48 protein-coding genes (1 of these 48 running past the window's edge) are annotated in these 57,671 nt (G+C 56.5%); 16 read left to right on the top strand and 32 right to left on the bottom strand.

Features of this window, described 5'->3' with window-relative positions; all coding sequences use genetic code 11:
* Window positions 1–9, top strand: the final stretch of a protein-coding gene (locus FOC35_RS13935; RefSeq protein ID WP_172569201.1) for a cysteine hydrolase family protein. It extends 702 nt beyond the left edge of the window; only the last 9 of its 711 coding nucleotides appear in the window; its start codon lies off the left edge, out of view; the stop codon is at window positions 7–9.
* 57 nt (window positions 10–66) lie between these two features.
* On the opposite strand, the gene der is transcribed toward FOC35_RS13935, so the two are convergent.
* From der to FOC35_RS13885, 10 genes are all read right to left on the bottom strand, one after another.
* Complete coding sequence (gene der / locus FOC35_RS13930) at window positions 67–1,572, bottom strand: ribosome biogenesis GTPase Der (protein ID WP_172569200.1); 1,506 nt, start codon at window positions 1,570–1,572, stop codon at window positions 67–69.
* Window positions 1,573–1,694: 122 nt separating this feature from the next.
* A complete protein-coding gene (gene bamB, locus FOC35_RS13925; RefSeq protein WP_016537736.1) occupies window positions 1,695–2,876 on the bottom strand; it encodes an outer membrane protein assembly factor BamB in 1,182 nt (393 codons plus the stop codon).
* Between the two features lie 10 nt (window positions 2,877–2,886).
* The gene (locus tag FOC35_RS13920; protein ID WP_172569199.1) at window positions 2,887–3,507 is read right to left on the bottom strand and encodes a YfgM family protein; all 621 of its coding nucleotides are present in this window, start codon (window positions 3,505–3,507) and stop codon (window positions 2,887–2,889) included.
* Window positions 3,508–3,542: 35 nt separating this feature from the next.
* Window positions 3,543–4,817, bottom strand: coding sequence for a histidine--tRNA ligase (gene hisS / locus FOC35_RS13915; protein WP_039898622.1), 1,275 nt, complete (start codon window positions 4,815–4,817; stop codon window positions 3,543–3,545).
* Between the two features lie 115 nt (window positions 4,818–4,932).
* Window positions 4,933–6,054: a flavodoxin-dependent (E)-4-hydroxy-3-methylbut-2-enyl-diphosphate synthase gene (gene ispG / locus FOC35_RS13910; RefSeq protein WP_016537739.1), complete on the bottom strand. Its 1,122-nt coding sequence runs from the start codon at window positions 6,052–6,054 to the stop codon at window positions 4,933–4,935.
* 38 nt (window positions 6,055–6,092) lie between these two features.
* Window positions 6,093–7,076, bottom strand: a complete 984-nt coding sequence (rodZ, locus tag FOC35_RS13905; RefSeq protein ID WP_016537740.1) for a cytoskeleton protein RodZ — start codon at window positions 7,074–7,076, stop codon at window positions 6,093–6,095.
* A gap of 428 nt (window positions 7,077–7,504) precedes the next feature.
* On the bottom strand, window positions 7,505–8,668 hold the full coding sequence (locus FOC35_RS13900; RefSeq protein WP_016537741.1) for a bifunctional tRNA (adenosine(37)-C2)-methyltransferase TrmG/ribosomal RNA large subunit methyltransferase RlmN: 1,164 nt from the start codon (window positions 8,666–8,668) through the stop codon (window positions 7,505–7,507).
* 176 nt (window positions 8,669–8,844) lie between these two features.
* Complete coding sequence (gene ndk / locus FOC35_RS13895) at window positions 8,845–9,276, bottom strand: nucleoside-diphosphate kinase (RefSeq protein ID WP_016537742.1); 432 nt, start codon at window positions 9,274–9,276, stop codon at window positions 8,845–8,847.
* Between the two features lie 166 nt (window positions 9,277–9,442).
* Window positions 9,443–11,731: a peptidoglycan glycosyltransferase PbpC gene (gene pbpC, locus FOC35_RS13890; RefSeq protein ID WP_256380173.1), complete on the bottom strand. Its 2,289-nt coding sequence runs from the start codon at window positions 11,729–11,731 to the stop codon at window positions 9,443–9,445.
* A gap of 50 nt (window positions 11,732–11,781) precedes the next feature.
* Window positions 11,782–16,749: an alpha-2-macroglobulin gene (locus FOC35_RS13885; RefSeq protein WP_172569197.1), complete on the bottom strand. Its 4,968-nt coding sequence runs from the start codon at window positions 16,747–16,749 to the stop codon at window positions 11,782–11,784.
* Window positions 16,750–17,066: 317 nt separating this feature from the next.
* Here FOC35_RS13885 and FOC35_RS13880 point away from each other — a divergent pair, with 317 nt between their 5' ends.
* The 4 genes from FOC35_RS13880 (at window position 17,067) to FOC35_RS13865 (ending at window position 21,707) form a co-directional block, all read left to right on the top strand.
* Entirely contained in the window at window positions 17,067–18,611 is a 1,545-nt protein-coding gene (locus FOC35_RS13880; RefSeq protein ID WP_172569196.1) for a PTS transporter subunit EIIC, read from the top strand.
* Window positions 18,612–18,622: 11 nt separating this feature from the next.
* Complete coding sequence (locus tag FOC35_RS13875) at window positions 18,623–19,987, top strand: 6-phospho-alpha-glucosidase (RefSeq protein ID WP_172569195.1); 1,365 nt, start codon at window positions 18,623–18,625, stop codon at window positions 19,985–19,987.
* A 101-nt stretch (window positions 19,988–20,088) separates the two neighbouring features.
* Window positions 20,089–20,934, top strand: coding sequence for a 3-mercaptopyruvate sulfurtransferase (gene sseA, locus FOC35_RS13870; RefSeq protein WP_172569194.1), 846 nt, complete (start codon window positions 20,089–20,091; stop codon window positions 20,932–20,934).
* Window positions 20,934–21,707, top strand: coding sequence for a MurR/RpiR family transcriptional regulator (locus tag FOC35_RS13865; RefSeq protein WP_172569193.1), 774 nt, complete (start codon window positions 20,934–20,936; stop codon window positions 21,705–21,707). The genes sseA and FOC35_RS13865 overlap by 1 nt, the downstream gene beginning before the upstream one ends.
* Before the next feature lie 25 nt (window positions 21,708–21,732).
* Here the strand turns inward: FOC35_RS13865 and sseB are convergent, their stop codons facing one another.
* The 11 genes from sseB to trmJ all read right to left on the bottom strand — a co-directional run bounded on the left by sseB (window position 21,733) and on the right by trmJ (window position 30,630).
* Window positions 21,733–22,512, bottom strand: coding sequence for an enhanced serine sensitivity protein SseB (gene sseB, locus FOC35_RS13860; protein WP_172569192.1), 780 nt, complete (start codon window positions 22,510–22,512; stop codon window positions 21,733–21,735).
* Window positions 22,513–22,726: 214 nt separating this feature from the next.
* Window positions 22,727–24,013 carry an aminopeptidase PepB gene (gene pepB, locus FOC35_RS13855; RefSeq protein ID WP_039898631.1) on the bottom strand — a complete coding sequence of 429 codons (1,287 nt, stop codon included), beginning with the start codon at window positions 24,011–24,013 and terminating at the stop codon, window positions 22,727–22,729.
* 66 nt (window positions 24,014–24,079) lie between these two features.
* On the bottom strand, window positions 24,080–24,280 hold the full coding sequence (gene iscX / locus FOC35_RS13850; protein ID WP_016537752.1) for a Fe-S cluster assembly protein IscX: 201 nt from the start codon (window positions 24,278–24,280) through the stop codon (window positions 24,080–24,082).
* Between the two features lie 10 nt (window positions 24,281–24,290).
* On the bottom strand, window positions 24,291–24,626 hold the full coding sequence (fdx, locus tag FOC35_RS13845) for an ISC system 2Fe-2S type ferredoxin (RefSeq protein ID WP_016537753.1): 336 nt from the start codon (window positions 24,624–24,626) through the stop codon (window positions 24,291–24,293).
* Between the two features lies 1 nt (window position 24,627).
* A complete protein-coding gene (hscA, locus tag FOC35_RS13840) occupies window positions 24,628–26,478 on the bottom strand; it encodes a Fe-S protein assembly chaperone HscA (RefSeq protein ID WP_172569191.1) in 1,851 nt (616 codons plus the stop codon).
* Window positions 26,479–26,513: 35 nt separating this feature from the next.
* Complete coding sequence (gene hscB, locus FOC35_RS13835; protein WP_172569190.1) at window positions 26,514–27,029, bottom strand: co-chaperone HscB; 516 nt, start codon at window positions 27,027–27,029, stop codon at window positions 26,514–26,516.
* Between the two features lie 86 nt (window positions 27,030–27,115).
* Window positions 27,116–27,439, bottom strand: a complete 324-nt coding sequence (iscA, locus tag FOC35_RS13830; protein ID WP_016537756.1) for an iron-sulfur cluster assembly protein IscA — start codon at window positions 27,437–27,439, stop codon at window positions 27,116–27,118.
* A gap of 69 nt (window positions 27,440–27,508) precedes the next feature.
* A complete protein-coding gene (iscU, locus tag FOC35_RS13825; RefSeq protein WP_016537757.1) occupies window positions 27,509–27,901 on the bottom strand; it encodes a Fe-S cluster assembly scaffold IscU in 393 nt (130 codons plus the stop codon).
* 41 nt (window positions 27,902–27,942) lie between these two features.
* Window positions 27,943–29,157 carry a cysteine desulfurase gene (iscS, locus tag FOC35_RS13820; protein ID WP_172569189.1) on the bottom strand — a complete coding sequence of 405 codons (1,215 nt, stop codon included), beginning with the start codon at window positions 29,155–29,157 and terminating at the stop codon, window positions 27,943–27,945.
* 116 nt (window positions 29,158–29,273) lie between these two features.
* The gene (iscR, locus tag FOC35_RS13815) at window positions 29,274–29,762 is read right to left on the bottom strand and encodes a Fe-S cluster assembly transcriptional regulator IscR (protein WP_016537759.1); all 489 of its coding nucleotides are present in this window, start codon (window positions 29,760–29,762) and stop codon (window positions 29,274–29,276) included.
* Between the two features lie 130 nt (window positions 29,763–29,892).
* The gene (trmJ, locus tag FOC35_RS13810; RefSeq protein WP_039899389.1) at window positions 29,893–30,630 is read right to left on the bottom strand and encodes a tRNA (cytosine(32)/uridine(32)-2'-O)-methyltransferase TrmJ; all 738 of its coding nucleotides are present in this window, start codon (window positions 30,628–30,630) and stop codon (window positions 29,893–29,895) included.
* 119 nt (window positions 30,631–30,749) lie between these two features.
* Between trmJ and suhB the strand changes: the two genes are divergently transcribed.
* On the top strand, window positions 30,750–31,556 hold the full coding sequence (gene suhB, locus FOC35_RS13805) for an inositol-1-monophosphatase (protein ID WP_172569188.1): 807 nt from the start codon (window positions 30,750–30,752) through the stop codon (window positions 31,554–31,556).
* Between the two features lie 56 nt (window positions 31,557–31,612).
* Here the strand turns inward: suhB and FOC35_RS13800 are convergent, their stop codons facing one another.
* Both FOC35_RS13800 and FOC35_RS13795 read right to left on the bottom strand, forming a co-directional pair.
* Window positions 31,613–32,596, bottom strand: coding sequence for a nickel/cobalt transporter (locus FOC35_RS13800; protein ID WP_172569187.1), 984 nt, complete (start codon window positions 32,594–32,596; stop codon window positions 31,613–31,615).
* Window positions 32,587–33,210 carry a DUF1007 family protein gene (locus tag FOC35_RS13795; protein ID WP_172570370.1) on the bottom strand — a complete coding sequence of 208 codons (624 nt, stop codon included), beginning with the start codon at window positions 33,208–33,210 and terminating at the stop codon, window positions 32,587–32,589. The genes FOC35_RS13800 and FOC35_RS13795 overlap by 10 nt, the downstream gene beginning before the upstream one ends.
* 149 nt (window positions 33,211–33,359) lie before the next feature.
* Between FOC35_RS13795 and csiE the strand changes: the two genes are divergently transcribed.
* Window positions 33,360–34,640, top strand: a complete 1,281-nt coding sequence (csiE, locus tag FOC35_RS13790; RefSeq protein ID WP_172569186.1) for a stationary phase inducible protein CsiE — start codon at window positions 33,360–33,362, stop codon at window positions 34,638–34,640.
* On the opposite strand, the gene FOC35_RS13785 is transcribed toward csiE, so the two are convergent.
* The 4 genes from FOC35_RS13785 to FOC35_RS13770 form a co-directional block, all read right to left on the bottom strand.
* Complete coding sequence (locus FOC35_RS13785; RefSeq protein ID WP_172569185.1) at window positions 34,637–35,776, bottom strand: 3-phenylpropionate MFS transporter; 1,140 nt, start codon at window positions 35,774–35,776, stop codon at window positions 34,637–34,639. The genes csiE and FOC35_RS13785 overlap by 4 nt on opposite strands.
* 93 nt (window positions 35,777–35,869) lie before the next feature.
* Window positions 35,870–36,691, bottom strand: a complete 822-nt coding sequence (locus tag FOC35_RS13780) for an aldose 1-epimerase (RefSeq protein WP_172569184.1) — start codon at window positions 36,689–36,691, stop codon at window positions 35,870–35,872.
* The gene (locus FOC35_RS13775) at window positions 36,691–38,130 is read right to left on the bottom strand and encodes a sugar porter family MFS transporter (RefSeq protein WP_172569183.1); all 1,440 of its coding nucleotides are present in this window, start codon (window positions 38,128–38,130) and stop codon (window positions 36,691–36,693) included. Before FOC35_RS13775 ends, FOC35_RS13780 begins: the two co-directional genes overlap by 1 nt.
* A 66-nt stretch (window positions 38,131–38,196) precedes the next feature.
* Window positions 38,197–41,469 carry a DUF5107 domain-containing protein gene (locus tag FOC35_RS13770; RefSeq protein WP_172569182.1) on the bottom strand — a complete coding sequence of 1,091 codons (3,273 nt, stop codon included), beginning with the start codon at window positions 41,467–41,469 and terminating at the stop codon, window positions 38,197–38,199.
* A 115-nt stretch (window positions 41,470–41,584) separates the two neighbouring features.
* On the opposite strand from FOC35_RS13770, the gene FOC35_RS13765 reads away from it, so the two are divergent.
* The 8 genes from FOC35_RS13765 (at window position 41,585) to FOC35_RS13730 (ending at window position 50,492) form a co-directional block, all read left to right on the top strand.
* A complete protein-coding gene (locus tag FOC35_RS13765) occupies window positions 41,585–42,778 on the top strand; it encodes an ROK family protein (RefSeq protein ID WP_172569181.1) in 1,194 nt (397 codons plus the stop codon).
* 118 nt (window positions 42,779–42,896) lie between these two features.
* Window positions 42,897–43,319 (top strand): DoxX family protein, encoded by a 423-nt coding sequence (locus FOC35_RS13760; RefSeq protein WP_039898637.1) that lies wholly within the window; start codon window positions 42,897–42,899, stop codon window positions 43,317–43,319.
* A gap of 396 nt (window positions 43,320–43,715) precedes the next feature.
* Window positions 43,716–44,699, top strand: coding sequence for an autoinducer 2 ABC transporter substrate-binding protein (locus tag FOC35_RS13755; protein WP_016537774.1), 984 nt, complete (start codon window positions 43,716–43,718; stop codon window positions 44,697–44,699).
* Between the two features lie 106 nt (window positions 44,700–44,805).
* Window positions 44,806–46,305, top strand: coding sequence for a sugar ABC transporter ATP-binding protein (locus FOC35_RS13750; RefSeq protein ID WP_172569180.1), 1,500 nt, complete (start codon window positions 44,806–44,808; stop codon window positions 46,303–46,305).
* Window positions 46,298–47,287: an ABC transporter permease gene (locus FOC35_RS13745; RefSeq protein WP_172569179.1), complete on the top strand. Its 990-nt coding sequence runs from the start codon at window positions 46,298–46,300 to the stop codon at window positions 47,285–47,287. The genes FOC35_RS13750 and FOC35_RS13745 overlap by 8 nt, the downstream gene beginning before the upstream one ends.
* Window position 47,288: 1 nt before the next feature.
* A complete protein-coding gene (locus FOC35_RS13740) occupies window positions 47,289–48,242 on the top strand; it encodes an ABC transporter permease (protein WP_039898644.1) in 954 nt (317 codons plus the stop codon).
* Window positions 48,243–48,258: 16 nt separating this feature from the next.
* Window positions 48,259–49,896 carry an FGGY-family carbohydrate kinase gene (locus FOC35_RS13735; protein ID WP_172569178.1) on the top strand — a complete coding sequence of 546 codons (1,638 nt, stop codon included), beginning with the start codon at window positions 48,259–48,261 and terminating at the stop codon, window positions 49,894–49,896.
* Window positions 49,893–50,492, top strand: coding sequence for an SIS domain-containing protein (locus FOC35_RS13730; protein WP_172569177.1), 600 nt, complete (start codon window positions 49,893–49,895; stop codon window positions 50,490–50,492). Before FOC35_RS13735 ends, FOC35_RS13730 begins: the two co-directional genes overlap by 4 nt.
* Window positions 50,493–50,540: 48 nt before the next feature.
* On the opposite strand, the gene glyA is transcribed toward FOC35_RS13730, so the two are convergent.
* Complete coding sequence (gene glyA / locus FOC35_RS13725) at window positions 50,541–51,794, bottom strand: serine hydroxymethyltransferase (RefSeq protein WP_172569176.1); 1,254 nt, start codon at window positions 51,792–51,794, stop codon at window positions 50,541–50,543.
* Between the two features lie 329 nt (window positions 51,795–52,123).
* Between glyA and hmpA the strand changes: the two genes are divergently transcribed.
* Entirely contained in the window at window positions 52,124–53,314 is a 1,191-nt protein-coding gene (gene hmpA / locus FOC35_RS13720) for an NO-inducible flavohemoprotein (protein WP_172569175.1), read from the top strand.
* A gap of 83 nt (window positions 53,315–53,397) precedes the next feature.
* Here the strand turns inward: hmpA and glnB are convergent, their stop codons facing one another.
* The 4 genes from glnB to FOC35_RS13700 form a co-directional block, all read right to left on the bottom strand.
* A complete protein-coding gene (gene glnB, locus FOC35_RS13715) occupies window positions 53,398–53,736 on the bottom strand; it encodes a nitrogen regulatory protein P-II (protein ID WP_002438074.1) in 339 nt (112 codons plus the stop codon).
* A gap of 65 nt (window positions 53,737–53,801) precedes the next feature.
* Entirely contained in the window at window positions 53,802–55,139 is a 1,338-nt protein-coding gene (glrR, locus tag FOC35_RS13710) for a two-component system response regulator GlrR (RefSeq protein ID WP_016537783.1), read from the bottom strand.
* Window positions 55,136–55,894 (bottom strand): two-component system QseEF-associated lipoprotein QseG, encoded by a 759-nt coding sequence (gene qseG / locus FOC35_RS13705; protein ID WP_172569174.1) that lies wholly within the window; start codon window positions 55,892–55,894, stop codon window positions 55,136–55,138. The genes glrR and qseG overlap by 4 nt, the downstream gene beginning before the upstream one ends.
* Window positions 55,887–57,323, bottom strand: a complete 1,437-nt coding sequence (locus tag FOC35_RS13700) for a sensor histidine kinase (protein WP_371810693.1) — start codon at window positions 57,321–57,323, stop codon at window positions 55,887–55,889. The genes qseG and FOC35_RS13700 overlap by 8 nt, the downstream gene beginning before the upstream one ends.
* Between the last annotated feature and the right edge of the window lie 348 nt (window positions 57,324–57,671).

Raw genomic sequence — 57,671 nt, 5'->3', positions numbered from 1 at the left:
GCCGTTTAACGCTTAAACCAGTGTGCTCCCCTTCTGGCGAGGAGCACATTGGCTATCAATCAGGGATTATTTACCCTTTTTGATATGCTTAATCAGACGCTTACGCTTACGCATCTGGTTTGGCGTCAGGGTGTTACGCTTACCGGCAAACGGGTTATCCCCTTCCTTGAACTGAATGCGGATAGGCGTGCCCATCACGTCCAGCGATTTACGGAAGTAGTTCATCAGATAACGCTTGTAGGAGTCCGGCAGGTCTTTCACCTGGTTGCCGTGGATAACCACGATTGGCGGGTTATAACCCCCGGCATGAGCGTATTTGAGCTTAACACGACGGCCGCGAACCAGAGGTGGCTGATGGTCTTCTGCCGCCATGTTCATGATACGGGTCAGCAGCGCGGTGCTTACGCGACGCGTGGAGCTGTCGTAAGCTTCGCGAACGGACTCAAACAGGTTGCCAACGCCGCTGCCGTGCAGGGCGGAGATGAAGTGTACGCGGGCGAAGTCGATAAAGCCCAGACGGTAGTCCAGCGTCTCTTTCACCTGCTCGCGGACTTCGTTGCTCAGGCCGTCCCACTTGTTAACCACGATAACCAGTGAGCGCCCACTATTCAGGATAAAGCCCAGCAGCGAGAGATCCTGATCGGAAATGCCTTCGCGGGCATCAATCACCAGCAGCACAACGTTAGCGTCTTCAATCGCCTGCAGGGTTTTGATTACCGAGAATTTTTCTACCGTGTCGGTGATTTTCCCACGCTTACGAACGCCTGCGGTATCAATCAGAACGAATTCACGCTCATCGCGCTCCATCGGAATGTAGATACTGTCGCGGGTGGTGCCCGGCATGTCGTAAACCACCACGCGTTCTTCGCCGAGGATACGGTTAGTTAGCGTTGACTTACCCACGTTAGGGCGGCCAACGATAGCGAGCTTAATCGGCAGATCCTGAGGGTTGAAGGCTTCTTCTTCCTCTTCTTCGGCAAGCTCTTCGTCTTCAGAAACAATGCCATTTTTGGCATTGAACGCCGCCCAGTAGGCTTCGTCTTCGTCAATTTCTTCCGGTTTTTCACGCGGGTCGACATCGTCCATCCACGGCACCAGAACGTGTTCCAGCAGGCTGGTTACGCCGCGGCCATGGGAGGCAGCAATCGGGTGGATTTCGCCAAGGCCGAGGGAATAGAAGTCGATCACCGCCTGGTCCGGATCAAGACCGTCGGTCTTGTTCGCCACCAGGAAAGTCGGCTTCTGACGGGAGCGCAGGTGCTGAGCAATGGCTTCATCCGCAGGCATCAGGCCCGCTCGAGCGTCCACCATAAACAGCACGACGTCTGCTTCTTCGATTGCCAGCAGAGACTGCTCCGCCATACGCGTTTCAACGCCGTCTTCCGTGCCGTCGATACCGCCGGTATCGATGCAGATAAATTCACGCCCTTCCACTTCCGCACGACCATATTTGCGGTCGCGTGTCAGCCCCGGGAAATCCGCAACAAGCGCATCACGGGTACGCGTTAAGCGGTTAAACAAGGTGGATTTACCGACGTTAGGGCGCCCAACCAGCGCGACCACAGGTACCATTATAAAAGCCTCACTACTCAAAATTTATTAGTAAAACAGCGGAAATTTACGCTGTTTTTAAAAAACCAAAACGGCTCCCGTACTTCGGGAACCGTTTCAAACATTTTAGCTATCAGGCAAATCTAGCGTTTGATGGCGTACAGCGTGCCGTCTTTTGCCTGGATAAGCAGTTTGTCACTGGCAACCACCGGGGTGGTCTGGAAGCCGGAGCTGTCCACTTTTTGCTGAGCGACAAAGCGCCCATCATCGGCATTGATCCAGTGCATATAGCCTTCGCTATCACCAACCACCAGGTAGCCGTTATACAGCACCGGAGCGGTCAGGTTGCGGTGCAGCAGATCGCTCTGCGTCCACAGGGTTACGCCGCCATCGGCGTTGAGGGCAACAACGCGGTCGTTCTGATCCACCAGGTAGATGCGGTTTGCATCAACGATGAAATCATTAACCGAGCCCATTTCACGTTTCCACATGATCTGGCCGGAGCGCAGATCCAGCGCCGTCAGGTTGCCGTTATAAGCCAGGGCGTAAACCACGCCATTCACGATAACCGGCGTGGTGTCCACGTCGCTCAGACGGTCGATTTCAGTCGCACCGGTCGCCTGGGAGATGCGCTGCTGCCAGATAATTTGGCCCTGCTGCATCAGTACCGCGCTTACGCGGCCGTTATCGCCGCCAACAATCGCTGCGCCAAATGCGGTAGCCGGAGCAGATTCGCCGCGCAGTGACAGAGAAGGCATGTCGAGGTTAACGGTCCATTTCACCGCACCATCGGCTTCGTTCAGCGCCTGCAGCATACCGTTGCTGGTATGAATAAGCACCAGACCGTCGCTGATGACCGGACGAGACAGCGCTTCACCAGCCACTTTTGCCTGCCAGGCAATGCTACCGTCAGAAGTATTCAGGGCGAAGACTTTAGCCTTCTCGCTACCCACGTAGAGGTGCGCTCCGTCAACGGTCAGGCCGCCTGAGAGCAGCGCCGGAATATTGCTGGAGAAGAAGCCGGTTTTCTCAGAGAGATCGACCTTCCACACTTCTCTACCGTCGTCCGCACTCACAGCTTTAACCACGCCGTGGCGGTCAGCGGCGAAAATGGTGCTGTCCTGCCATGCCGGATGAAGGTTGGAGTAGAAATCACCGATTCCGTTACCTACGGAGGTGTTCCACGCTTTTTCCGGAGTGAACTGGTTTTCCACGGTCGGCAGCGGGGACATTTTAACGACATCTTCTTCGCCACTGAACAGGGAACAGCCGCTGAGCAGCGTCAAAGAGAGCAGCCCTGGTACAAATAGTTTACGCAATTGCATCGGGTCCCTCTTAGCTGGACAAATTATTGATTTTCATCTGCATCATTTCACGCAGCGCCGGAGAAGCATTGGTCTGTGAACCTTTGCTCCACGCATCACGGGCGCCTTGCTTATCCCCTTTACTGAGCAGCGCTTCGCCGCGCAGGTCAGCAACAATGGCCGCCCAGCCTTCGCCTTTAACGCCATCAAGCGTTTTCAGCGCCACGTCAGCCTGCTTTTGCTGGATCTGAACGCGGGCAAGGCGCAGGTTAATCAGCGCCTGCATGTTTTCGTCTTTGGTGCTGCTAAGGCCGGTTTGTAGCTGGGTAGCCGCTTTGTCTAAATCGTTTTTATCAACGAACTGCTGCGCCAGCTCCAGCGCCGCCAGTGCGCCGTAGGTGTTTTTATTGTCGGCTGCGAATTTCTCTACCGCTTCCAGAGTCTGCGGCTGGTCGGCTTTGACCGCGCTGGTGACGTTCTGGTAAGCCAGAGAAGCTTCACGCATGGAGTCGTCCTGATGGCCGTTCCAGTAACGCCAGCCCACCAGAGCGCCGATACCCAGCACAACCCCAACTACCAGCGCTTTGCCGTTTTCTGCAAAGAAGCGCTTTACCGCTTCCATCTGATCGTTTTCGTTCTCGTAAACTTCCACGCAGTCCTTCTCCTTAACCAATAATCACCGGGTGATTAACCCAGTAACGCCTGCAGGTGGGCGGCAGCATCGGCTTGCGCCACGTTTTGTTGCTCACCTGTGCGTAAATCCTTAACCACGACTTCGCCTTTAGCGACTTCGTCTTCACCCAGTACCAGCGCAACGCGAGCGCCCCACTTGTCGGCACGAGCGAACTGCTTCTTAAAGTTACCGCCGCCATAGTTAGTCATTAACTTCAGCGCCGGAACCTGGTCACGCAGTTTTTCTGCCAGCAGCATCGCCGCGCCCTGAGTTCCCTGACCGGAAGAGATCAGGTACATATCGACAACGGATTCTGCTTTAAATTCCGGATTAATCGCCTGAACCAGTAAAACAAGACGCTCAAGACCCATAGCAAAGCCAACGGCCGGTGCAGCGCGCCCTCCAAGTTGCTCTACCAGGCCATCATAGCGGCCGCCGGCACAAACGGTTCCCTGCGAGCCAAGGCTGTTGGTAACCCATTCGAATACGGTGCGGTTGTAGTAGTCCAGGCCGCGCACCAGACGCTGGTTCACGGTGTAGCTGATACCAGCGGCGTCCAGGTACTGGCACAGGCCAGCAAAGTGTTCGCGGGACTCTTCGTCGAGGTAATCGCCAAGCTGAGGCGCATCGTTCAGCAGAGTCTGAACATCCTGATTTTTAGAGTCCAGCACGCGCAGCGGGTTGCTGTACATGCGGCGCTGGCAATCTTCGTCCAGCTTCTCTTTGTGCTGCTCAAGGAAAGCAACCAGCGCATCGCGGTAGTTCGCGCGAGCTTCAAGAGAACCGATGGAGTTCAGCTCCAGGCTGACGTGCTGGTCGATACCCAGCGCACGCCACCAGCGGGCGGTCAGCATGATTAGCTCGGCGTCGATGTCCGGGCCGTTCAGGCCGAAAACTTCCACACCCAGCTGGTTAAACTGGCGGTAACGCCCTTTCTGAGGACGCTCGTGACGGAACATCGGCCCGATGTACCACAAACGTTGTTCCTGATTGTACAGAAGACCATGTTCGATACCGGCACGCACGCAGCCCGCGGTGCCTTCAGGACGCAGGGTCAGGCTGTCGCCGTTGCGGTCCTCGAAGGTATACATCTCTTTTTCAACCACGTCGGTCACTTCGCCGATAGCGCGTTTGAATAACGGGGTCTGCTCTACAATCGGCAAACGGATTTCGCTGTAACCGTAGCTCGCGAGCACCTGCTTAAGAATGCCTTCAATACGCTGCCAGATGGCGGTTTCGCCCGGCAGGTAATCGTTCATGCCGCGAATGGCTTGAATGTTTTTTGCCACGTTTTTTCTCTGCTTTATATACAAAAAATGAACCCGAAATCAGGCCATTCACTCAGGTAAACGGCCGTGCGGGTTCAATCATACACGGGAAGCCTTGTGCTTCCCATGCTTCGCATTATTTTTCCAGCTGTTGGATATCGATACGCTGCTTTTCATCCAGCATGCTGGCCTTGGCACGAATGCGCGCTTCGAGCTGCGCAATCATGTCATCGTTGTCCATACGATCTCTCTGGCGCACGCCATCTTCGTAGAAACCGCTTTTCTTATTACCGCCGGTGACCCCAAGGGTTGAGACCAGCGCTTCGCCAGGACCGTTAACCACGCAGCCGATGATAGAAACGTCCATCGGGGTGATGATATCTTCCAGCCGCTGTTCGAGCGCGTTGACCGTCCCGATAACGTCAAACTCCTGACGCGAACAGGTTGGGCAGGCGATGAAGTTGATCCCGCGGGAGCGAATACGCAGCGACTTCAGGATATCGAAGCCCACCTTGATCTCTTCTACCGGATCCGCCGCCAGCGAAATACGCAGCGTGTCGCCGATCCCTTCAGAAAGCAGCAGCCCGAGGCCGATCGCAGATTTTACCGCACCGGCACGTGCCCCGCCTGCTTCGGTTATCCCGAGGTGCAGCGGCTGATCGATCTGCTTAGCTAACAGGCGGTATGACTCAACGGCAAGGAAGACGTCGGAGGCTTTCACGCTCACTTTGAATTGATCAAAGTTGAGGCGATCCAGATGATCTACATGGCGCATAGCGGATTCGAGCAGCGCCTGCGGCGTTGGCTCTCCGTATTTTTCCTGCAGATCTTTTTCCAGAGAACCGGCGTTAACGCCGATACGGATAGGAATATTTTTGTCACGCGCGCAGTCAACAACGCTGCGAATACGCTCTTCGTTACCGATGTTGCCCGGGTTAATGCGCAGGCAGTCCACGCCGTATTCGGCAACTTTAAGGGCGATGCGGTAATCGAAGTGAATATCGGCAACCAGCGGAACGTTAACCTGCTGCTTAATCAGCTTGAACGCTTCTGCGGCGTCCATCGTCGGCACGGATACGCGTACGATATCGGCACCAACGCGTTCTAATGCTTTGATTTGATTAACAGTCGCTTCCACATCAGTGGTGCGCGTGTTGGTCATCGACTGAACGGCGATAGGTGCACCATCGCCGATTGGCACATTACCGACGTAGATCCGTTTGGATTTGCGACGTTGGATTGGTGCGGCATTATGCATGGTAAATCTCCACAATTACCCGTCCGGGTTGGCGCTGATTATTCAGCACCCACGGTCAGACGCGCAACCTGGTTAGTTCTGATAAAACGACTCAGGTCCACAGGTTTACCCTGGTATTGAACCTGTACTGCGGCCGGTGCACCAATTTTTAACTTATAAGGTGCCTTGCCGGCTAAATTCAGGCTAGCGCCTTTGCGTTGGATGCCGCTAAACAGTTTTTTACCGGCGGCGTCCGTTACTTCCAGCCAGCAGTCGGCGCTAAAGTTCATCGCCAGACCTTCAGCATTCTGCGCAGGCGCGGTGGTGCTGGCCGGGTCAGTTGGCAGCTGGCCAGCGGTAGGTGCTGGAGCGGTTTGTGCGTTATCAATCGGCGCCTGGCTTGGGGAGACAACGGCAGACTGCTGGGCGTTATCAGCCGGGGCAGTTTGCTGTGCTGTCGCGGCCGGAGCCGCGCTGTCAGAAGCCAAAGGCTGAGCCGTGGAAGGCGCAGGTGATGCATCAGCAGGCGCTGTTGCATCGCTACCGGTGTTCAGCGGTACGGACTGGCCGCTGCTGGTAGAGAGATCGGTTGTGGACTGATCGGCCATGGTCGAAATTTCTTCCTGCTGCGCTTTGTGGTTTTGCCACCACCATGCGCCCGTCAGGCCAACCACAACAAACAGAACCAGCCAGGTAAAACTCATCAGCCAGCCGTCGCGCTTTTTACGGCGCTTGCCCAGGGAGAAGCTTTGCATTGGCTCAACTTTAGCGGCCTTGATAGGCGCCTGTTTGGCCATCATCGGCAACAACTCTTCTTCCGGGATATGAACCAGTCGCGCATAAGAGCGGATATAGCCACGCAGGAAGGTCGACGCCAAATCGGCTGGCGCCTTATCGTCTTCGATGTCCCTGACGGTGGAAACCTTCAAGCACAGTCGTTCAGCCACGGCTTGTTGGCTGAGACCAAGTTGTTCACGCGCGTTGCGTAAACGCTCGCCCGTGGTTTGTGCTGCATTTGATTCGTTAGTGGCTTCAGTATTCATTAGCTACAACTGCTGGTACTGTTCAAATTAAAGAATTTGGCACGAGTCCTGTACCGCAACGTCTCCGCTACGTCAGATTGACTCGCACCGCGAAACAAATCTGATACCTGAAGGAAGGCTAACCCTCAGCAAAAATACCCGGTTTCTGCCGCACGCTTCACGCTCGGCGCGCATTTTTCCGGGCTACCGGACCAGCCGGTTAGTTAACCATAGACACCCTTCGGCGGGCTGTCTGTTAACTTTACGAAATTGAAACAACTAAACTGTTGTTGTGCGGCTACATACTGCCTCAAAGCCGCCGGAAACGCACCGTAATTATTGTGCAGAAGAGTGTATTAGGACACGTTATTGACTGTTCATGCACTTTTGGCCGTTTTTTATACCGTGCGGAGCAACCCTCGCCCCGCACGGTAACCGACTGTCGGCTATCAGACCGCCTTCACGGCAATAGCTTCGCCCTGCATACGCTTACGCATGGTGCGCTTGGTACGGTCGATAACTTCGCCCGCCAGCTGACCACATGCCGCGTCGATGTCATCGCCGCGAGTCTTACGCACGATGGTAGTAAAACCATAGCTCATCAGCACTTTAGAGAAACGGTCAATACGGCTGTTGGAGCTGCGGCCATACGGCGCGCCCGGGAACGGGTTCCATGGGATCAGGTTGATTTTGCACGGCGTATCTTTCAGGCATTCTGCCAGCTGATGCGCATGCTCGGTGCCGTCGTTGACATGATCAAGCAGGACATATTCCACCGTAACGCGGCCCTGGTTAGCGTTGGATTTCTCCAGGTAACGACGTACCGCCGCCAGGAAGGTTTCGATGTTGTACTTCTTGTTGATAGGCATGATTTCGTCGCGGATGTCGTCGGTCGGCGCGTGCAGAGAGATTGCCAACGCAACGTCAATCATATCGCCAAGCTTATCCAACGCCGGCACAACGCCAGAGGTGGAAAGGGTTACGCGACGTTTAGACAGGCCAAAACCGAAGTCATCCAGCATGATTTCCATCGCCGGAACCACGTTGTTCAGGTTCAGCAGCGGCTCGCCCATGCCCATCATCACCACGTTGGTGATAGGACGCACGCCGGTTTTCTTCTGAGCGCCGATAATCTTCGCGGCGCGCCAGACCTGGCCGATAATTTCCGATACGCGCAGGTTGCGGTTAAAGCCCTGCTGCGCGGTAGAACAGAATTTACACTCCAGCGCACAGCCAACCTGAGAGGAGACGCACAGCGTGGCGCGGTCTTCTTCCGGGATGTATACGGTTTCAACCAGCTGGTCGGCAATCTTGATGGCCCATTTAATGGTGCCGTCGGCGGAACGCTGCTCTTCTGCAACTTCCGGCGCGCGGATTTCAGCAATTTCTTTCAGCTTATTGCGCAGAACCTTGTTGATATCCGTCATCTCGTCGAAGTCATCACTGCAATAGTGATACATCCACTTCATGACCTGGTCGGCGCGGAACGGCTTCTCGCCGAGTTCGGCAAAAAACTCGCGCAGCTGCTGACGGTTGAGATCCAGCAGGTTAATTTTTTCGGCTTTATTGGAAACGACAACAGGTGACGCTTCAGGCGTGTTCATATCAGACATAATGTTTTCCGGCCTCGTTGTTACACGTTATGGCCCCTGGAGGGTTAGAAAGAGAAACGCCCCGGTGAGCTGGCTCGTCCGGGGCGTGGCATTGTACAAATTCTATGGCTCGGATGCCACGACTGAAAGCAAACTACAAAAAATTAAGTGTAAGTTTACTTACAGATTAGGAAATTTTAGCGCGTGCGCGGGCACACTTCGCCTTCGCCGAAGAAATAGGCGATTTCGCGAGCGGCGGATTCTACGGAGTCAGAACCGTGGGTGCCGTTCTCGGTGAAACTGTCAGCGTAGTCCGCACGCAGAGTCCCTGCCAGTGCGTTAGCCGGGTTAGTTGCGCCCATCAGATCACGGTGACGCTGTACCGCGTTTTCGCTTTCCAGCACGGAAACAACCAGCGGGCCGGAGGTCATGAACTCAACCAGACCGTCGAAGAAAGGTTTACCTTCGTGCTCGGCGTAGAAACCACGAGCCTGCTCAACGGTCAGGTGCAGCATTTTTGCGCCAACAATTTTAAACCCTGCAGATTCAAAACGAGCATAAATGTTACCAATAACGTTTTTTGCCACCGCGTTTGGTTTGATGATGGAAAAAGTACGTTCAATAGCCATGATTACCTCTGTAAATGTTCTGTGTGTCCGGGAAACCCGGTTATGAAATTGGCGCAGATTATAAAGAGCAAGTGTGCCGTTGCCTATGGATGGAGATAACATTTTTTTAAAATAAGATGAGTTTTAGCAACACACCGCTTTTGAGGCGCTAAATTTCACTTTCCACCTACTGGAGCGTGAAGTTTGCGCTGGCTATCTGCCCGGACTCATCCATCACCAGCACCTGGTATTCACCCGGTTTATTAAGCGTTAGCGCCAGCCCCGCGTCGCCGGTATCTTCATTCTCGCCGTTAACAAACCACCAGCGCTGCCCCTGCCCGCCCTGGCTGGTAAGCCTCAGGAGCAACTGCGTTTGCCCCGGCAGGCGTTTCAGAATCGTGCCGTTGCGTACCCCCAGCAATAATAACGGCGTTGCGCTCTCTTTTTGCAAAGGTGGGCAGGTTGCAGACGGCGGCGGGAGGCGCTCCGCCCTGCGTTCAGCCTGCGGCAGCCAGGGCTCGAGAGGGAGCGGCCATAATGCGACAACCTGCTGCCGGGCACCCGGGCAGTCGGGCGCGACTCTTTTCCCTGCATCGTCCAGCCAGATAAGCTGCCGCGTTCCCTGAACGCCTTCCTGCCCCGGCGCCTGCAAGGTTGGCGGCTGGCTACCATCCAACAACCAGGTATTTATTCTGCGACGGCAGTTGCTACCGCCCTGCGGCAGCGCCTGCCCGCCCGGCCAGCAGATGTCGCCGGAGCTAACGGTGGCTGGCCGCGGGTCGGTCGGCAAATGAAGCTGCTGAACCCGGGAATTGGCCTGCAATAGATTGTTGACCTGGTTTAGCAGCGGCACCGCGCTGCCAAGCCCAAACTGCCCTGCCACCGGCGTACTGTCCGGCCTGCCGGTCCAAATGCCTATCAGGTAGCGGGAATTCATGCCGATGGCCCATGCATCGCGGTAGCCGTAGCTGGTTCCCGTTTTCCATGCCAGGGGGACAACGGGGGGTAATGATGAATCCGGCTGAGGCTGTGCCTCACCCGCCAGAATACGGCGAATAATCCATGCCGCGCCCGGCGACATCAGCGGCCGTTCACGTAGTTCATCCGTGCGGAGTAAACGCAGGTGTGCAGCCTTGCCGTGCCGGGCAAAAGCGCCGTAGGCGGCAACTATCTGGTCAAGCCTTGCCCCGCCGCCGCCAAGAATAATCGACAGGTTAGGCTCGCTGCCCTGTGGGAACCGAAGATTCAACCCGGCGTTTGCCAGCTGCCCGGCAAACCGTTTCGGGCCATAGGCCTCAAGCACCTGTACTGCCGGTAAATTCAAAGAACGCACCAGCGCATCGCCCATGCTCACCGGGCCATGAAAACCAGTATCGAAGTTACCGGGGCGATAGTCGCCAAAACGGCGCGGCACATCCTGCAACAACGAAGCAGGATGTATCAACCCCTCATCCAGCGCCAGGCCGTAAACAAAAGGTTTTAGCACAGAGCCGGGCGAGCGAACTGCGGTAACCATATCAACATGCCCGAACCGGGTGTCATCGTTGATATCGGCGGAGCCAACCCAGGCACGAACCTGCATCGTAGTGTGGTCAACTACCAGCATCGCAAGAGAAGAGCGGGCGGGTAAACGCGCCTTCCACCCCAGAGCCAGGTCTTCAAGCTGGCGCTGCAAAGAAGCATTCAGCGTGGTAGAGATAAGCGTATCTCTGGTGCGTGATGCCAGATAGCGGGACAGCAGCGGAGCCAGCTGCGGCATCTGCCTTGGCGCAAGCCAGATGGGTTCCTGTAAGGACTCATTAACCTGCCGCTGCGACCAAATACCCTGCTCCGCCATACGGCGCAATACTTTATCCCGCGCCTGCTGTGTTCTCTGTGGCCAGCGGTCCGGGCGCAAACGGCTGGGAGCCTGCGGAAGCACCGCCAGCAGCGCGGCTTCTGAATAGCTTAATTGCTCCGGGGATTTACCAAGATAAGCCCAGCTTGCCGCGCCAATGCCCTGCAGCGTACCGCCGAATGGGGCACGATTGAGGTACAGCGTCAGGATCTCAGTTTTAGAAAGGTGCCATTCAAGCTGTAAAGCCCGCCAAACCTGGCGAACCTTACCGCCGAAGGTGCGGGGATGAGGATCCAGCAAACGGGCAACCTGCATGGTCAGCGTGCTGCCACCGGAAACGATCTCCCCGCTTCGCAAGTCCTGCCACGCCGCACGCAGGATCGCGAAAGGGTTAATACCAGGATGATCCCAAAACCAGCGATCTTCGTAGCCGATCAACGCTTCAAGGTAACGGGGAGAAACCTGCTCTACGGTAACCGGGTAGCGCCAGATCCCTTCATTGTCGGCAAAGCGCCAGAGTGGCGTTCCATCCGCAGCAACCACAACGCGCGCTGGATTGACCTCATGCAGAGGCAGCGGCCAGATTCTGTCCGCAAGCCAGACTAAACAAACGGCCAGCAGCGGCACCATCAACCACAGATAGCGCCGCCGCCAACGCGGCCTTAACCCGTTAAGCACCGACTTTCTGCTTACGGTACAACGGTCAAGGTACCGGTAGAGCTACCGGTTGCCCGCCACTGAGGTACATACATTGATTCAACCTGCGGCACCGGCACGCTGTAGCTACCCGGCGTTACCGCACGGGCCAGATAGATAAGCGTGGCGTGCTGGCCTTCACTGAGCGGAAGCGCGGCAACAAAGCGATCGTCACGGAACTCAATATGCTGAATGTCCTGCTGCTGCATCTGGTTCAGCAACGTTTGCGCGCTGCTCGCGCTGTCGCCCAGGCTGGCGCTGCTGTTGGCAAGGTTCTGGTTCTCAAGCTCCAGACCCGCAGGCAGTAAATCGACCACCAGCGCATCCGGGACGTTTTTATCGGCCCAGACATCCAGCCAGACCATCACCAGTTCGCCGCTTTTCAGGGAAGAGAGCGGCCTGCTATCGCCCTTAGCGTCAAGGAAGTGACGTTCAATATGCAGCACATTGCTGTATGCGGCAGGAGCCTGCTGCGGGTAACCCGAGCTATCGACACGCAGATAAAGGCTGGCCGTACCGCTGTTGGTAACCTGCAGGCCGGAAAGCTGCTCTGCCGTCAGGTTGCGGGTCACCGCCTGGCTGGAGGCCAGGGCCTCAGCACTCAGCGAAGTTTGAGCCTGCCAGTCGCCTTTTACATTCTGTAGCCCATGCCCGGCAAGGAACAGCGCATTGCTTTCCTGAGTGGAGAGCCAGCGCTGGCTCCAGGCCATATCCGAAAGCTCAAGCAGCAGCTGGTTCTGGCTATCCGGCAGCAGCTTGTTCTCTTCCAGCAGGCTTAGCATCATTGCTTTATCCCGCAGTTCGCTACCGTAGTCGGCCATCCAGATTTGCTTCTCGCTACGCGGGGTTTTCAGACCCAGGGCAATAGCCTGCTGCCCACGGGCTTCATCCCCCATCAGCTTCAGCGCCACGCCAAGCTGAACGATCGGCAGGCCAGCACGCGCCTGTTGGTGCCGCTGCCAAAGCTCGCGTAAAGCCCCCAGAGGCGCTTTTTGCTGGCGGGCAAGAACCAGCCCGGCATAGGCCTGGACCGCAAACCGGCTTGCCGCTGCGTCATCGCTGTAGCGCAGGGCAATTAGCCCCGGGTCCTGGAGATAGCGCAGCAGGCGCTGGTTAGCGTTATTCAGCGCATCGCCGTTCACGCTGTAGCCCTGTTCGCTGGCGCGGGCCAGGAAGTCCGTGACGTAAGCCGTCAGCCAGTATTCCTCCGGCCCGGATTTATCCCACAGGCCAAAGCCGCCGTTATCGCTCTGCATTTCCAGCAGGCGAGCAATGCCGATATCTATAGCCGAACGGCGCTGCTGGTCGCTAATTCCCTTAATACCCAGCGCAGCCAGTTCGGCCTCGTTGGTATACAGCGACGGGAACAGCCCGCTGGTCGTCTGCTCCAGGCAGCCATAAGGGTAGGCTTTCAGCTCACGGATATAGCGTGCAAGGTTCAGAGGCGGACGGCCGCTTAACAGCAATTGCCCTTCCAGCGTTGCCGGAAGCAAGCCTGAGCGATGAGACAGCGGTATATTCCAGCTTTCGCCGGGTTTAACCACCGAGCCGCTGTTTACCGTCTGCGCAGGGAAGGCCGGGCGAACGCCAATTTTCCACTGCTTATGAGGAGCGGTAACGCTCTCTCCCGGCAGAGCCAGCCCGTTGATAACCGCGTTGAGCTCTCCATCGCCAAAACCTTCAAGCGCACGAACCGGGATAAACAACGTACCGCGAGCGCCGGGCGCCAGCTTCACGTCGATGGTTGAAGCACCGTTAAGCGCTAAAAGCCCGCCAGCGCTAAGCACAACGTTAAGCTGTTGGGGCTGGTCGGTCAGGTTGGTGAGATCAAGCGCCAGGCGGCTGGTGTCTCCCCCGGCCATAAATCTCGGCGCGGCAAGCTCGCTAACCAGCGGGGCGGCTACCGTCACCTTCTGTTCGCTGTTGCCAAAACTCTCGTCGCTCCAGGCCTGAGCCATTACTCTCAGCTCGCCGTTGAAATCACCAATCGGCAGCGTCACCGTTCCCTCGCCTTTTTCATCCAGCTGAACCGGCTGAGCCTGCTGGGCAATAATAGTGACGTGATTGACCGGTTTTTTACCGCCGCGGCTAAGCTCATCGCCTTCATCGCCGTCCCCGCCAAAGCGCAACGCGGCCAGCCTGCCCTCTCCTTCTATTACTTGCCCATAAACATCATAGATGTCCGCCCCGTAGCGTTTACGGCCAAAGAAGGCATCCCACGGGTCCGGGGTTTTATAATCGGTAATGCTGAGTACGCCGCTGTCCACCGCCGACAGCAGAACGTTAATCTGCTTCGGCAGTTCACCGTTTTTCACGCTGGCCTTCACTTTTACCGTCAGGTTCTGGTTCGGGCGCATTTTAGCCGGGCTTTCTAAAGCCAGGCCCAGGCGGCGGCTTTCATCCCCCAGCGGCAGGTGCAGAATACCTACGGCGCGTTTTGGCGTGGCGGAGCGCGCTTTGTCTCCGGGGCGGATAACCACGGTGCTCAGGTACAGGTCATGGCGCTGCCAGCTCTTATCGACCGGAATAGCCAGGTCCATGCCACCTTCGGGGACATCAATCTCCTTCCACCATAGCGGGCCATCGCTGGACTCCACCAGGGCGTAACCCTTGCCTGCCGCAGGGGCAGCGATATGCAGGTTAATGGTGTCGCCTGCTTTATAAGACGGCTTATCAATTTTGAGTGTCACGCGGTCCGGGCGTACGGCACCGGTACCGTCGCTGTTATCCTGCCAGCTGTAGCCCGCCCAGAAGCGCACGCTGCTGACGATATTGCTTTGCGGGTCACGAACTTCCAGCCGGTAAGAGCCCCATTCCACAGGGAATGCTACTTTTCCGGTTTCCCCGGCGGCCAGGGTTAATTTCTGCTCGGCTTCTACCAGGTCTTTCTGGTCAAACTGAGACTGCCACCCTGCGCCATCTTCCCAGCTCCAGTAGTAGTCACGGCGCTCACGTATCAGGCGCACATCCAGGCCGCTTACCGCCAGTTTCTCGCCTTTCGCATTGGCATAAACAATATCGAACCCGGCGCTGCTGTCTTCGTCAACAATCGGCTGAGTACGCGTGGTATCGGTGCGGTAGTCATACACATCTTTGCTGGCAAACTGCGGGCGAATCCCCGGCAGCGCCTCCGCAGGCCAGATAGGCTGTTCAACGCGACGGGTTACCGGACGCCCGCCGGACTCCAGCAGGCTCGCCTGCAGCACCAGGCGCAGCGGGGAATGTACGTCGCCCCACTGGCTTTCGGTGCTGACCGTAGTATGCCCCTGCTCATCCAGCGTTAGCTCAACCGCGTCAAGGCTGCGCGAGAGGTTTTCTTCGTTGATATCACCAAACTGGAAGCCCGGAAGCCCGGAAACTGCCTCACGCAGCGGGCGCAGGAACAGCTGCCCCTGTAGGCTATTACCGGCGGCCGGTGCGCCGTAAAGATAGCGGCCTGCCACGTCAAAACTGACGGTATCTTCAGGCGCTACCGGCACGCTTTGCGCCGTCAGATTCAGCGCCATGCGTTCCGGCATAAAGTCTTCAACTTTAAACGACCAGCTGCGCGGCTGGTTATCTCCGGTGTTGACCCTGACCTGCCAGTTACCGGTAGCGGCATTCTCGCTTAACGGATAAGTAAACTGGTACAGGCCGTTCTCTGATTGCCAGACTTCGGTGCGGGCGACCTGCCCGTCCGGTTTCACGACTTCCAGCTTCACCGGCTGCGGCGGCAGCGGTTTTCCATCGCTGTCTCTGAGCAGGGCGTTGACGATAACGGACTCTCCCGGGCGATAGAGATCGCGCGGGCCGAACATAAAGAACTGCTTGCTGTAACCCTGCTCTCCGGCAATATCAAATTCGGCCAGATCCAGCGCAGGGCGGCTAAGGTCGAGCAAAGAGGTTTGCTCTCCGTTACGGGCGAGCAGCAGCGTTCCTTTATTGAGTTTCTCCAGCGTTGCGTGGCCGTCACCGTCGCTCTTACCCTGGCCAACCGCCTGCCCTTTCTCATTTAGCAGCACGATCTCTACGCCGGCCTGAGCCGCGCCGTTTTCAAGGCTCTGGGTAAAAACATCCAGCCTGTCGTGGTAGCGGTGAACGGAGAGGCCAATATCGCTTAGCGTGAATAGCGTTGCGGCATTGCTGTAGGCGTAGTGGCCCGCCTGATTCATCACGGCAAGATAAACGCCAGGCTGCTGAAGCGGCTTGATATCCCCCAGCGGCAGCAGCAGCTTTTCACGCGTGTTGCGGGCAGGATTAAGGTCGAACCGGCCGGTATACACCAGGTCCGCCAGCTTCAGCAGGTTGTCGGACTCCCAGTTAGAGACTGAATTGCGGTACTGCCACTGGCTAACAAACGAGCTTAACGAGCTTTCTTTTACGCGATAGAAGTTAACGTCCACCTTATCGACGTTAAGCGCCATCACCGGCAGCCCGGCAATCACTTTGGTTGGCAGGAGCGAACCGCGGCTGGCAAAGCCCACGCTCGGCTGTACATCACGAGTGGTAATTTGCTTTTCAAAGTTAGCCTCAAGCGTCGCTTTGTTTAGCGCGACCAGGCCGCCGTCTACGGAGACAATCAGGCTTCGTTTCGGCTCAAGATGGCGCAGGCGCAGCTCTTTCAACGAGCCGGAAAGCTCCCAGGCACCGTCCACTTTACCGCTGGTTTTATCCACCAGATGGGCGACTTTATTGAAGTCCTGATTGGGGTCCAGGGGAATAGAAAAGGTTAAAACCAGCGTGCTGGCACCGTCCAGCTGCACTTCGGAGGCATCCAGCAGCTTAAGCGGTTTACCGGCGGACTGCTGCGCCAGCTTCTCAAGCTGCGAGGCATCCGGCTTTGCTTCAGGTGCGCCGTTTTTTGCCACCGCAGCAGCAGAGTCTGGTGCTGCCGTCTGCTGCTTGCTTTTATCGTCACAACCCCAGAGTGCCAGCATGCCGCACACCAGCGCAGTAAGGCCAGCAAAACGTAGTGAATTCATTGTTTCATCCCTGGCCAACAAGGCCCGCTAAACATTACGTAGAGCAAGTATTATGCGGATTAGCCAGAAAAGCGAAAGTCCAACCTCCAGTCTTGCGTGGCACCTCGGAAATTTCGCCCGGCTCCGGGGAAAAATCCGTCTTCAACACGCGCCTGATTTGCCGCAGATCACACTCTAAAAGGTTACATGTAACCTTCCGGGTTATTTGTTTTTAAAACAATCGCATAGTTAGCAAACGCCGGGGAACTGCTGTTACCTTTTAAGCCTGCCGCAGCGGTAATGCGATGTCTGTGAAATCAATAATAAGAGACAGCCAAATGAAGAATGCCGTCAATGCCCTACAAAATTTCGGAAAATCACTCTACGGCCCGGTGCTCATTCTGCCCATCGTTGGGCTGTTTATTGCCTTCGGTAACGTCTTAGGCAACGGTAACCTGGCTGAATACCTGCCGTTTCTCGGCCACTCCGCCATTCAGCACTCAGGCCAGCTGATTGCTAAGTCGGCGGTTTCGGTGCTGGCTAACCTGGCGCTGGTTTTTGCCGTCGGTATTCCCATCGGGCTTGCCAGCCGCGACAAGGGCTACGCCGCGCTTATCGGCCTGGTGACGTTTATCGTCTTTATCAACGCCATGAGCGTGGTGCTTCAGCTACAGGGCAAGCTGGTGCCCGTAGAGCAAATGCGAACAGCCGGTCAAAGCATGGTGCTGGGCGTTCAGGTGCTGGAGATGGGCGTGTTCGCCGGGATCCTCACCGGCGCGCTTTCCGGCTATTTATACAATCGCTATTCAGGCGTGCAATTTTCCGGGGCCATGGCTATCTATTCCGGGCACTGTTTCGTAGCCATCATCATGCTGCCTATATCCATGCTGCTGGGCGTAATAATGAGCGAGCTGTGGCCTTTTGCTCAGCAGGGTATCAGCGCCCTCGCGCTGGCGATAAAAGGGGCCGGAGCATTTGGCGTGGCTATTTACGGCTTTCTTGAGCGTATTTTAGTCCCGACCGGTCTGCATCATCTTGTCTACACCCCGTTCCTTTATACCGAGCTGGGCGGCACCGCCGACGTCTGCGGGAACGTCTACCAGGGTGCACGCAATATTTATTTCGCCGAAATGGCCTGCCCAACCGTGCGCCAGCTAAGCGACACGGTAGTCTGGGATGCGCGCGGCATCAGCAAAATGTTCGGCCTGCCCGCCGCCGCCCTCGCTATGTACATGACGGCCAAACCCGAGCGCAAGGCCGCCGCTAAAGCCATTCTGATCCCGGCGGCCCTCACCTCATTGCTGGTTGGCGTGACCGAGCCGCTGGAGTTCTCTTTCCTGTTCGTCGCCCCGATGCTGTTCGGCGTTCATGCCGTGCTGACCGGTCTGGGGATGATGCTGTTTTATCTGCTGGGCGTTCACGCTATCGGCGCTAACGGCCTGATTGACTTCATTCTTTACAACCTGCCGCTGGGCACGACCAAATCCAACTGGCCGATGTACATCGAGGTCGGGCTCACGATGTCGGTCATCTACTTCCTGGTGTTCCGTTTCCTGATCCGCAAGTTCGATATGAAAACGCCGGGCCGCGAGGATGAAAGCCAGGAAACCCGCCTCTACAGCAAGCAGGAATATCAGGCTCAGGGCAATAACAGCGGGCTGGGTGAGGCCATTATCAAAGGATTAGGCGGCCGCGCCAATATTGAGGTGGTCGATAACTGCTACACCCGCCTGCGCGTCACGGTTCTCGACGTAACCACGATAGATGAGCCACGCCTGAAGGCCACTGGAGCCAAAGGGGTGATCAAGCAAGGCAATAATGTTCAGGTGGTCTACGGGCTGCATGTCAAAAAAATGCGTGAAGCCGTAGAAGCCTTTCTCTAAAGGAGCCAAAAATGTTTAAACCCCCGTTTATTTTGTCCATCGCCGGTGGCGGCAGCACCTATACCCCCGGCATCGTTAAGAGCCTGATGGTGCGCCTGGAGGATTTCCCGCTGGCCGAAATTCGTCTGTACGATATTGACGGCGAGCGCCAGGCCATCATTGCTCCGGTGGTAGAGAAAGTCATTCGTGACCATAGCCAAAGCATCAAATTCACCGTCACCACCGACCCGGAAGTAGCCTTCAGCGGAGCGCATTTTGTCTTCGCCCAGATGCGCGTCGGCCAGTATAAAATGCGTGAGCAGGACGAAAAAATTCCCCTGCGTCACGGCGTTGTTGGCCAGGAGACCTGCGGCCCTGGCGGGCTGGCCTACGGGCTGCGTACAATTCTGCCGATGGTCGAGCTGTGCGATCTCGTTGAACGCTATGCCCACCGGAAGGCCTGGATAGTGAACTACTCCAACCCGGCAGCTATCGTCGCCGAAGGCGTGCGCCGCCTGCGCCCGAATGCCAGAGTGCTGAATATCTGCGATATGCCGGTGGCGGCGATGCGTAATATGGGCGCCATTTTGGGCGTCGATCGCCATAAGCTTGAGGTTGACTACTTCGGCCTCAACCACTTCGGCTGGTTTACCCGCGTACTGGTTGACGGCGAAGATCGTCTGCCGGAGCTTCGTCGGCATATAGCGAAATTTGGCCTGCTGACCGAAGATGCCGCGCAAACCGATCCTCAGCATTCCGATCCGTCATGGGTTAAAACCTGGCGTAATATCAAACCGATAATGGATCACTTCCCGGATTACCTGCCGAACCCTTATTTGCAGTATTACCTGATGCCTAATGACATTGTCGGGCATCAGGATCCTGACTATACCCGCGCCAATGAGGTAATGGACGGCCGGGAGAAAAAACTGTTCGCCGCAGCCGCTGAGTACCAGCGCACGGGAATATTGCCGGATGCTTTCCACGTCGGAGTACACGGCGCATTTATTGTCGATGTCGCCTGCTCGCTGGCCTTCGACCTGCGCCAGCGCCATCTGGTTATCGTGGAGAACAAAGGGGCTATAGCCAACCTGCCTTATGACGCAATGGTTGAAGTCCCCGCCTACATCACCAGCGAAGGGCCGGAGCCGGTTCGTATGGGAGCCGCACCGCTATTCCAGCAAACGCTTCTGATGCAGCAGCTCGCCAGCGAACAGCTGCTGGTGGAGGCGACAATTGAGGGGAGTTACGAAAAGGCGCTTCAGGCCTTTACCCTCAACCGCACCGTGCCCACCATGCAGCACGCCAAAGCCATTCTCGATGAAATGATTGAGGCAAACCGGGATTACTGGCCGCGGCTCCAGCAAGCGTGGCGCAACGGTGAGTCGGTGGATTAAATCAGTTTTAAGAAGTAACTCGCGGCGTGAAAGAAGGTTGCTTGATGGCTGGCGGAAAAACACCGACAATCCGATTTTCCTTGATGAATCGGAGACCTAACATGTCTACCTCTTTCTTCGTCGCGGGCGACTGGCTCGCAGAACATATTAACGATGACGATATCCAGATTCTGGATGCCCGCATGGCTCCTCCGGGGCAGGAACACCGTGACCTGCCGGGCGAGTACCGTTCAGGGCATCTGCCCGGTGCCGTTTATTTTGATATTGAGGCGCTCTCCGATCACACCAGCCCGCTGCCCCATATGATGCCGCGCGCCGAAGCGTTCGCCGTGGCAATGCGCGAGCTGGGCGTCAGCAGCGACAAACATCTGGTGGTTTACGACGAAGGTAACCTGTTCTCCGCCCCGCGCGCGTGGTGGATGCTGCGTACTTTTGGCGTGCAAAAAGTATCAATTCTTGCCGGAGGCCTCGCAGACTGGCAGCGCGAAGAGCTGCCGCTGGAACAGGGCGATGTTGTTTTGCCGGAAGGCGAGTTCGAGGTGAACTTCGATCCTATGGTCATCAAACGTTTGACCGACGTGCTGCTGGTCAGCCACGAAGGCACGGCGCAGATTGTGGATGCCCGCCCGGCACCACGTTTCAATGCCGAGGCCGATGAGCCACGCCCGGGTCTGAAACGCGGCCATATTCCCGGGGCGCTTAACGTCCCCTGGGTGGAGCTGGTTGAAAACGGCCAGTTGAAAACAACCGAAGAGATGAGCGCAATTTTTGAACGCCAGGGCGTGAGCTTCGAGCAACCTATTATTGCCAGCTGCGGTTCCGGCGTAACGGCGGCGGTCGTGGTGTTGGCATTAACCACTCTCGGGGTGAACGGAGTTTCGCTTTACGACGGCTCGTGGAGTGAATGGGGCGCACGCGCCGATTTACCGGTTGAACCCGCGCAATAATGGATAACCGGCTGGCCGGATTGCTGGAGCGCGGGGAAGCATTGACCCGCGCTGAATATCGGGTTCTCTCGCATCTGACTGCCCATCCGCTGCTGGTGGGCAACATTACGGTACGCGCCCTTGCGCAGGCCACCTTTGTCTCCAGCGCGACCATTATGCGGCTGTGCCACAAGCTGGGGTTTAGCGGCTATAGCGAATTTATCTGGCATTGCAAACAGCTGCTGTCCGGCACCCCACGCATCGCCAGCCAGCCGGTAAATCCACAGGCCGCTCTGCCGCAGCTCTTCGAACGTTTTATCGCCAACTATCAGCAAACCTTTCGCTGGGTGACGCCCGAGCTAATGGCCCGTTTTACCGAGCTTCTGCGGGAAAAAGAGAGCTTTTATCTCTACGGGGCCGGTTTTTCCTATCTTTTTGCCGAGTACCTGACTAAAAAACTGCAAGTTCTGGGAAAGACGGCGTTTATCTCAGGCCCGGGAGACAGCAGAGGCATCTTTCTCAGCAATGCCGCTAAATATCAGGTTTTTATCGCTATTTCACGCAGCGGTGAGACGGAACAGGTTCTGGACAAAGCAAGAATTGCCCAAAACGTGGGGATGACCATAGTCGCTTTTACCCGCGCCTCGCCAAACCCGCTGGCGGAAATGGCCGAGCTGCATTTCCCACTCTATGACGAAGCAGTCCATTACGCGGCAGAGGCGGCAGACATTACGTCATTTGAATCAAATCTGGTGATGCTGATAGATTTGCTGTTATTGCAGGCAACAGAGTAGCCCCTCCAGGCAGAGGGGAAACTCATCAGATAATGCGGTTTTGTTTGAAATCGCGCAGGAAACTGCCCCAGCGGCGCTCATAAAACGGCGTGATGTGGGCAATCATAAAGTGGCTGATACCCTTCTCACCTTCCACTACCTGGCAGATATCAACCGGCTCGTCGCCCGGTAAGGTATCCGTAGCCACGCTTCCGGCCTGGCGAATAATCGCTTCAATCTCACCGCCCTCGGCCTCGATGCCGATCAGCAGGTTTGGCTCTTCATCCGCCTGCTCTTTGATGGAGCAGATAAACGCCCGCTTCACCGTTTTCAGGTTTTTAAACAGCGTGGTCAGGGAGTCAACCATCTGCGCCGGGGGTTCGGCAACTTCGGAAAGCAGCAGCGAAGTCCCCCCTTCCAGGACTTCCTGCTGGCTCAGCGGATCGCTTTCCGCGCTCACCAGATGGCTTATCTCGTTCGGGGTAAACTCTTTGCCGGTCGGCAGCTTCGCATTGAGGAACAGCGCTTCGCCCAGCGTCATTTCAAACAAGGTGCGCACGGGCATGACCACAAACGCCTGCTCGTGGCTAACGGCTTCCTGCAAAGCTTCCAGCGACGTAAAGAATGGAATAACCGAAGTGCCGTCTTCTTTTTCCCAGTGCTGTAATTCGACCGCGCTATCGGCGTCGATGGCTTCACCTTCTGCGGCATTGCCTGGCACCCAAACGGTGGACTCCAGCAGGGTACGGAAAAAGGCCGGGCGATGCGCCGGTTCGTTTGCCGCCTGCTCAAGCAGGGTTTCTAGTTCGTTTTTTGGTTCTGACATTGTGGTTCCGGGATAAAGCTAAAGAGGTTTTACCCTCACCCTAACCCTCTCCCTGGAAGGGAGAGGGGACTGTTCGGCGTTCGCTCTCCCTGGAAGAGAGAGGACCGTTCGGCGTTCACTCTCCCTGGAAGAGAGGGGACTGTTCGGCGTTCACTCTATCCGAACTCTTTTCCCCCTCTCCCCTGTGGGGAGAGGGCCGGGGTGAGGGGCAGTATTACTTAGCCAGTAACAGGTTGGCGATCGCACGTACGCCCAAACCGGTCGCACCCGCAGACCACTGCTCAACCGCACCTTTACGGTAGGTTGCGGAGCAGTCTACGTGCACCCAACCCTGGTGGTAGTTTTCAACGAAGTGGGACAAGAAGCCCGCAGCGGTGCTTGCGCCAGCCGGGTAAGAGGCATTGGCGGTGTTGTTCAGCTCGGCAAAGTTAGAGGGCAGCTGGCTGCGGTGGAATTCGGCCAGCGGCAGGCGCCAGAACGGCTCGTTTTCTTCAGCGGCGCTTGCCAGCAGGCGAGCAGCCAGCTTGTCGTCGAAGCTGAACACGGCATGATAATCATTGCCCAGAGCGGTCTTCGCCGCGCCGGTCAGGGTGGCGCAGTCGATAATCAGCTCTGGTTTCTGAGCCGCAGCGTCAATCAGGCCGTCGGCCAGCACCAGGCGCCCTTCCGCATCGGTGTTCATCACTTCAACGGTTTTGCCGTTGCGGTAGGTGATGATGTCGCCGAGTTTCATGGCGTTGCCGCTGATCATATTGTCCGCGCAGCACAGGTAGAGCTTCACGCGTTTGTCCAGACCGCGAGCGATAGCAAAGGCCAGCGCGCCGGTAATGGTGGCCGCGCCGCCCATATCTGATTTCATCGAGTCCATGAAAGCGGTCTGTTTGATGCTGTAGCCGCCGGAATCAAAGGTGATACCCTTCCCGACAAGACATGCATACACCGGAGCTTCCGGGTTGCCGGTTGGGTTGTAGTCCAGCGCCAGCAGAACCGGCGCGCGGTCAGAACCACGGCCAACGGTATGGATCCCGGCGTAGTTTTGCTCGCGCAGGTCTTCGCCTTTGGTAATACGGTAGGAAACATGGTCGCAGGCTACGTCACACAGAAGATCGACAGCGCGGGAAGCCAGCTGCTCAGGGCCCAGCTCTTCTGCCGGAGTGTTAATAGTGTGGCGAACCCAGTCGATGACTTTCAGGCGCGTATCCAGCTCTTTCTGCTCAGACTCGCTCAGTACCGCCCAGTCAACTTTGCGGCTACCTTTCGGAGCGCGATAGCCCTGCCAGAAGGCCCAGCTCTTATCAACGTCCCAGCCTTCACCGGCCAGCTGAACATGTTTCAGCCCCTGGCCGTCAATTTTGCGCGCCGCGCGCTGAATAAGACCGAGGTCGTCTTTACCGGTCAGGTGTAGGGTAATGCCGTCGTTATTGATGCTATACGTCGCCTTTTCGCCCCAGCGTGCGTCCGCTGGCTGCGTGGAAAGGGTGATTTTCATGGCTTCAGTCATTTTCCAATCCTTCATTGTTCAGCACAGGCAAAATGCAAAAACGGGCCGCTCAGGGCGGCCCGTCTGTTATTCTGCTTCATCTAACCAGACAAGCAAAATCGCTTCCAGCACTTTTTCGTTAGAAGCGTTTGGATCGTCATCAAACTCTTCCAGTTCGCAGATCCACTGGTGCATATCGGTAAAACGCACCGTCTTAGGATCGAGATCCGGGCGGCTGTCATACAGCGCTTCGCCGATTTCACGGCTGTCAGTCCACTTCAGTCCCATGCGGCTCCCGTTAGTGTTCGCGTGCGTGGTTGATGGTATAACGCGGCATCTCAACCACCAGGTCTTCATCGCTGACGCGAGCCTGGCAGCTCAGGCGGCTCTCAGGCTCCAGACCCCATGCTTTATCCAGCATGTCGTCTTCATCCTCGGTGCTTTCCGCAAGGGAATCGAAGCCTTCACGCACCACGCAGTGGCAGGTGGTGCAGGCACAGGACTTCTCACAGGCGTGCTCAATTTCGATACCGTTGCGCAGGGCAACGTCGAGAATGGTTTCACCTTTTTGCGCTTCCAGAACTGCGCCATCCGGACAGAGGTCCTGATGAGGCAGAAAAACAATCTTTGGCATATTAAACCTCGTCCACGGAGTGGCCGGTCAGCGCGGTACGGATCGATTGATCCATGCGGCGTGCGGCAAACTCCTGGGTTTGCTTGTCTACGTTTTTGATTTCATTTTGAATAGCGTCGGCATCGTCACCGGCCGCGGCAGCGCTTAAGGCAGCCATGGCGTTGTCGATGTCGGAACGCTCTGCGGCGCTTAGCAGCGCGGCATCCGCCGTCAGTGCGCTGTTCAAACTCTCCAGCACGCGGGCAGCTTCGACTTTTTGCTCCGCCAGCATACGTGCCTGCACGTCATGCTCGGCGTAACTCATGGAGTCCTGAATCATACCGGCAATTTCGCCGTCGCTCAGGCCATAAGAAGGTTTAACCTGGATAGAGGATTCCACGCCGGTGGATTTCTCCATCGCCGTTACGCTCAACAGGCCATCGGCATCTACCTGGAAGGTTACGCGAATATGCGCCCCGCCGGCGGACATTGCCGGAATACCGCGCAGGGTAAAACGAGCCAGAGAGCGGCAATCCTGCACCAGCTCGCGCTCGCCCTGCAATACGTGGATAGACATCGCGGTCTGCCCATCTTTGAAAGTAGTGAATTCCTGAGCACGCGCCACCGGGATCGTGGTATTACGCGGAATAACCTTCTCGACCAGGCCACCCATGGTTTCCAGGCCAAGCGACAGCGGGATAACATCCAGCAGCAGCATTTCGCTGTCAGGCTTGTTGCCAACCAGGATATCGGCCTGAATAGCCGCCCCAATCGCCACAACTTTATCCGGGTCGATGGAGGTCAGCGGGATGCGGCCGAAGAATTCCCCTACGCGCTCACGCACCAGAGGTACGCGGGTTGAGCCGCCGACCATCACCACTTCCAGCACTTCTTCTGCTTCCACGCCCGCATCTTTCAACGCGCGACGGCAGGCCAGCAGCGTGCGCTTAACCAGGGAAGCAATCATCTCGTTGAACTGGTCACGGGTGACTTCGCCTTTCCAGCCAGCCACTTCCACGCTGGCAGTTGCGGCATCGCTCAGCGCAATTTTTGCAGCAATAGCGGCATCCAGCAGCTGGCGCTGTACCCTGTCGTCGCTGCGGTCGGCAATACCGGCCTGTTCGCGCAGCCAGTCGGCAAGCAGGTGATCGAAGTCGTCGCCGCCGAGGGCAGAGTCACCGCCGGTCGCCAGCACTTCAAACACGCCGCGGCTAAGGCGCAGGATAGAAATATCAAAGGTGCCGCCGCCCAGGTCGTAAACGGCAATTACGCCTTCTTTGCCCGAGTCCAGGCCGTAGGCAATTGCCGCCGCCGTTGGCTCGTTGAGCAGGCGCAAAACGTGCAGGCCCGCGAGGCGAGCGGCATCTTTAGTGCCCTGGCGCTGCGCGTCGTCAAAATAGGCAGGAACGGTAATCACCACGCCGTCCAGCTCTCCGGCCAGCGCTTCGGTCGCGCGGGCAGCCAGCGTTTTGAGGATATCGGCAGAAACGCGAACGGGGTTTAACAGCCCCGCCGGGGTGTTAATCATCGGCAGGCCGTTTTCACTCGCCTGCAAATGGTAAGGAAGATGCGGGTAGCGCGCCTGAATGTCCGCCAGAGAGCGGCCCATCATGCGTTTTACCGAGCTAATAGTGTTAGCGGGATCCTGCGCTGCCTGCGCACGGGCTTCCCAGCCAACCAGGTGACCCTGCTGCTGGTAATGGACAACGGAAGGCAGCAGCGCGCGGCCTTCGTGGTCGACCAGGGCTTGTGCCTGCCCGCTGCGCACGGTGGCAACCAGCGAGTTGGTGGTGCCAAGATCGATACCTGCGGCCAGCCTGCGCTGGTGCGGCGCAGCCATCATGCCGGGCTCACTAATTTGTAATAAGGCCATGTTTCGCTTCCAAAAATCGGGCCTGAGTTCAGGCGTTAAAAGTCGAGCAGTTTTTCTTCTAGTTGTTCTATTTGGCTCTGTAATTTGTCGAGGAAACGCAGCTTGCGAACGGTGTCCGCCGCCTGTTCCCACTGCTGGTCATCCAGCTGCTGTACCATCTGCGCGCTGCGGTTTTTCACCATCGTTTTTACGCGCCCGGCAAAGCTTTCCAGCCCGTCGCCGTCTTTTTTCTGTTCGATTTCGTCCAGCTCTTCGCGCAGCTCAAGTTGTTCCATCAGGAACGCGGTATCGCGCACGGTATGCTGTTCATTAGCCAGATCGAAGCCGTTCAGGGAGAGGAGGTATTCGGCACGGGCAAGCGGGTGACGCAGCGTCTGCCAGGCCTGGTTGATGGTTGCGGATTGGCTTACCGCCAGCAATTGCTCCGCCTGAGGGCGGCTGGCGTATTTGTCCGGATGGAACTGGCGCTGCAGCTCCTGGTAACGGGTAGCCAGACGCTGAAGGTCAAGGGTATAGCCTGGCGTTAGCCCAAACAGGGTAAAGTAATCCATAACAGACTCGGGTACATGTCAGGTTAGTGCTGTGTGGTAAAGCAAAATCCCCCACGGGCCGAAGCCGGTGGGGGTGATAAGCGGGATCAGACGTGGAAGCTTTCGCCGCAGCCACACTCGTCTTTAACGTTAGGGTTGGTGAATTTAAACCCTTCGTTAAGACCTTCTTTGACGAAGTCGAGCTCGGTCCCGTTTAAGAATTGCAGGCTTTTACCATCGATAACTACCTTCACACCTTTGTCTTCGAACACGGTGTCATCCGCCATCGGTTCGTCAACAAATTCCAGAACGTAAGCCATCCCGGAGCAGCCTGAAGTACGCACGCCCAGACGCAGACCAAACCCTTTACCGCGGTTGGTCAGGAAGGCATTTACGCGGGCAGCAGCGCTGTCGCTAAGGGTAATCGACATACAACAACCTCAATCAGAATATTAACTCGTCATACTTCGAGCCGCTGCCGGGCAGCAGGCTCGAATTATTTAGAGTTGTTTTGTTTCACGTTTGCTTTTGTAATCCGCGATAGCCGCCTTAATAGCGTCCTCAGCAAGGATTGAGCAGTGAATTTTCACCGGCGGCAGTTCGAGCTCGTCTGCGATGTCGGTGTTTTTAATCGCCTGCGCTTCGTCCAGGGACTTGCCCTTCACCCACTCGGTTACCAGCGAGCTGGAAGCAATCGCCGAGCCGCAGCCATAGGTTTTGAAACGCGCGTCTTCAATAATACCGTCATTGTTGACTTTGATCTGCAACTTCATCACGTCGCCGCACGCAGGTGCACCCACCATGCCAGAGCCAACGCTGTCGTCGCTGTTGTCGAAAGAACCGACGTTGCGCGGGTTTTCGTAGTGATCAATTACTTTTTCGCTGTAAGCCATTTTACTTCTCCAGAATCTGAAATCGACGTCTCTACAGACGATTAATGGTGAGCCCATTCGATGGAATTAATATCCACGCCCTGCTTGAACATTTCCCACAGCGGAGAAAGGTCGCGCAGACGGCCGATGGACTTACGTACCAGCTCGATGGTGTAGTCGATCTCTTCTTCAGTGGTAAAACGACCCAGAGAGAAACGGATGGAGCTGTGAGCCAGTTCGTCACTCATCCCCAGCGCACGCAGCACGTAAGACGGCTCAAGGCTGGCAGAAGTACAGGCGGAACCTGAAGAAACCGCGAGGTCTTTCAGCGCCATAATCAGTGACTCACCTTCAACATAGTTGAAGCTTACGTTGAGGATGTTAGGCGCGCCGTGTTCCAGGTCGCCGTTCAGGTAAACTTCTTCCATATCCTTCACGCCGTTCCACAAACGGTTACGCAGCGTGCGCAGACGGGCCATTTCGGTCTCCATCTCAACTTTCGCGATACGGTAAGCTTCACCCATGCCGACAATCTGGTGAACAGGCAGAGTACCAGAACGCATACCGCGCTCGTGGCCGCCGCCGTGGATCTGGGCTTCAATGCGGATACGTGGCTTACGGCGCACGTAAAGCGCACCAATGCCTTTCGGGCCATAAATTTTGTGGCCGGAGAAGGACATCAGGTCAACTTTCAGCTGGCTCAGATCGATAGGCAGTTTGCCCACGCTCTGGGTCGCATCAACGTGGAAGATAATACTGCGGGAACGGCACATTTCGCCGATAGCAGCGATATCCTGCACCACGCCGATTTCGTTGTTCACGTGCATGATGGAAACCAGGATGGTGTCATCACGCATGGCGGCTTCCAGCGCTTTCAGGTCAACGATGCCGTTGCTCTGCGGGGCCAGATAAGTCACGTCGAAACCTTCACGTTCCAGCTGACGACAGGTGTCCAGCACGGCTTTGTGTTCGGTTTTGACGGTGATGATGTGCTTGCCTTTCTTCTGGTAGAAGTTAGCGGCACCTTTAATCGCCAGGTTGTCAGACTCGGTCGCGCCGGAGGTGAAAACAATTTCACGCGGGTCAGCGCCAACCAGCTCTGCGATTTGGTTACGGGCGATATCAACGGCTTCTTCAGCCTGCCAGCCAAAGCGGTGGGAACGGGAGGCCGGGTTACCGAAGGTTCCGTCCATTGTCAAAAACTGCATCATCTTCTCGGCAACACGCGGGTCAACCGGCGTAGTAGCAGAGTAGTCGAGGTAAATCGGTAATTTCATTGCTCTTAAGCTCCGTACATCACTTCAATACGAAGAATCAGGCTTAAAATATGCTGCCGTTATAGACAGGGAGCGTCGCTCCCCCAACCTGATTCTAAAAATTCGTGTTCTTCTGCTTATGCGCGCAGTTTGACGTCAATAGCGTCCTGAGAACGGGTGCTGCGATGGTTTTCGTTGTGCTGACGGTCGGCCACATCCAGAACTTCCTGGTTGTTCACCAGTTCACCGAGGGTAATGTTGTTCAGGAAGCCGGTCAGACGATCGCTCAGGTCGCGCCACAGCGCATGGGTCAGGCATTTATCGCCGCCCTGGCAGCCGCCTTTACCCTGACAGCGGGTCGCGTCCACGGACTCATCAACGGCGCTGATCACTTCGCCAACGGCGATGCTGCTCGCATCTTTACCCAGCAGATAACCACCGCCAGGACCGCGCACGCTGGCAACCAGGCCATTTTTACGCAGGCGGGAGAACAGCTGCTCCAGATAGGAGAGCGAAATACCCTGACGTTCAGAAATATCGGCCAGCGGAACCGGGCCAGATTCAGAGTTCAGCGCAACGTCAAGCATCGCGGTTACGGCATAGCGCCCTTTTGATGTCAGTCTCATGTCTTACTTAACCTCAAATAGCCCCTCGAGCCGGGGGTTTTTTAAAAGTGTGATTGTCACATAGCAGGTCGCAAGTCTGACATTCCTGAGTAAATTGGTCAACTATTTAACCTACCAATTTACTCAAGTATTATTGGCCCGATTTTTTGGGGTTTTCCAGCGACGCCAGCATGCCGCGCAGGATGTTTAATTCCTGACTTTCCGGGCGGGCGCGGGTGAATAAGCGGCGCAGTCTGTTCATCACCTGGCCTGGGTGAGTCGGACGGATAAAGCCGCTTTCCTGCAGCGCCTTTTCGAGGTGACCATAGAAGCGCTCTAAATCATCCACCAGCGGGTACGGCGCATCTTCCTCTTCTTTAGAGGCTTCTGGCTGTTCCTGAGTGGCAAGCCAGGCAATGCGCACTTCATAGGCGAGGATTTGCACCGCCATCGCGAGGTTAAGGGAGCTGTATTCCGGGTTAGCCTGAATAGCCACATGATAGTGGCACTTTTGCAGCTCTTCGTTGGTCAGGCCAACGCGCTCGCGGCCAAAGACGATAGCAACCGGCGCGTGCTGCGCTTCGCTGATGCTTTTCAGGCCGCATTCACGCGGGTCGAGCATCGGCCACGGTAATGTGCGGGAGCGGGCGCTGGTGCCAACCACCAGGCTGCATCCTGCCAGCGCTTCATCAAGCGTATCGACGATTTTAGCGTCGCCGATAACGTCGCTGGCACCGGCCGCCAGGGCAATAGCCTGAGAGTCAGGTTTTACCAGCGGATTCACCAGCCACAGGTTAGTTAAGCCCATGGTTTTCATAGCACGGGCTACGGAGCCCATGTTGCCGGTATGCGAAGTTTCGACCAGCACGATTCGTACGTTTTGCAGCATTATCATTCACAGCCTGGGAAGAATATCGCAATATCTTATCATATCCCTGAGACATATTCCGAACGCTCTGCTATACTCCGCCGCGATTTCCGTTCTTTAACATCCAGCGAGAGAGACCGATGCAACATCCTATGTTGACCATCGCCGTGCGTGCTGCGCGCAAGGCGGGTAATGTAATTGCCAAACACTACGAAACTCCTGATTCCGTAGAAACCAGTCAGAAAGGCAGTAATGACTTTGTGACCAACGTCGATAAAGCCGCCGAAGCGATGATTATCGAAACAATCCGCAAATCTTACCCGCAGCACACCATCATCACCGAAGAAAGCGGTGAACATGCAGGCGAAGATACGGATGTGCAATGGATTATCGATCCGCTGGATGGCACCACCAACTTCATCAAACGTCTGCCACACTTCGCCGTCTCTATCGCTGTTCGCATTAAAGGCCGCACCGAAGTTGCCGTGGTCTACGATCCAATGCGTAATGAACTGTTTACCGCTACCCGTGGCCAGGGCGCACAGCTCAACGGCTACCGTCTGCGCGGCAGCACCGCTCGCGACCTGGATGGCACCATCCTGGCGACCGGCTTCCCGTTCAAACAGAAACAACACGCAACCACCTACATCAATCTCGTTGGCAAGCTGTTCACCCAGTGCGCGGACTTCCGCCGTACCGGTTCTGCCGCGCTGGACCTGGCCTACGTTGCCGCTGGCCGCGTAGACGGTTTCTTCGAAATTGGCCTGAAGCCGTGGGATTTTGCCGCTGGCGAACTGCTGGCTCGTGAAGCGGGCAGCCTGGTTTGCGATTTCACCGGCGGCCACAACTACCTGCTGACCGGTAACATTGTTGCGGGTAACCCACGCGTAGTTAAGGCGATGCTGTCTACTATGCGTGAAGAGCTGAGCGACGCGCTGAAGCGCTAAGTTTTGCTGTACTCTCCCCCGCTTACCGCAAGCGAGGGAGGGTTAATTTTCAAACATCAAAAAGGCCGAATTCCTCGCGCCATCGGCTGCACGCTCAGCCACATAATCACCGCCGCAGCTATCAAAATAACGCCCCCAGCCAGAGCAAGCGTTGACCAGCCAACCTGCCGCCACAATACCTGCGCCTGATTGCCGCTCAATCTTACGGCCAGCGTACGGAAGCTATGCACCAGCAACGCCAGCCCTGAAATCGTTATTGAGGTACCCGCCGCCATTGCCAGCGCCGACAGCACGCCCCAGCCAAACACGCCGATAACTTTGCTGAACAGCAGCACCATAATCGCGCCCGAACACGGCCTCATTCCCATCGAGAGCACAATCATCAGCCGCGCACGCCAGTCGCTCCCGGCAGCCAGCTGCTTTTCGTCCGGCATATGCTGATGCCCGCAGCCGCAATGAGCATGATGAACATGGTGCGGGGTAAACGAGGTGAATTTGGGTTTGCGTTTCAGCAACACGCGCAGCCTTCGCAGAGCCCGCCAGCTCAGCATTCCCCCGAGCACGCCCACCAGTAAATAGCTGCCTTTTTCCAGCCAGAAGCTGCTCAGGTGCAGCTGGCGTGAGGGCAGCGCCAGGACGACCAGCACAACCACCACCAGCAATATTGCCACCAGCCCCTGAAGCAGAGAGGCGGCAAACGTCAACCGCAGGCTGCTTGCTATCTTTGAAGGATGAGTGGCAAGCCAGGTGGTTATCACAATCTTGCCGTGCCCCGGTCCCAGGGCATGCAGCACGCCGTACACAAAGCTAAATGAAAGCAACGACCAGCCGGCGCGGGTCGGGTTTTCCGCTACCTGCCGCAGCAGCCCGCTCAGCTCCTGGTTGATTGCACGCTGCCAGCTGGCTGAATTTAGTAAAATCTGCGGCCAGTAAATCCACAGGCTACAGAGCCCGGCAGCGGCGAATAAAAGAAACAGCGCCAGCGGCCAGAGGTGAACCCATCGGCGGGAAGCGGCGGAAGAAGAGGCAATTACTGACATGCTAACGTCACCTCCTGGGCGAACTGTTTCCCGAGATCCATATCCTCCGGCGGCGCGTCGGCTTTATCCAGCGACTGCGCAAACAGCAGCGTCTCTTCGTTCGGTTTTGGCGTGTGAACGGAAACTTTGCAGCTCGCAGCCAGCTCCTGCGGCAGGTGAACATCCTGAGGGTGGTCATAGCTCATATCGACAAAATAAGTCGGGTCGAAGGTTGAGAAACGGTAGGTCTGCCCTTTCAGCGGCTGCGGGTGCGCCAGCGGCAGAATAAAGGTTAAAACGGCCTGGTGATTAGCCCGGCTAAGGCCGTATTCCGGCGGCAAATTGTTGAACTTCACTTTTTCACCGTTGTGCCAGAACTCGGTGAAATAGTGCTGGCCGAGCACGTTAGCCATGACCTCTGCCGCCAGCTTTTTCCAGACTGGCGAGCCGGGTTTAGCGTCTCCTGCGTCATACAACAGATCTGCTGAAGTAATATCGTCCATCGTCCACTGCATTTTAAGGCCGGTTAACTGCCCGTCTGCCGCCACCGGCGTCGTGACGAGAGAGATAAAACTGTGGGGATGAGCCTGCACGCATGCGGCAGAAAACCCTGCTAACAGTGCAACTACTCCCATCAGGCTGATTCTTTTGTCGCTCATGCTTCCCTCAAGATTTAAATTCTGTGAGCCAGCCGTAATTCCGTGATGAAAAACTAAAAATGGCGATATATTCGCCGAAAGCTTTAGCTATTCTTATCATCTGACACCAAATTCAGGACTGCCAGATGATGACACTGCTGACTCCGCCGCCATCTGTGCTTTCCAGTTCGCAGCGCCGCTGCCACCTGCTTTTGATGCTTTACCTTCCGGAGCAGGACGTTACGCCGGAGGCGATTGCCAGCATCAACGGCGTGGACCAGACGCAAACTCTGCAAGATATAGCCGACACGGGCCTCGAGATCCAGAGTTATCACCGTCTCTCTCTGGCTCAGCAGCAGGACGGCAGCTATCGGATTGAAGGCACGGCGCTCGACCGCCGTCTCTGCCTGCTGCACTGGCTGCGCAGGTCGCTGCGTCTTTGCCCGCAGTTTGTGCTGCACCATTTCAGCCCGGCGCTGAAGGCTCAGCTCAAAGAACTCGGGATAATCAAAGCCCTGTATGATGAAACCAACTTACGTGCGCTGGTCAACCTCTGCGCTCGCCGCCTGCAAAGGCAGTACGACAGCCGTGACAGCCAGTTTCTGACGCTGTTCTTGCAGTACTGCCTTTATCAACATCATTCCGGTTATTCCCCGCAACTCTCTGCGCGCCAGCGGGAATGGAGCCAATTGCGCCCGGAGTTTTCCGTGGCCCGTGAAATTGCCCGCCACTGGCAGCGGCGCGTTATGCAGCCCGCAGACCAGGACGAGCAACACTTTCTGGCGCTGCTGTTTCAGCTGTTAAGGATCCCCGACCCGCTCAATGACCAGCATCCCCAGGACGCGCGCCTGCGCGGCGAAATTGGCCTGATGATTGAGCGTTTTCACCGCCTCGCCGGGCTCTCTTTTAGCGACGAACAAGGGCTAAGCGACCAGCTTTATATTCACCTGGCCCAGGCGCTGAACCGCTGCCAGTTTGATATCGGTATCGACCATAGCCTGCCGGAGGAGATAACCCGCCTCTACCCGCGCCTGATGCGCACCTCGCGGGAGGCGCTGGCCGGTTTAGAGCAGCATTATGAGATTCATTTTTCGGATGCGGAAGCCGGTCTGGTCGCGGTGATATTTGGCGCCTGGCTGATGCAGGAAAGCGATATTCAGGAAAAACAGGTACTGCTGCTTACCGGCGACGACAAAGCGCTGGAGCAGCAAATAGAGCAGCAACTGCGTGAGCTAACGTTGCTGCCCCTCAATATTAAACACCTTGCGGTTCAGGAGTTTCAAAGCCGGGGCGCGCCGCGAGAGGTGGTGCTGGTTATCACGCCCTACGCCACCTCTTTGCCGCTGTTCTCGCCGCCGCTTATCCACGCCACGCTGCCGCTGGGAGAGCATCAGCAATTGCGGATAAAACAGCTGCTCGAACCCTAGCTGCTAGGGGCGACTTTCGGCCTCAGGAATAGAGCCGGGAGTGCCACCAGAGCCATTACCCAGAACATCCCGCCCTGCAAATGCTGGTACAGGAAGCCGGAGAAAATCGTCATCACGGCTATTCCACCGCCCATTGCCACCGCAGAATAGACGGCCTGAAGCCGAATCACTTCCCCACCTTTGCGGGCGGAGATATAACGCATCGCCGCAAGGTGGCAAATAGTAAAGCTGCCGCAGTGCAGGATCTGGGCAACAATAAGCCACGGCAGATCGGTGGTTGAGGCCATCAGGCCCCAGCGGATCACTCCGGTGACGGTAGAGAGCAGCAGTAAATCGCGGGCGCTCCAGCGGCGGAACAGCTTATTGCTAAGCGCAAAGATAACGATTTCGGCCACTACGCCAAGCGACCACAGATAGCCGACCACCGAAGCGGAATACCCCGTCCCCTGCCAGTAAATGGCGCTGAAACCGTAATAAGCAGCATGCGCCCCCTGGAGCAGAGAAACGCAGGCCAGAAAACGCCAGGCGCTGATTATCAACCCTTTCCAGGCAGGCCAGCCCGCCGACTCCTGATGCCGGGCTTCGCCCTGGGGCATAATAGAAGGCCGCAGCATCATGCCGATTAACATCGACGCCGCACCGATAGTCAGCAGCACCAGAATCGCCTGATAGCTAAACTCGCTCACCAGCTTCCCGGTAAGAGCCGAGCCAATCACAAACGCCAGCGAACCCCAGAGCCGCACGCGCCCGTAGTCCATGGTGATTTGCCGCTGCCAGGTTCCGGCTAATGCGTCGGTCAGCGGCACCAGCGGCGAAAAGAACAGGTTAAAACCGACCATCGTCAGCAGCAGCCAGAGCGAAGCATGGCCCAGCCAGAAACCGGCGGCAAAGATAAGGGTAACGAGGGCTAACAGGCGGAGAGCAAAAACAAGGCGGGAAGGATCGGTCACGCGGGGGGCTAACAATAAACTACCGAGGAAACGGGCGATTAAACCAGACCCCAGCAGCAGCCCGATGGTTTCGGGGGGGAGCCCTACGCCTTTGAGCCAGACGCTCCAGAAAGGCAAAAACACGCCATAACTAAAGAAATAGGTAAAGTAGCTGAGCGCCAGCCAGCGCGTGGAATGCAAAACCATGATCCCTCCCGTTTTGGAGGCGTTAGTGTCGGGGATAGCCGGCCGGCATGCAAGTAAACATTAACAGAGCAATAACACACATCAAAATAAAGGTTAATCGACCTCAACTACCATTTCCAGACGGGTTGTCTCTGCTCGCCCCAGCCTCACTAAACCCGGCATCCCCGGCAGGTTATGGGCGTTGACCGGATGCGTTTGCGGCTCCAGGCAGATAAACGGTTGGTTCTGCATTCGGAACACCATCAGATAAGGCGTTGGGCATGAAAGGCGCACCCGCATGGCGCCGCTTTCAATCAGCGCATTCCCGTTCCAGCCCGAATAACCCACATTCAGCCATTCATCGGCAGGAACCTCTCCCGAAGAAAAATCCGTTTGCTCCGTTAGCTCCCCTTGCCACTCTAGAGGCAGATGGTGATCGCCTTCCGGCCAATAGCCGCTGGCCAGAAACTGCACCCGGCTCTGCGGTTCAAGCGCGAAGTATGGATGCAGTCCCAGACCGTATACCATGGCTTTATCGCCCAGATGCGTTAGCTCAAGACTTACCCGAAGCTGGTTTTCCACCAGCCTGTAGGTTAAGCGCGCAAGGTAATCAAACCCGCAGGCATGCCGGCTTTCCAGGCTCAGGATCAACTGCTGCGGGTGATGGTTCTCAACCTTCCAGCGCTTTATCCAGCCGTCGCCGTGCAGGAAAAAGCGCTCATCGACGGGGCTTTGGGGCAAAGCTATCTGCTCGCCGCCCAACCGAAATTGATTCCCTTCCACCCGGTTAGCCAGGGGCAACATCGGGAACAGCGCCGGTTCGGCAGGATAGAAAACCGGCTTGTTGTGTTTAAGCGACTCGAAGCTGAAGACTGAAGCCCCCTGAGGGGCAACAGTTAAACTCAGAGAGGCATTTTGCAGTCGCAAAATATCCATCAGCGCAGCGCCTTTGCAGCAGATGCGGGAGCAGAATGAATACACTCGGACGCCAGCTGCTGTTCCAGAGCCTCCAGGCTAACGCCTTTGGTTTCAGGCACGAAGCGGCGCACATAGATAAAGCCTGCGGCACAGATAGCGCCATACAGCAGGAAGCTCCCGGCAGCACCCAGCCCGGCGTTCAGCAGCGGGAAGGTGTAGGTCAGCAGGAAACAGGCCACCCAAAGCGCCAGCGTCCCCAGCGACATCGCCAGACCGCGCACGCGGTTAGGGAAAATTTCCGACAGCAGAACCCAGGTCACCGGAGCAAGCGTCAGCGCATAAGTAGCAATCGCGGCCAGCACCAGAATGAGAACCGGCAGGCCGAGTATGCCCAACCCATAGGCTGCGCCAATCAACGCATAGATAATGGTCAGCCCGGCCGCGCCAAACAGCATCAGCTTGCGGCGGCCGATTTTATCCACCAGCGGCAATGCAGCGATGGTGAACACCAGGTTGATAAGACCCGTAGCCACAATGGATTTTAATGTGCTGTTGATATCGAACCCGGCGGAGGCAAAAATCTCCTGCGCGTAGTTGAAAATGACGTTGATCCCGCACCACTGCTGGAACACCGCCAGCACCATGCCGATGATAATTATCGGACGAACCTTCGGCTCCCACAGCGCCGACCACGACACTTTCTGAGTATCCTGGCTTAGGGTTTTCTGAATATCCTTCAGCGTTTCGTCGGCGTAGCTTTTGCTGCCGATGCGGCTGAGCATCTGGTGAGCCCGTTCGCTCTTCCCGGCGCGAACCAGCCAGCGCGGAGATTCAGGCACAAAGAACATCAGAATCAAAAACGCCGCGGCCGGTACCACGCCGGAGCCAAACATCCAGCGCCAGCCAACCTGCCCGTTCCAGCTGGTGCTAATCTCCTGCAAAGTGGCGTGGCTGGCGACGGGTTCGGCAATCATCAGGTTAACAAGTTGGGCGGCCAGCACCCCGATAACGATAGTCAGCTGGTTGACCGCCACAAAACGCCCACGCTGGGCCGCCGGGCTGATTTCTGCGATGTACATCGGGCTAAGGGCGGAGGCAAGTCCAATCCCCACTCCGCCGACAATGCGCCAGGCTACGAACAGATCGAAATGACTCGCCATCGCTGTTCCCCAGGCCGATAAGGTAAACAATAACGCCGCGATAATAAGCGGAATCTTGCGGCCATATTTGTCGGCACACCAGCCGGAGAGCAGCGCACCAACCACGCAGCCCACCAGCGCGGAACTCATCGCCCAGCCGGAAATGGCCGGGTCAGTAATCGAGAAATAAGCTTCGTAGAAGGGTTTTGCCCCGCCGATAACCACCCAGTCATAGCCGAACAGCAGCCCGCCGCAGGCCGCGACCAGACAGATGGTCCAGACGTAGCCCATGCGTAATTGCGATTGCATACGATCCATGGTCGATCCTCATCTTGCATTTGTAGGGTAAGAGAGCGGGCGCTCATCGTCGCCCGCTGGTTATTTTCACAACATGCCGATGCTCAGGGCCTGACGAAGCAGATGCGCTTTGTCGTGGGCCGGGTTAAGCGCCAGTAACTCATCAATAAGCCGGTTGAACGCGAGGGTATCGCCGAGGCCGAGATGACCAAGCGCCTCGACAAAAAGGCAGTGCTGGAGATGCACCCTGCGTGGGTTACCATCCAGCGCAATCAGGTCAGGCAGCGAGACGGCAAAGAAATCAGGTTCTACCGCATCGTCGCGGTGCTGCCGCGCCCACTCGATAAAGGCGCTGAACTTCTGCTGCGCCGCTTCAGGCTCGCCAAGCTGCTTTTGTGCCATGGCCTGGTAGAAGAGATAATCCACCGGCTGGTCGTTGTAATAGCGCCCGGCCTCAAGCGTAGGGCCGCCCTTCAGAGCCTCGCGATAGCAAGCCTTAGCGGCATCGGCACGCTGCTGCTGTTGGGCGCAGCGGCCAAGCAGATACCAGATATCGTTATCGCTCTGGCCCACCAGGCGGCCTTCCCCGAGGTTTTCCGGGTAGCGCAGCGCCTGCTGGAGCAGCTCTTCAGCAAGGCCCGGCTCGCCTTTTTCGATATGCGCCAGAGCACGCAGCTGCTGGTTAATCAGATACTGCCCGGTCACTTTCCCTTCCCCACCTTCCCACGGGTGGAACTTACGTTCGGCCAGCACGCGAGCTGCCTGCTCATGTTTGCCATGCTGATGCCAGAGGCTAAGCAGTTCGGCGGTGAGATCGTCGCGCTTCAGGGCTACGTCACGCTGCGCTTCAAGCCGGGCAAGACGTTCTGCCGTTGGGCGGGCATTCAGCTTTAACAGGAAGTCGAGTTCAAACAGGAAGCGGGCGTTGTCCGGCTCAAGCTCAACGGCACGCTGGAGCAGGGCTTCGGCACGCCGGGCGTCCTGCTGCTTATTCCAGGCATGGATCGCCAGGACGCGCTGTACCGCAGCAAATTCAGGCATCTCCCGAGCGCAGAACTCCCAGCAAGCCAGCGCTTCAGCGTAGCGGCGTTTGCTGTACCAGAAGCAGCCCAGCAGATATTGAGCAAAGCCGTCCTGCGGCAGACGCATCAGCATCTGCACCTCATCAAGCGTGTTGGGGAAGCGAACCCGCAGGGCAAATTGCTGCTGAGCCTGGGACAGATAGCGAGCCTGCCGCTGAGGGTCGCTTTCCAGCGAGGCCTGCCAAAGCAGCGGCATCGCCTCTTTTGAAGCCAGCACCTCAAGCAGCTCGCGGGCGGCATGCTCTGCGCCAAAGCTCATCAGCCAGCCCGCCAGCACGCTGGCGTTGGTGCCGCGCTGCCCGGTGACCCGCAGCAGTTCCAGTTTGTCTTGCTCCTCGCCGGTGACTGCCCAGCGGGCGTAATGCAGGGCGTAGCTTAAAGGCCAACTTGCGAGCTGCTGCGTTACCCACTCCAGCGCCTGCCCCCGCTCTCCGCTTTGTTGCAGGACCAGCGCCTTCAGCCCCATCGCCAGATTGTTGGAAGCATTGAATTGCAAGCTTTGTGAAACCAGAGTCAGCGCTCGGGCCGTGTCGCCTTTGCGCATCGCCAGCCGGGCCAGAGCATAGAACGCCGCATCCCGGCAATTGCCGCTCCAGCTTGCCTTGTAATAGTCGTCGAATGCGCCGTCATAATCGCCGAGACGCTCTTTTGCCGCCCCGCGCAGCTGGCTGGCATCGCCGTTCTGCGGGTTTTTATTCAGGCGATGGGCTCTCACCAGAGCCGCATCCGCATATTCCTGAGCTTTTTGCCAGTTGCCGCGGTTAAATTCGAGCGTTCCGAGCGCAACGTTGCAGCGGTAGTCGAGCGGGTCAATTTCCAGCGCGCGCAGGTAATAGTCGAAGGCGGAGCGGCTGGCGTGCAGGTACTGCTCCAGATGCTGGCCGATGAAGTACAGTTCGTCGCAATTATCAATCTGCTGCGGCCCGGCCGGAGCCTGCGCGGCCTGAGGCAGAGGCAGCTCTTTTGCAATGTGTTCGCAATAGTCGAGCACCAGCGCGCCGGAAGCATCAATCAGCGAGAGCGTCAGGCGTTGCGGCCAGCTTTCTTCCAGCCGCTGCTGCCAGACTTCCGCCGGAGCCAGAGAAAGAGAGGTCTGCCAGAGTGGGTCATCGCCATCGCTAATTACCAGCGTCATATCGGCCAGCGGGGCAATCGCATATACGCCGAGCGCCAGCGCATCGCCATCCCGCTCCAGCTTGATTGCCGCCTGAGTGTTGGCATTTTGCACAGTGCCCAGCCCGCTATAAGGCAGGAAGTTCTGCACAAATACTTTCTCTTCGTACGGCGCAATCCAGGTGAAGTCCGGCTGGTTGTCGGTGAACACGCCGGTCATCAGCTCAATATAAGGGCCGTTGCTGTCGGTCAGGTTGCGGTCCCAGGCCAGGCCAAAATCACAGTTGCCCCAGGTCCACTGCTTTTTGCCCGGCGAAACGTGGTGATCGGCAATATGCAGCAGCCCGCCCTGCTCGCCGTGGTGGTAAGCGCCAACGAAGTCATAATCAGACTTGTCCGCCATATAAGAAGTCGGCACCGGAATATTTTTGTAGCGCGAGATATCAACCCCGGCGGAATAATCCACTTTGTAGTAGGTGCCGTGGGCAATCGGGAAAGCCGAAACATCGCGTTTGCCGTGGTCGAACACCGCCGTTACGTCAGGCGGGAATACGCTTTGATGCTCGTCGCCGCCCTTCACCGCCGGATTGGCCCACCACAGGAAATGGCGCGGCGTGGCGTTGCCGTTAAACACTTTGCCGGTGATTTCGATCAGCGCTTTTTCCGGGTAGAGCGTAAATCCGGTCATAACCTGCAGGCCGCGCATCGGCTCTACTTCACCCAGCCAGACGGTTTGTGCCCCGCTGTCGTGCTGCTGGAAGGTCACATCCACCGGCATAAACGTGGTCGGGCGGTGATGCTGCGGCCAGTTAAATTCAATCCCGCCTGAGATCCACGGCCCAACCAGACCAACCAGCGCGGGCTTAACGACCTCGTTGTAGTAAACGAAGTCACGCTGCATCACTTTGTCCCAGGCGCGGTGGATGCGCCCGCCCAGCTCCGGCAGCAGCATGACGCGAATAAAATCATTCTCCAGCCATACCGCCTGGTACTCACAAATTTCACGTTTGCCGGTCAGGGTGTCTATCACGCCGTAGGGATAAACCGCGCCGGAAGATCCCTGATACACGCGATTTTCCAGGAACATCGGGTTCGGATCTTCTGCTCCGGTGGTCCAGGTGGGAAGTGAGATCGTTTCCTGCCAGACTTTAACGGCTCCGTACATAGCAACTCTCCAGTAAACAAATAATAGTGAATGGGGTGTTGCCGACAGTTTGAAACAGCCGCTTATGATTTAATCGCTTAATGCTCACGCAATATAGTTAACGAGGTTTAGTGAAATGCAGGAGTCGGGTCTCAACAATCAGCGGGTGCGCCAGCTCAATCGGCAAACCCTGATGAAGCTGGTATGGCGGCACAAGCGGCTGAGTAAATCGCAGTTTGCCCAGCATACCGGGCTGTCTATTCCGGCAGTCAGCAATATTCTTGAGGAGCTGGTGGATGAGGGCAAACTCAGCCACTCCAGCGAAAACCTCAGCAGCCGCGGGCTAAATAGCGGCAGCTATCAGATACCGCCGGACGGCGACTACATTCTCTGCATGAACGTGACGCCCACCAGCATTGAAAGCCAGCTATGCAGCGCGCAGCTCACGCCGCAGGGCGATTTTGAACGACGGTCGATTGTCGCCCCCACGCCGCAGGCCCTGCTCTCGGCGATAGAAGCCATCTGGCACCAGCAGCGCAAAAGCTGGCCGCAGAAGAAAATCAATCTGGCGCTCGGCATTCACGGCCAGGTCGACCCGGTTACCGGCGTGTCGCAGACCATGCCTCAGGCCCCGTGGCGCGAGGCGGTTGAGATTAAATATCTGCTGGAAGAGAAGCTGGAGGTCGATGTGCTGCTGGATAACGACTGCGTAATGCTGGCCCTGGCGGAGAAGTGGCAAAACGCCGGGAACCGCGAGGATTTTTGCGTACTCAACGTCGATTATGGCATCGGCTCTTCGTTCGTCATCAACGGGCAAATTTATCGCGGCAATCTCTACGGCAGCGGGCAAATTGGCCACACCATCGTGAACCCAGACGGCATGGCCTGCGACTGCGGCCGCTACGGCTGCCTGGAAACCGTTGCCTCATTAAGTGCGCTAAAAAAGCAGGCCCGTATCTGGCTAAAAACGCACCCGGAGGCGCAGCGTCATGACCCGGAAAAACTCACCTCGCGCCAGCTTGTGCAGGCGCTACATGCGGGTGATGAAAGGGTCGCTCGCTGGGTTGAAGACTCGGCCAATGCCATTGGGCTTAGCCTGTATAACTTCCTTAATATCCTCAACATCAACCAAATCTGGTTCTATGGCCGCAGTTGCGAATTTGGCGATAACTGGCTGAACGCCATTAAACAGCGCATCGGCTTTAATCCCTTCGACCATGGCGATGCGTTAAAAAGCAATGCCACGCAAATAAATTTCGGCCAGCTCACGCGCGCCCAGCAGGTCATGGGGATTGGCTATTTATATGTGGAAGAAGAGCTGAAAGAGTAAGAAGCAGAATAAAAAACATTCGCTAACAAAAACGAAGCGGCAGCCCGCCCGGCGGCAATGGCAGGCTCAGGTTTTGTGTATTAACTTTAACCTGAGTCCCCCATCAAACGAGCCCGCTATGAACACACTACGCTATTTTGAGTTCGGTCAGTCACGTTCTTTGGTTTTGCTCATTGCCCGTATTGCGCTGGTGCTGCTGTTTATTATTTTCGGCTTTCCCAAAATCAGCGGCTTTAGCGGCACCGTTGAGTATATGGCCCATCTTGGTGCGCCGCTGCCGATGCTGTCCGCGATTATTGCGGTGCTGATGGAAGTGGTGGCTGCGCTGTTAGTTGTGCTTGGCTTCTTTACCCGCCCGCTGGCCATTTTGTTTGTGTTTTATACCCTCGGCACCGCGGTTATCGGCCACCATTTCTGGAATTTGACCGGCGATGCCGTGCTGCCGAACATGATTAACTTCTACAAAAACGTCAGTATTGCCGCAGGGTTCCTGCTGCTGGCGGTGGTCGGCCCGGGCGCTATCTCACTCGATAAACGCTAAACATTTCCCTGCTAAAAAGGCCGCAGTTCAGATGTGCGGCTTTTTTATTACTCCCCCCTCTTTCAGCAATAACCCCTGACTCGCTTCAGCTCACAATTTCATAACATTTTTTCGGCGCATTCCCACCCAGACTCACCTCCAAAAGCTTCGCTTAACGCAAATTGTTTATTAATTGTTATTTATTTGTATGTAAAAACAACAAAAATTAACACTACCATTCCTGATAAAGTTAAAAAAACATCATATATTTAACACAAAATTAACTAAATTAGATCTAAAAACAAACAATAATGGGCGTAAATCACAATTAAAAAAACTGCGATTCATTCCCTCTTCCCTTCGTTGCTAGTCTGCTGTGCGTGACATGCCTCAGTCCCTAATAAAAAAGGTACACCTATGAAATTCAAACTCGCCTTACTCAGTGCAACCCTGATTTCTGCATGCATGTTGTCCGGAACGGCCGCCGCGGCGGAAAAATATGAAATCGCGGTGGTGGCGAAAGTCACCGGCATTCCGTGGTTCAACCGCATGGAAACCGGCGTCAATGAAGCCGCTAAAAAACTGAACGTTAACGCCTACCAGACCGGCGCTGCAACGCCGGATCCTGCCCAGCAGGTTAAGGTGATTGAGGATCTGATCGCCAAAAAAGTGAACGCCATTATCGTGGTGCCTAACGACGCTAAAGTGCTGGAGCCCGTGCTGAAGAAAGCCCGCGACCAGGGCATCGTGGTGCTAACCCACGAATCGCCTGACCAGCAAATTGGCCAGTGGGATATCGAAACCATCGACAGCGAAAAATACGCTCAGGCCAATATGGACGAGCTGGCAAAAGATATGGGCGGGAAAGGCGGCTATGCCATTTACGTCGGCTCGCTGACCGTGCCGCTGCACAACGCCTGGGCAGACTCCGCCATCAAGTACCAGAAAGAGAAATACCCGGACATGTTCGAGGTGACCTCGCGCCTGCCGGTGGCGGAAAGCATTGATAAATCCTACTCCACGACGCTTGATCTGATGAAAACCTATCCGCAGATGAAAGGCGTGATCGGCTTTGGTTCACTCGGCCCGATCGGCGCAGGGCAGGCGGTACAGAAAAAACGTGCGAAGGATAAGCTGGCGGTTGTCGGTATCGCAATGCCGGGCCAGGCAGCGCCTTACCTGATGCGCGGTGACATCAAGAAAGCGCTGCTCTGGGATCCTAAAGATGCCGGTTACGCTCTGGTAACGGTGGCAGACCAGCTGTTACAGGGTAAAGCCGTGACTAAAGATCTGACCATTGACGGTTTGGGCAAGGCAGATGTCGACATGGATAAGAAAGTGATCCGTTTTAATAAGATCCTCGAAGTCACCAAAGATAACGCTCAGTCTCTCGGTTTCTAAGGCACTTAAGCCAACACCACGGAATCGGAACGCCGGTCATTCGGCCGGCTTTCTCGTAAAGATTATTTTCTGGTGCCCATTCCGGGCGCCGGCAGGGGTATGACCCATGACCGACACTTCCGCATTTATCACTCTTGAGAATATCAGCAAGCAATTCCCGGGCGTGCGGGCGCTGGATAACGTCAATCTGACGCTCAAAAAAGGCGAAGTCCACTGTCTGGCCGGGCAAAACGGCTGCGGTAAGAGCACGATTATTAAAGTGATTTCCGGCGTTTACCACCCGGAAAAAGGGGCGCAAATTTCCCTCGACGGCAAGCTGTTTCATCACCTGACGCCGACGCTGTCGGCACATTACGGCATCCAGGTTATTTACCAGGATCTTTCGCTATTCCCGAACTTCAGCGTGGCCGAGAACATTACCATTCACCGCTACCAGCCGGGCGGCAGCCTGTGGGTAAACCGCAGCGCGATGAGAGAGCAGGCCATGGCGGCCATGCAGCGTATCGGCGTGGCGCTCGATCCCGACAAAAAGGTCGAAAAGCTCTCAATAGCCGACCGCCAGCTGGTTGCCATTTGCCGAGCCATTGCCGCCGACGCCAGGCTGGTGATTATGGATGAACCTACCGCCTCGCTGACACGTCAGGAGGTGAATGGCCTGCTGCGCGTGGTTAATGAACTCAAAGCCGACGGCATCTGCGTGGTATTTGTGAGCCACCGCCTGGACGAAGTAATGGAAGTTGCCGACCGAATCAGCGTGATGCGCGACGGCAAGCTGGTCGGCACCTGGCAGGCCAGCGAGCTGGACAGCAACGAGCTGGCTTACCTGATGACCGGCCAGCGCTTCCACTACAGCCCGCTGCCGGAAAAACCACCGCTCGACAGGCAACCCATGCTGGAGCTGCGCGGTTTAAGCCGTAAGGGGAAATACCACAACGTAAACCTGGCGCTGCGCGGCGGCGAAATTGTCTCGATAGTCGGCCTGCTTGGTTCCGGCCGTACCGAGCTATGCATGAGCCTGTTCGGTATGACCCAGCCGCAAAGTGGAGAGATGCTGATCGATGGCAAACCGGTGAAGCTGCGCAGTAACCATGATGCGATCAAACAGGGTATTGGCTATGTCTCGGAAGATCGCCTGACCCAGGGGCTTATTATGGAGCAGTCGATCTACGACAACACTATCGTCACCGTTTTCGACCAGCTCCATACCCGCAGCGGCCTGCTGGATCATGCCAAAGCGCGCGGGTTGGTCGCCACGCTGATCCGCGAACTCAACATCAAAGTGTCCGATCCCGATTTACCGGTAAAAACCCTTTCAGGCGGTAACGCCCAAAGGATCGCCATTGCTAAATGGGTAGCCACTCGCCCGCAGATATTAATTCTCGACTCGCCAACGGTTGGGGTCGACATCGCCAACAAAGAGGGCATTTACCAGATTGCCCGTGACCTCGCAGAACAGGGGATGGCGGTATTAATGATTTGCGATGAGATCCCGGAAGCTTACTACAACAGCCACCGCGTGCTGGTGATGCGCCGGGGCGAGCTGGTAGCGGAGTTTAATCCTCACCGCTGTAGCGAACAGGAAATTGCTGAGGTAGTCAATGAATAGCCCTCGTCTCTCCCGCCTGGCCGGGCAACATGAATTCTGGTTGGGGCTTCTGGTCGTCGCCCTGGCCGTGGGTCTTAGCATCAGTACCGACGAATTTTTATCGCTGGGTAACATAACGGACGTTGCCACAAGCTACGCCATTCTCGGCATTCTGGCCTGCGGCCTGTTTGTGGTGCTTATCTCCGGGGGGATTGATATTTCCTTCCCGGCGATGACCGCAATCGCGCAGTACGTGATGGCGAGTTGGGTTATCGCCCACGGCGGTAACTTTGCGCTGGCGCTGGTCCTCTCGATTGCCGTCGGGCTACTGCTCGGGCTTATCAACGGCTTCCTGGTTTACTGGCTCCGTGTGCCGGCGATTATTATTACCATCGCCACGCTGAACCTCTATTACGGCCTGCTGGTTTATCTCACGAAAGGGACGTGGCTGTACGGCTTCCCCGACTGGTTTATGAACGGCATCAACTGGTTCTCTTTCACCGCCAAAGACGGCTATCAGTACGGACTTACTCTGCCGCTCTTGTGCCTCGCAGCGGTGATTATCTTTACCGCCGTATTGATGAACTACACGCGCCTTGGCCGCCAGATTTATGCCATGGGCGGTAACCGCGAGGCAGCTTCTCGCCTGGGGATGAACCTGCTGAAACTGCATTTTTATGTCTACGGATATATGGGCATTCTCGCCGGGGTTGCCGCGGTGGTTCAGGCGCAGATTACCCAGTCCGTTGCGCCTAATTCGCTGCTCGGTTTTGAGCTGACCGTACTGGCGGCGGTCGTGCTGGGCGGAACCAGCATGACGGGCGGGCGCGGTACGCTAACCGGCACGCTGCTGGGCGTTATCCTGCTGGCCTTCCTGCAAAACGGCCTGACGCTGCTTAGCGTCTCTTCATACTGGCATGCCGTATTCAGCGGCGTAATTATCCTGGTCAGCATCAGCGCAACGGCCTGGAATGAAAAACGCAAACTCGCAAGGGAGCTTTAAGATGAAGACCTTCGCCAGATTTTTACCCGGTGACGCCATCATCCGGCTGCAGTGCGCAATCATTATTGCGGTGGCCCTGGCCTTCTCCCTGCTGCTTGGCGGGCGCTTCTTTAGCCTCGCTAACTTCCAGTCCATCGGCTCACAATTGCCGATCCTCGGGATGCTGGCGCTGGGCATGGGAATGACGATGCTCACCGGCGGCATTAACCTGTCGATTATCGCCGGGGCTAACGCCTGCTCGCTGGCAATGGCGGCGGTTATCGTCAGCCATCCTGATAATCCTCTGTTTTTTGCTCTGGCAATGCTGGCCGGTATAGCGGTCGCCGTGGCTATCGGCACGCTGAACGGGGCGCTGATTGCGTGGGTTGGCGTCTCGCCTATCCTCGCCACGCTGGGGACCATGACGCTGATTTCCGGCCTCAATATTTTGCTCTCTAACGGGACGGTGATTTCCGGCTTCCCGGCGGCGATTCAGTATCTTGGCAATGCCTCAATTCTTGGTATTCCCGTCGCCCTGCTGCTGTTCCTGCTGGTTGCGGTTCTGCTTTGGGTGCTGCTTGAGCACACCACGCTCGGCCGCAGCCTCTATCTTGTCGGCTCAAACGAACAGGCTACGCGCTTTAGCGGCGTGAACACCGTGCGGGTGCAGATTTCTGTGTACATCATTTCCGCGCTACTCGGCTGGGTGGCCGCCATTTTAATGATGGCAAAATTCAACTCGGCTAAGGCCGGATACGGCGAATCTTACCTGCTGGTGACCATCCTTGCTTCGGTGCTGGGCGGCATCAATCCGGACGGCGGTTTTGGCCGCATCATCGGCCTGGTGCTGGCGCTGATTGTGCTGCAAATGCTGGAAAGCGGCTTTAACTTGCTGGGGATCAGCAGCTATCTGACCATGGCGCTCTGGGGCGCGGTGCTGATCCTCTTTATCGCATTACAGAATCGTAAAGCCTGAATTCAGGAGAATCATTATGGCGAGTTACTTCATTGGGGTGGACGTTGGGACGGGAAGCGCCCGGGCGGGCGTGTTTGACCTGAACGGCAGAATGGTGGGCGAGGCAAGCCGGAGCATCGAAATTTACCGCCCGCAGGCTGATTTTGTTGAGCAATCCTCAGACAACATCTGGCAGGCGGTCTGTAATGCAGTACGCGACGCGGTGAACCAGGCGGACATCAACCCGATTCAGGTTAAAGGCCTTGGCTTCGACGCCACCTGTTCGCTGGTGGTGCTGGATAAAGAAGGTAAACCGCTGACCGTTAGCCCGTCCGGGCGCAGCGAGCAGAACATCATCGTCTGGATGGATCACCGCGCGATCGCCCAGGCCGATCGCATTAATGCCCTGCACCACCGGGTGCTGGACTACGTTGGCGGCATTATCTCGCCGGAAATGCAGACGCCGAAGCTACTGTGGCTGAAGCAGCATATGCCGAACAGCTGGTCGAATGCCGGTTACTATTTTGACCTGCCGGACTTTCTGACCTGGCGAGCCACCGGGGACGACACCCGCTCGCTCTGCTCGACGGTCTGCAAATGGACCTATATGGGCCACGAAGATAAATGGGACAGCAGCTATTTCCGCCAGATCGGGCTGGAAGACCTGCTGGAGCACGATGCGGAAAAAATCGGCCGCTACGTCAAAACCATGGGTGAGCCGCTGGGCCACGGTCTGACCCAGCGCGCCGCCAGCGAAATGGGCCTGATTGCCGGAACCGCCGTCAGCGTATCGATTATTGATGCCCACGCGGGCACGCTCGGCACGCTGGGCGCCTGCGGCGTAACGGGTGAAGTGGCTGATTTTGACCGCCGTGTCGCGCTGATTGGCGGAACGTCAACCGGCCATATGGCTATCTCAAAAGAGGCGCGTTTTATCAACGGCGTCTGGGGGCCTTACTATTCGGCGGTGCTGCCCGGCTACTGGCTTAACGAAGGCGGCCAGTCGGCTACCGGGGCGCTTATCGACCATATTATTCAGTCGCACCCTTGCTATGACGCAATGCAGGCGCAGGCCAAAGCCCAGGGGCATACCATTTATGAGCAGCTGAACGCCCTGCTGCGGAAAATGGCCGGAGAGCCGGAGAACATCGCCTTTCTGACCCGCGATATGCATATTCTGCCCTACTTCCACGGCAACCGTTCGCCGCGCGCCAACCCAACGCTGACCGGCGTTATCAGCGGGCTTAAGCTTTCCCGCACGCCGGAGGATATGGCGCTTCAGTATCTGGCAACCATTCAGGCCATCGCGCTCGGCACGCGCCATATTATTGAGACCATGAACCAAAGCGGTTACACCATCGACACCATTATGGCGAGCGGCGGCGGCACTAAAAACCCAATTTTCGTCCAGGAACATGCCAACGCGACCGGGTGCGCCATGTTACTGCCGGAAGAGAGCGAGGCCATGCTGCTGGGCAGCGCCATGATGGGCACCGTGGCTGCGGGCGTGTTCGACTCGTTCCCTGAAGCCATGTCGGTGATGAGCCGCATCGGCAAAACGGTTACGCCGCAGACCAACCGCATCAAGCAATATTACGACCGCAAATATAAGGTGTTCCACGAGATGTATCTCGACCATATGAAATACCGCCAGCTGATGCAGGAGGAAGCATGAGCGAGTCCTGGCAGCAGGCAACCCAGGCCTGGAGCGTTTGCAGCCGGGAGCTGGCGGCTCTGGAGCAGCATCTGAGTGAGCCGCTATGGCAGGCTTTGCTGGCGGAAATCAGAAACTGCAAAGGCAAGATAGTGGTCACCGGCGTCGGCACGTCCGGCATTGCGGCGCGAAAAATTGCCCATATGCTGGCCTGCGTTGAGCGCCCGGCTATTTACCTCAACGCCACCGACGCGGCCCACGGCGATCTCGGGTTTTTACGTGAAGATGACCTGATGATAATGCTTTCCCGCGGCGGGAATTCAGACGAGCTGACCCGCCTATTGCCGGGGCTGGCTTCCAGAAATGTGCCGCTTGTTAGCGTGACCGAAAATCCGGGTTCAGCTATAGCCAAAGCGTCCAGGCTGGTTATCTCCACCGGGGTAAAGAACGAAATGGATCCGCTTAACATGCTGGCGACGACCTCGATTATTCTGGTGCTGGCCATTTTTGATGCGGCCTGCGCCTGCCTGATGAGCGAGAGCGGCTATTCGAAGGAGAGGTTGCTGGCGGTGCATCCCGGCGGAGACGTCGGGCTGACGCTGCGAAAGCAGCAGTAAATAAAAAAGGCTTCCCGAAGGAAGCCTTTTCTCAATCCAGTTTAGCGATTACGCGTAAACCGGGAAACGAGCGCAGATATCCAGCACTTTCTGTTTGGTGCGTTCAATCACGGCTTCGTCGTTGATGCTGTCCAGGATGTCACACATCCAGCCAGCCAGCTCTTTCACTTCCGCTTCTTTGAAGCCGCGGCGGGTGACGGACGGGCTGCCGATACGGATACCGGAGGTCACAAACGGGCTCTTAGGATCGTTCGGCACGCTGTTTTTGTTCACGGTGATGTTGGCGCGGCCCAGGGCAGCGTCAGCTTCTTTACCGGTCAGGTTTTTATCAACCAGATCCAGCAGGAACAGGTGGTTTTCAGTGCCGCCGGAGACCACTTTGTAGCCACGGTCGAGGAACACTTCAACCATAGCTTTAGCGTTCTTAGCAACCTGCTGCTGGTAAACTTTGAACTCTGGCTCCATCGCTTCTTTCAGCGCTACGGCTTTCGCCGCGATAACGTGCATCAGTGGGCCGCCCTGCGCGCTTGGGAATACGGCAGAGTTCAGTTTTTTGTAGAGATCTTCGTCGCCGCCCTTCGCCAGGATCAGGCCACCGCGTGGACCCGCCAGGGTTTTGTGGGTGGTCGTGGTCACAACGTGAGCGTGTGGAACCGGGTTCGGATAAACGTCTGCGGCGATCAGACCCGCAACGTGCGCCATGTCAACGAACAGGTAAGCACCGATGCTGTCTGCGATTTCACGCATTTTTGCCCAGTCAACAATGCCGGAATAAGCCGAGAAGCCGCCGATGATCATCTTCGGTTTGTGCTCTTTAGCCTGCTTCGCCATGTCTTCGTAGTCAATTTTACCGGACTCATCAATACCGTAAGGGATGATGTTGTACAGCTTGCCGGAGAAGTTAACCGGGGAGCCGTGAGTCAGGTGGCCGCCCTGCGCCAGGTTCATACCCAGAACGGTATCGCCCGGTTGCAGCAGCGCGGTGTACACCGCGAAGTTAGCCTGGGAGCCAGAGTGCGGCTGTACGTTGGCGTAATCGGCGCCAAACAGCTTTTTCGCACGGTCAATGGCCAGTTGCTCAACGATATCAACGTATTCGCAGCCGCCGTAGTAACGTTTACCCGGATAGCCTTCAGCGTACTTGTTGGTCAGCTGAGAACCCTGCGCCTGCATAACGCGCGGGCTGGTGTAGTTTTCGGAGGCGATCAGTTCAATGTGCTCTTCCTGACGTACTTTTTCTTGCTCCATGGCCTGCCACAATTCTGGATCGTAATCGGCAATGTTCATTTCACGCTTTAACATTCGCATCTCCTGACTCAGCTAACGGTAAAAATTTTTACGGCAATGAGGGTGCCCTTTTGGGCGACGGGCAACAGTGTAAACCGAAACCCTTCCCGGTGATAGGGCTTGATTGAGGTTTTTACGCAAACGATTACTCATGCATGAGATAAGGGTTTCAGGCAATAAAATAAGCGCCATTTAGCCGGATATTTCTTCATCAGCAAGATGCGCATTTTTCATGTTCTGTGACGCCAGTCGTTAACAACGATAACCCATTTACAACATAGGTCTATTTCTATAACATGCATTTTAAATACACTTTATAAATCCCGCTGTTTATGGAGAACGCCATGCTAGATGCACAAACCATCGCCGTTGTTAAATCTACTATCCCATTGCTGGCCGCAACCGGGCCGAAACTTACCGCACATTTTTACGACCGGATGTTCAGCCATAACCCGGAGCTGAAAGAGATTTTTAACATGAGCAACCAGCGCAACGGCGACCAGCGTGAAGCGCTGTTCAACGCTATTTGCGCCTACGCTGCAAATATTGAGAATCTTGCCACCCTGCTGCCTGCGGTAGAAAAAATCGCCCAGAAGCACACCACATTCCAGATTAAACCTGAGCAATACGACATTGTTGGCGGCCACCTGCTGGCAACGCTGGACGAGCTGTTCAGCCCGGGCCAGGAAGTGCTGGACGCTTGGGGCAAAGCTTACGGCGTGCTGGCCGGGGTGTTTATTACCCGCGAGTCAGAAATTTATCAGGATAACGCCGCTAAAAAAGGCGGCTGGGAAGGCACTCGTCCGTTTACCATCGTGGCTAAGGAGCCGCAAAGCTCGCTTATCACCAGCTTTGAGCTGGCTCCGGTAGACGGCGGCCTCGTGGCGGACTATCAACCGGGCCAGTATCTGGGCATCTGGCTGAAGCCGGAAGGTTTCCCGCATCAGGAAATTCGCCAGTATTCATTAACCCGCCAGCCGAACGGTAAAAGTTATCGCATCGCCGTTAAGCGCGAAGACAAAGGCATGGTTTCTAACTGGCTGCACAATCATGCTCAGCCCGGCGATAAAGTTCATCTGGCTGCCCCGGCCGGTGATTTCTTTATGAGCGTGGAGAGCGGCACGCCGGTGACGCTGATTTCCGCGGGTGTGGGCCAAACGCCTATGCTGGCAATGCTCGACACGCTGGCGGGTAGCGGCCATCAGGCGCAGGTTAACTGGCTGCATGCCGCCGAACATGGCGACGTACATGCTTTTAGCGACGAGGTAGCGGCGCTGGGTGCAAAACTGCCACGTTTTGAAAGCCACGTTTGGTATCGCGTGCCGTCGGATAAAGACCGCGAACAGGCCCGTTTTACCCGCGAAGGCTTAATGGATTTGCTGGCCGAGGAAGGAAAACTAAGCGACCCGGCAATGCAGTTTTACCTATGCGGCCCGATCAACTTTATGCGTTTTGCCGCTGAACAGCTGGTGAAAATTGGCGTGGATAAAGACCGCATTCACTATGAATGTTTTGGCCCGCATAAAGTGATGTAACCCTACCCTTACAGTCCCCTCTCCCCAAAGGGGCGAGGGGGCAAAGGACAGGACCTGTCCAGGAGTGAGGGTAAAAATCTACATCAAATCGCCGCGTCGTCTTCTTCGCCGGTACGAATACGCACCACGCGCGCCACGTCGAACACAAAAATCTTACCGTCGCCAATTTTACCGGTCTGCGCGGTACGGATAATGGTGTCGACGCAGGTATCGACGATATCGTCGGTGACCACGATTTCAATTTTTACTTTCGGCAGGAAGTCCACCATATACTCGGCACCGCGGTACAGCTCGGTGTGCCCTTTCTGACGGCCAAAGCCTTTAACTTCGGTTACCGTCATGCCGGTAATGCCAACTTCAGCCAGCGCTTCACGTACATCGTCCAGTTTGAACGGTTTAATAATCGCATCAATTTTTTTCATGGTATTACTGGTTTCCCCGCGCCGGTCTTATCGTGTTAGTAATCGGTTGCTCACACTATCACAGCCTACTCTTTAAAGTCATTGGCCTCTAGTTCATGCCTGGCCAGTAATTTATAAAATTCGGTCCGGTTACGGCCTGCCATTCTCGCCGCATGGGTCACGTTGCCCCTGGTGATTTGCAGCAGCTTACGCAGATAGTTTAGCTCGAACTGGTTACGCGCCTCGACAAAGGTCGGGAGCGCGGTGTTTTCGCCTTCCAGCGCCTGTTCCACCAGCGCTTCGCTGATGACGGGAGCCGAGGTCAGCGCCACGCACTGCTCAATCACGTTGACCAGCTGGCGCACGTTACCGGGCCAGCTTGCCGCCATCAGGCGCTTCATCGCATCGGTGGAAAAACTGCGAACAAACGGCTTATGTCTGTCCGCCGACTGGCGCAATAGATGGTTAGCCAGCAGCGGGATGTCTTCCCCACGCTCGTGCAGCGCCGGTATTTTCAGGTTCACCACGTTCAGGCGGTAGAACAAATCTTCACGGAATTCGCCGCGTTCCATCGCCTTCGGCAAATCACGGTGGGTTGCAGAAATAATTCGCACGTCGATATCCAGGTCGCGGTTGCTGCCCAGCGGGCGAACCTTGCGCTCCTGTAGAACGCGCAGCAGTTTGACCTGCAGCGGGATCGGCATATCGCCAATTTCGTCGAGGAACAGCGTACCGCCTTCAGCAGCCTGGAACAGCCCTTCACGGCTGCTGACCGCGCCGGTAAAGGCGCCACGGGCATGGCCGAAAAGCTCGGACTCCAGTAATTGCTCCGGCAGCGCTCCGCAGTTGATCGCGATAAAGGCTTTTTTGCTGCGCGGGCTGGCATTGTGTATTGCCTGGGCGAGGATCTCTTTCCCGGTGCCGCTCTGGCCGTTAATCAGCACGCTAACGTCGGACTGCGCCACCATGCGCGCCTGCTCCAGCAGCCGCTGCATTATCGGGCTGCGGGTGACGATGGTGTCGCGCCACATGTCATCCCCGGCGATGACCGTGTGCTCCAGAGCATTGTCTATCGCCTGGTAAAGCGCGTCTTTATCCACCGGTTTGGTGAGGAAGCTGAACACGCCCTGCTGCGTGGCGGCTACTGCGTCAGGAATCGAACCGTGAGCGGTGAGAATGATAACCGGCATACCGGGCTGCCCCTTTTGGATCTCCGCGAACAGCGCCATGCCGTCCATTTCGTCCATCCTCAGGTCGCTTATCACCAGGTCTATTTTTTCACGCCCCAGTACTTTCAGGCCTTCGGCTCCGCTTTCAGCGGTTGTAACGGTGTAGCCCTCGCTGGAAAGGCGCATGCCCAGAAGCTTTAACAGGCCGGGGTCGTCGTCCACCAGCAATAAGCGCGCGGGTTTCCTCTGCGTCATGGTTTTGCCTCCTGCTGCGGTTTGTCTGTTGCGCTGCTGCCGTCGTCATTGTCATCGTTGCTGTGAGTGTCCGGCGCGAGGCTGCTACCCGGCTTGCGGCTGGAAAGCTGACGTTCTATGTCGGTCAGATTTTCCAGCTTGCGGGTGGTCAGGTCCAGCTGGCCTCGCAGGCGCTGCTGCTGCTCGCGCAGCGTATCCAGTTCGCCGTCGGTGGACTGTTGCAGCTTGCTGTAGCGGGTGCGCTCATCGGAAAGCTTCAGCAATGAGGACTGACCGTCGCGCCAGATTTCATACAAGGAACGAACCTGGAGCGGCACTTCGTGAGTCATTGTGTCGAGCTGCGTCATATAACGACGGCGTTCGGTGGGGGTAATTTTCGCGGTTGAAAGCAGGATGCCGCGCTTAAAGGTATCCTGCCAGGTTTCCGCAGGCCAACGCCGGGCTTCGGCTCGCGCTTCAGCCGGAGGCAGACGCTGGGCACAATCCATGCCACGCAGCCAATAAAGCGGGTTGGTAATGACATCATGCCCCGTCAGTTCCCAGATTTCACTGCAATCCGTGGACAGGTAGTCGGGGATTTGTTGTTCCGGGATATGCGCATTGTGAACCTCGTCGTGGCTGTTCGACACCTTCGCCGGGGCACATCCGGTTAATAATGCCGCACCTGCCAGCATGCCGGAAACCCAATAAATAAGGCGAGGCAAAGCCCCGCGGCGCGGCTCACGCAATAAAAGTGTTTTCATCGTTTTAATCATTCTCAGGGAAAACCGGTAATTCGATGCGGAAGCAGACTTCCGCGCTGTTATCGCTAATCAGGTTAAGCTGGCCGTTCATGCGCCGGATACAATCTCTGGCGATGCTCAACCCCAACCCGCTGCCTTTTACCGACCCCTTACGCTGATGGCTGCCCTGGTAGAACGGCTCAAAGATCATTTCGCGCTCCGTCTCGGGGATCGGCTGGCCGGTATTCGCCACTTCGATATAAAGCATCGCTCCTGACTGCGAGCTTCTTAGATAAATGTTACCGGATTCACTCCCATAGTGCACCGCATTGGAGTAGAGATTGTCCAGCACGCTCATCAGCAGCGTCGGTTCGGCAAGGCAGGCTTTAGGGCTGAGATTTAACTCGGTATGCATCATTTTAGCTCGCGCCGGAAGACTGTGAGCGGCAATAACCATTTCCGCTATCGGCCCCACATCAACCCTGTCGAGCGTAACCGCCCCGTCCGCCAGCTTGCGGTTGTAATCCAACAGTTGCTCAATCAATTTTTGTAGATGACGGCTGCTGTTATCGAGGATTTCGACCACTTCTTTTTGGTCGGCATTAAGCGGCCCGGCGACCTGGTCTGCCAGCAGCTCGGTTCCCTCCCGCATACTGGCAAGCGGGGTTTTTAATTCGTGAGAAAGGTGGCGCAAAAATTCGTGCCGCTGGGATTCAAGCCACGCAAGGCGCTCGCTAAGCCAGACAATACGCTGCCCGACCGAGCGCAGCTCTTTTGGCCCCTTGAACACTTCGCTATTGCCGAGCGTTCGTCCCTCACCGAGGCGGTTGATCATCCGCTCAATACCCTTAACCGGGCCGATAATCATACGGGTAAAGATAATCACCAGCCCGAGGCTGAGCAGGAAAAGCACCAGCGCCTGCCAGCCGAAGAACTGCCCGCGTTCGGCAATTTCCTGCTGTAGCTGCTGCCCGCGTGAGAACACGACGGTACGGGTAGCCTGCACCATTTCTGCGTTAGCGGCGGCGAACTGTTCAAGCTGGCCTGCCGCCTGAGCCTCCGGTCCGCTGTTTTTGCACTTCAGCGTAGCGAGGCCGCTCAATGACTGGCCGAGTGATTGATAAAGTTTGGGGTCAGGTAATACCGATGAGTGGGCTTCAAGCATCTGGGCATAGCGCTGCCGCTGCTCCTGGTAAAGCTCCGCCAGGCGAGCATCGTCCAGCACGCAGTATTGTCTGTAGCTGCGTTCCATTTCCAACGCGATATTGGTCATCGCTTCGCTGCGGCGGGCATCAATCAGCGTGGTTCTGTTGGTGAGCGCGGCCTGGGCGCTAAGGGCGTTCAGACTCTGCCACGCCTGCCAGGCGAGGACCAGCAGCGGCACGAGCACCAGTAAAAAGGCCATCATGACGAGCTGGCGCAGAGAGCGCGGGAAAAAATGCCACTGGTTCAATAGCTTCATCTCACATTACCTGTATGACACGATGCTAGCCGCGATTGCGAATGGTTGGAAGGCACGTTTATCAGAAACGACAAAGGCAGGGTAAAAAACCCTGCCTTTGCTGTGAAATTAGGCGGCGCCTTACTCAACGTTTCGCCCGGAGCATGATAAGCCAGAAGGCATTTATCAAAAGTCGGACGGCAGGCACCTTTTTGTGCGTCATTCGGCGGTTTATGTAGTCTGTCTGAAAAGACGCTGACATAAGAAATTGAATGAGCCACTGGACGTTATATAGCAGTAATTATGCCAACCTGGATAGATGTACATTAATGCATTGTTTTTAAATGCAATTAAAGATTTAAATCGAAG

Source organism: Cedecea sp. FDAARGOS_727 (assembly GCF_012273235.1).
Taxonomy (GTDB): Bacteria; Pseudomonadota; Gammaproteobacteria; order Enterobacterales; family Enterobacteriaceae; genus Cedecea; species Cedecea davisae.
The sequence above is the reverse complement of the archived record's forward strand: the minus strand, read 5'-3'. Positions and strand labels throughout refer to the sequence as shown.

Excerpts from the sequence above, each read along its gene's own strand:
- FOC35_RS13865 (WP_172569193.1), top strand. The coding sequence starts at position 20,934 with ATGGATAACCGGCTGGCCGGATTGCTGGAGCGCGGGGAAGCATTGACC.
- glnB (WP_002438074.1), bottom strand. The coding sequence starts at position 53,736 with ATGAAAAAAATTGATGCGATTATTAAACCGTTCAAACTGGACGATGTA.
- hscB (WP_172569190.1), bottom strand. The coding sequence starts at position 27,029 with ATGGATTACTTTACCCTGTTTGGGCTAACGCCAGGCTATACCCTTGAC.
- FOC35_RS13800 (WP_172569187.1), bottom strand. The coding sequence starts at position 32,596 with ATGTCAGTAATTGCCTCTTCTTCCGCCGCTTCCCGCCGATGGGTTCAC.
- iscU (WP_016537757.1), bottom strand. The coding sequence starts at position 27,901 with ATGGCTTACAGCGAAAAAGTAATTGATCACTACGAAAACCCGCGCAAC.
- FOC35_RS13885 (WP_172569197.1), bottom strand. The coding sequence starts at position 16,749 with ATGAATTCACTACGTTTTGCTGGCCTTACTGCGCTGGTGTGCGGCATG.
- FOC35_RS13795 (WP_172570370.1), bottom strand. The coding sequence starts at position 33,210 with ATGGGAGTAGTTGCACTGTTAGCAGGGTTTTCTGCCGCATGCGTGCAG.
- glyA (WP_172569176.1), bottom strand. The coding sequence starts at position 51,794 with ATGTTAAAGCGTGAAATGAACATTGCCGATTACGATCCAGAATTGTGG.
- FOC35_RS13745 (WP_172569179.1), top strand. The coding sequence starts at position 46,298 with ATGAATAGCCCTCGTCTCTCCCGCCTGGCCGGGCAACATGAATTCTGG.
- FOC35_RS13760 (WP_039898637.1), top strand. The coding sequence starts at position 42,897 with ATGAACACACTACGCTATTTTGAGTTCGGTCAGTCACGTTCTTTGGTT.
- ispG (WP_016537739.1), bottom strand. The coding sequence starts at position 6,054 with ATGCATAATGCCGCACCAATCCAACGTCGCAAATCCAAACGGATCTAC.
- iscS (WP_172569189.1), bottom strand. The coding sequence starts at position 29,157 with ATGAAATTACCGATTTACCTCGACTACTCTGCTACTACGCCGGTTGAC.
- qseG (WP_172569174.1), bottom strand. The coding sequence starts at position 55,894 with ATGATTAAAACGATGAAAACACTTTTATTGCGTGAGCCGCGCCGCGGG.
- glrR (WP_016537783.1), bottom strand. The coding sequence starts at position 55,139 with ATGACGCAGAGGAAACCCGCGCGCTTATTGCTGGTGGACGACGACCCC.
- FOC35_RS13730 (WP_172569177.1), top strand. The coding sequence starts at position 49,893 with ATGAGCGAGTCCTGGCAGCAGGCAACCCAGGCCTGGAGCGTTTGCAGC.
- FOC35_RS13700 (WP_371810693.1), bottom strand. The coding sequence starts at position 57,323 with ATGAAGCTATTGAACCAGTGGCATTTTTTCCCGCGCTCTCTGCGCCAG.
- hscA (WP_172569191.1), bottom strand. The coding sequence starts at position 26,478 with ATGGCCTTATTACAAATTAGTGAGCCCGGCATGATGGCTGCGCCGCAC.
- FOC35_RS13785 (WP_172569185.1), bottom strand. The coding sequence starts at position 35,776 with ATGGTTTTGCATTCCACGCGCTGGCTGGCGCTCAGCTACTTTACCTAT.
- iscA (WP_016537756.1), bottom strand. The coding sequence starts at position 27,439 with ATGTCGATTACCCTTAGCGACAGCGCTGCTGCCCGCGTAAATGCCTTC.
- hmpA (WP_172569175.1), top strand. The coding sequence starts at position 52,124 with ATGCTAGATGCACAAACCATCGCCGTTGTTAAATCTACTATCCCATTG.
- trmJ (WP_039899389.1), bottom strand. The coding sequence starts at position 30,630 with ATGCTGCAAAACGTACGAATCGTGCTGGTCGAAACTTCGCATACCGGC.
- suhB (WP_172569188.1), top strand. The coding sequence starts at position 30,750 with ATGCAACATCCTATGTTGACCATCGCCGTGCGTGCTGCGCGCAAGGCG.
- FOC35_RS13880 (WP_172569196.1), top strand. The coding sequence starts at position 17,067 with ATGAAGAATGCCGTCAATGCCCTACAAAATTTCGGAAAATCACTCTAC.
- FOC35_RS13735 (WP_172569178.1), top strand. The coding sequence starts at position 48,259 with ATGGCGAGTTACTTCATTGGGGTGGACGTTGGGACGGGAAGCGCCCGG.
- ndk (WP_016537742.1), bottom strand. The coding sequence starts at position 9,276 with ATGGCTATTGAACGTACTTTTTCCATCATCAAACCAAACGCGGTGGCA.
- FOC35_RS13770 (WP_172569182.1), bottom strand. The coding sequence starts at position 41,469 with ATGTACGGAGCCGTTAAAGTCTGGCAGGAAACGATCTCACTTCCCACC.
- sseA (WP_172569194.1), top strand. The coding sequence starts at position 20,089 with ATGTCTACCTCTTTCTTCGTCGCGGGCGACTGGCTCGCAGAACATATT.
- pepB (WP_039898631.1), bottom strand. The coding sequence starts at position 24,013 with ATGACTGAAGCCATGAAAATCACCCTTTCCACGCAGCCAGCGGACGCA.
- FOC35_RS13875 (WP_172569195.1), top strand. The coding sequence starts at position 18,623 with ATGTTTAAACCCCCGTTTATTTTGTCCATCGCCGGTGGCGGCAGCACC.
- iscR (WP_016537759.1), bottom strand. The coding sequence starts at position 29,762 with ATGAGACTGACATCAAAAGGGCGCTATGCCGTAACCGCGATGCTTGAC.
- FOC35_RS13740 (WP_039898644.1), top strand. The coding sequence starts at position 47,289 with ATGAAGACCTTCGCCAGATTTTTACCCGGTGACGCCATCATCCGGCTG.
- der (WP_172569200.1), bottom strand. The coding sequence starts at position 1,572 with ATGGTACCTGTGGTCGCGCTGGTTGGGCGCCCTAACGTCGGTAAATCC.
- FOC35_RS13780 (WP_172569184.1), bottom strand. The coding sequence starts at position 36,691 with ATGGATATTTTGCGACTGCAAAATGCCTCTCTGAGTTTAACTGTTGCC.
- FOC35_RS13900 (WP_016537741.1), bottom strand. The coding sequence starts at position 8,668 with ATGTCTGATATGAACACGCCTGAAGCGTCACCTGTTGTCGTTTCCAAT.
- fdx (WP_016537753.1), bottom strand. The coding sequence starts at position 24,626 with ATGCCAAAGATTGTTTTTCTGCCTCATCAGGACCTCTGTCCGGATGGC.
- FOC35_RS13775 (WP_172569183.1), bottom strand. The coding sequence starts at position 38,130 with ATGGATCGTATGCAATCGCAATTACGCATGGGCTACGTCTGGACCATC.
- FOC35_RS13765 (WP_172569181.1), top strand. The coding sequence starts at position 41,585 with ATGCAGGAGTCGGGTCTCAACAATCAGCGGGTGCGCCAGCTCAATCGG.
- iscX (WP_016537752.1), bottom strand. The coding sequence starts at position 24,280 with ATGGGACTGAAGTGGACTGACAGCCGTGAAATCGGCGAAGCGCTGTAT.
- bamB (WP_016537736.1), bottom strand. The coding sequence starts at position 2,876 with ATGCAATTGCGTAAACTATTTGTACCAGGGCTGCTCTCTTTGACGCTG.
- FOC35_RS13755 (WP_016537774.1), top strand. The coding sequence starts at position 43,716 with ATGAAATTCAAACTCGCCTTACTCAGTGCAACCCTGATTTCTGCATGC.
- rodZ (WP_016537740.1), bottom strand. The coding sequence starts at position 7,076 with ATGAATACTGAAGCCACTAACGAATCAAATGCAGCACAAACCACGGGC.
- csiE (WP_172569186.1), top strand. The coding sequence starts at position 33,360 with ATGATGACACTGCTGACTCCGCCGCCATCTGTGCTTTCCAGTTCGCAG.
- FOC35_RS13750 (WP_172569180.1), top strand. The coding sequence starts at position 44,806 with ATGACCGACACTTCCGCATTTATCACTCTTGAGAATATCAGCAAGCAA.
- sseB (WP_172569192.1), bottom strand. The coding sequence starts at position 22,512 with ATGTCAGAACCAAAAAACGAACTAGAAACCCTGCTTGAGCAGGCGGCA.